Annotated in this window: 49 protein-coding genes (2 of these 49 cut by a window edge); 27 read left to right on the top strand and 22 right to left on the bottom strand. The window is 68.1% G+C overall.

All coding sequences use genetic code 11. The features are described 5' to 3' along the window. The 3 genes in view from AB4Z55_RS03930 to AB4Z55_RS03920 are tightly spaced (at most 2 nt apart) and all read right to left on the bottom strand, a layout consistent with a single transcriptional unit that may run on beyond the window. A protein-coding gene (locus tag AB4Z55_RS03930) for a carbohydrate ABC transporter permease (protein ID WP_101820075.1) crosses the window boundary here: on the bottom strand, positions 1-192 show its 5' end (the start). It extends 762 nt beyond the left edge of the window; only the first 192 of its 954 coding nucleotides appear in the window; its start codon is at positions 190-192; its stop codon lies off the left edge, out of view. Positions 193-194: 2 nt separating this feature from the next. Then, the gene (locus tag AB4Z55_RS03925; protein ID WP_101819953.1) at positions 195-1553 is read right to left on the bottom strand and encodes a sugar ABC transporter substrate-binding protein; all 1359 of its coding nucleotides are present in this window, start codon (positions 1551-1553) and stop codon (positions 195-197) included. Next, positions 1550-2593 carry a sugar-binding transcriptional regulator gene (locus AB4Z55_RS03920; protein WP_004020469.1) on the bottom strand — a complete coding sequence of 348 codons (1044 nt, stop codon included), beginning with the start codon at positions 2591-2593 and terminating at the stop codon, positions 1550-1552. Before AB4Z55_RS03920 ends, AB4Z55_RS03925 begins: the two co-directional genes overlap by 4 nt. A gap of 149 nt (positions 2594-2742) precedes the next feature. Here AB4Z55_RS03920 and AB4Z55_RS03915 point away from each other — a divergent pair, with 149 nt between their 5' ends. From AB4Z55_RS03915 to AB4Z55_RS03900, 4 genes are all read left to right on the top strand, one after another. Beyond that, positions 2743-3807 (top strand): NAD(P)-dependent alcohol dehydrogenase, encoded by a 1065-nt coding sequence (locus AB4Z55_RS03915; protein ID WP_369519184.1) that lies wholly within the window; start codon positions 2743-2745, stop codon positions 3805-3807. Further along, the gene (locus AB4Z55_RS03910) at positions 3804-5279 is read left to right on the top strand and encodes a mannitol dehydrogenase family protein (RefSeq protein ID WP_248644010.1); all 1476 of its coding nucleotides are present in this window, start codon (positions 3804-3806) and stop codon (positions 5277-5279) included. Before AB4Z55_RS03915 ends, AB4Z55_RS03910 begins: the two co-directional genes overlap by 4 nt. Then, complete coding sequence (gene xylB / locus AB4Z55_RS03905; RefSeq protein WP_369519183.1) at positions 5276-6682, top strand: xylulokinase; 1407 nt, start codon at positions 5276-5278, stop codon at positions 6680-6682. The genes AB4Z55_RS03910 and xylB overlap by 4 nt, the downstream gene beginning before the upstream one ends. A gap of 73 nt (positions 6683-6755) precedes the next feature. Beyond that, positions 6756-7529: a trans-aconitate 2-methyltransferase gene (locus tag AB4Z55_RS03900; protein ID WP_369519182.1), complete on the top strand. Its 774-nt coding sequence runs from the start codon at positions 6756-6758 to the stop codon at positions 7527-7529. A 199-nt stretch (positions 7530-7728) separates the two neighbouring features. Here the strand turns inward: AB4Z55_RS03900 and AB4Z55_RS03895 are convergent, their stop codons facing one another. Together AB4Z55_RS03895 and AB4Z55_RS03890 are read right to left on the bottom strand one after the other, a co-directional pair. After that, complete coding sequence (locus AB4Z55_RS03895) at positions 7729-8562, bottom strand: aldo/keto reductase (protein ID WP_101820073.1); 834 nt, start codon at positions 8560-8562, stop codon at positions 7729-7731. Between the two features lie 154 nt (positions 8563-8716). Next, on the bottom strand, positions 8717-12139 hold the full coding sequence (locus AB4Z55_RS03890) for a protein kinase (protein ID WP_369519181.1): 3423 nt from the start codon (positions 12137-12139) through the stop codon (positions 8717-8719). Between the two features lie 217 nt (positions 12140-12356). Between AB4Z55_RS03890 and AB4Z55_RS03885 the strand changes: the two genes are divergently transcribed. The 5 genes from AB4Z55_RS03885 (at position 12357) to AB4Z55_RS03865 (ending at position 18637) form a co-directional block, all read left to right on the top strand. Continuing rightward, on the top strand, positions 12357-12560 hold the full coding sequence (locus tag AB4Z55_RS03885; protein WP_004020476.1) for a cold-shock protein: 204 nt from the start codon (positions 12357-12359) through the stop codon (positions 12558-12560). A gap of 100 nt (positions 12561-12660) precedes the next feature. Further along, positions 12661-13305: an oxygenase MpaB family protein gene (locus AB4Z55_RS03880; protein WP_369519180.1), complete on the top strand. Its 645-nt coding sequence runs from the start codon at positions 12661-12663 to the stop codon at positions 13303-13305. A 72-nt stretch (positions 13306-13377) separates the two neighbouring features. After that, positions 13378-15696 (top strand): glycerol-3-phosphate 1-O-acyltransferase, encoded by a 2319-nt coding sequence (locus AB4Z55_RS03875; protein WP_354562010.1) that lies wholly within the window; start codon positions 13378-13380, stop codon positions 15694-15696. After that, positions 15693-17186: an HAD-IB family hydrolase gene (locus tag AB4Z55_RS03870; protein WP_369519179.1), complete on the top strand. Its 1494-nt coding sequence runs from the start codon at positions 15693-15695 to the stop codon at positions 17184-17186. The genes AB4Z55_RS03875 and AB4Z55_RS03870 overlap by 4 nt, the downstream gene beginning before the upstream one ends. Further along, positions 17183-18637, top strand: coding sequence for a wax ester/triacylglycerol synthase domain-containing protein (locus AB4Z55_RS03865; RefSeq protein ID WP_101819944.1), 1455 nt, complete (start codon positions 17183-17185; stop codon positions 18635-18637). Before AB4Z55_RS03870 ends, AB4Z55_RS03865 begins: the two co-directional genes overlap by 4 nt. 7 nt (positions 18638-18644) lie before the next feature. Here the strand turns inward: AB4Z55_RS03865 and AB4Z55_RS03860 are convergent, their stop codons facing one another. Beyond that, on the bottom strand, positions 18645-19394 hold the full coding sequence (locus AB4Z55_RS03860; protein WP_033204266.1) for a FadR/GntR family transcriptional regulator: 750 nt from the start codon (positions 19392-19394) through the stop codon (positions 18645-18647). Between the two features lie 240 nt (positions 19395-19634). Here AB4Z55_RS03860 and AB4Z55_RS03855 point away from each other — a divergent pair, with 240 nt between their 5' ends. After that, the gene (locus AB4Z55_RS03855; protein ID WP_004020482.1) at positions 19635-20405 is read left to right on the top strand and encodes an enoyl-CoA hydratase-related protein; all 771 of its coding nucleotides are present in this window, start codon (positions 19635-19637) and stop codon (positions 20403-20405) included. A 25-nt stretch (positions 20406-20430) separates the two neighbouring features. Here the strand turns inward: AB4Z55_RS03855 and AB4Z55_RS03850 are convergent, their stop codons facing one another. Together AB4Z55_RS03850 and AB4Z55_RS03845 are read right to left on the bottom strand one after the other, a co-directional pair. Continuing rightward, positions 20431-21201, bottom strand: coding sequence for an SDR family NAD(P)-dependent oxidoreductase (locus AB4Z55_RS03850; RefSeq protein ID WP_239402452.1), 771 nt, complete (start codon positions 21199-21201; stop codon positions 20431-20433). Between the two features lie 26 nt (positions 21202-21227). Further along, complete coding sequence (locus AB4Z55_RS03845; RefSeq protein WP_239402453.1) at positions 21228-22109, bottom strand: sugar phosphate isomerase/epimerase; 882 nt, start codon at positions 22107-22109, stop codon at positions 21228-21230. 169 nt (positions 22110-22278) lie between these two features. Between AB4Z55_RS03845 and AB4Z55_RS03840 the strand changes: the two genes are divergently transcribed. The 4 genes from AB4Z55_RS03840 to AB4Z55_RS03825 all read left to right on the top strand — a co-directional run bounded on the left by AB4Z55_RS03840 (position 22279) and on the right by AB4Z55_RS03825 (position 26294). Continuing rightward, a complete protein-coding gene (locus AB4Z55_RS03840) occupies positions 22279-23658 on the top strand; it encodes an MFS transporter (RefSeq protein ID WP_239402454.1) in 1380 nt (459 codons plus the stop codon). A gap of 80 nt (positions 23659-23738) precedes the next feature. Beyond that, positions 23739-24551 (top strand): transketolase, encoded by an 813-nt coding sequence (locus AB4Z55_RS03835; RefSeq protein ID WP_231896006.1) that lies wholly within the window; start codon positions 23739-23741, stop codon positions 24549-24551. 1 nt (position 24552) lies between these two features. Further along, positions 24553-25539, top strand: coding sequence for a transketolase family protein (locus tag AB4Z55_RS03830; RefSeq protein ID WP_239402455.1), 987 nt, complete (start codon positions 24553-24555; stop codon positions 25537-25539). 95 nt (positions 25540-25634) lie between these two features. Next, positions 25635-26294, top strand: a complete 660-nt coding sequence (locus tag AB4Z55_RS03825; RefSeq protein ID WP_354562014.1) for a GntR family transcriptional regulator — start codon at positions 25635-25637, stop codon at positions 26292-26294. A 67-nt stretch (positions 26295-26361) separates the two neighbouring features. Here AB4Z55_RS03825 and AB4Z55_RS03820 read toward each other — a convergent pair whose 3' ends face one another. After that, the gene (locus tag AB4Z55_RS03820) at positions 26362-26952 is read right to left on the bottom strand and encodes a helix-turn-helix domain-containing protein (protein ID WP_354562016.1); all 591 of its coding nucleotides are present in this window, start codon (positions 26950-26952) and stop codon (positions 26362-26364) included. A gap of 142 nt (positions 26953-27094) precedes the next feature. Between AB4Z55_RS03820 and AB4Z55_RS03815 the strand changes: the two genes are divergently transcribed. Beyond that, on the top strand, positions 27095-27595 hold the full coding sequence (locus AB4Z55_RS03815; protein WP_354562017.1) for a nuclear transport factor 2 family protein: 501 nt from the start codon (positions 27095-27097) through the stop codon (positions 27593-27595). Positions 27596-27618: 23 nt separating this feature from the next. Here the strand turns inward: AB4Z55_RS03815 and AB4Z55_RS03810 are convergent, their stop codons facing one another. Next, positions 27619-31008, bottom strand: a complete 3390-nt coding sequence (locus tag AB4Z55_RS03810; RefSeq protein WP_369519178.1) for a pyruvate carboxylase — start codon at positions 31006-31008, stop codon at positions 27619-27621. Positions 31009-31264: 256 nt separating this feature from the next. Between AB4Z55_RS03810 and AB4Z55_RS03805 the strand changes: the two genes are divergently transcribed. The 4 genes from AB4Z55_RS03805 to AB4Z55_RS03790 are packed head-to-tail and all read left to right on the top strand — an operon-like array spanning position 31265 to position 35839. Continuing rightward, positions 31265-33016: a PEP-utilizing enzyme gene (locus tag AB4Z55_RS03805; RefSeq protein WP_369519177.1), complete on the top strand. Its 1752-nt coding sequence runs from the start codon at positions 31265-31267 to the stop codon at positions 33014-33016. Beyond that, positions 33016-33972, top strand: a complete 957-nt coding sequence (locus tag AB4Z55_RS03800) for a TIGR03619 family F420-dependent LLM class oxidoreductase (RefSeq protein WP_369519176.1) — start codon at positions 33016-33018, stop codon at positions 33970-33972. Before AB4Z55_RS03805 ends, AB4Z55_RS03800 begins: the two co-directional genes overlap by 1 nt. Further along, positions 33969-35072 (top strand): zinc-binding dehydrogenase, encoded by a 1104-nt coding sequence (locus AB4Z55_RS03795; RefSeq protein WP_369519175.1) that lies wholly within the window; start codon positions 33969-33971, stop codon positions 35070-35072. The genes AB4Z55_RS03800 and AB4Z55_RS03795 overlap by 4 nt, the downstream gene beginning before the upstream one ends. Beyond that, positions 35069-35839, top strand: a complete 771-nt coding sequence (locus AB4Z55_RS03790; protein ID WP_239402462.1) for an SDR family NAD(P)-dependent oxidoreductase — start codon at positions 35069-35071, stop codon at positions 35837-35839. The genes AB4Z55_RS03795 and AB4Z55_RS03790 overlap by 4 nt, the downstream gene beginning before the upstream one ends. A 10-nt stretch (positions 35840-35849) precedes the next feature. On the opposite strand, the gene AB4Z55_RS03785 is transcribed toward AB4Z55_RS03790, so the two are convergent. The 3 genes from AB4Z55_RS03785 to AB4Z55_RS03775 are packed head-to-tail and all read right to left on the bottom strand — an operon-like array spanning position 35850 to position 38772. Next, on the bottom strand, positions 35850-36899 hold the full coding sequence (locus tag AB4Z55_RS03785; RefSeq protein ID WP_369519174.1) for a zinc-binding dehydrogenase: 1050 nt from the start codon (positions 36897-36899) through the stop codon (positions 35850-35852). Positions 36900-36907: 8 nt separating this feature from the next. Further along, positions 36908-37885 (bottom strand): TIGR03621 family F420-dependent LLM class oxidoreductase, encoded by a 978-nt coding sequence (locus tag AB4Z55_RS03780; protein ID WP_369519173.1) that lies wholly within the window; start codon positions 37883-37885, stop codon positions 36908-36910. Then, the gene (locus tag AB4Z55_RS03775) at positions 37882-38772 is read right to left on the bottom strand and encodes a sugar phosphate isomerase/epimerase family protein (protein ID WP_369519172.1); all 891 of its coding nucleotides are present in this window, start codon (positions 38770-38772) and stop codon (positions 37882-37884) included. Before AB4Z55_RS03775 ends, AB4Z55_RS03780 begins: the two co-directional genes overlap by 4 nt. Positions 38773-38864: 92 nt before the next feature. On the opposite strand from AB4Z55_RS03775, the gene AB4Z55_RS03770 reads away from it, so the two are divergent. Further along, the gene (locus AB4Z55_RS03770) at positions 38865-39383 is read left to right on the top strand and encodes a VOC family protein (RefSeq protein ID WP_004020500.1); all 519 of its coding nucleotides are present in this window, start codon (positions 38865-38867) and stop codon (positions 39381-39383) included. A gap of 11 nt (positions 39384-39394) precedes the next feature. On the opposite strand, the gene AB4Z55_RS03765 is transcribed toward AB4Z55_RS03770, so the two are convergent. Continuing rightward, complete coding sequence (locus AB4Z55_RS03765) at positions 39395-39883, bottom strand: nuclear transport factor 2 family protein (RefSeq protein WP_064571436.1); 489 nt, start codon at positions 39881-39883, stop codon at positions 39395-39397. A 29-nt stretch (positions 39884-39912) separates the two neighbouring features. Continuing rightward, positions 39913-41373 carry an aldehyde dehydrogenase family protein gene (locus tag AB4Z55_RS03760; protein ID WP_369519171.1) on the bottom strand — a complete coding sequence of 487 codons (1461 nt, stop codon included), beginning with the start codon at positions 41371-41373 and terminating at the stop codon, positions 39913-39915. A 264-nt stretch (positions 41374-41637) separates the two neighbouring features. Here AB4Z55_RS03760 and AB4Z55_RS03755 point away from each other — a divergent pair, with 264 nt between their 5' ends. The 3 genes from AB4Z55_RS03755 to AB4Z55_RS03745 are packed head-to-tail and all read left to right on the top strand — an operon-like array spanning position 41638 to position 45885. Next, positions 41638-42264, top strand: coding sequence for a hypothetical protein (locus AB4Z55_RS03755; protein WP_064571432.1), 627 nt, complete (start codon positions 41638-41640; stop codon positions 42262-42264). Further along, positions 42261-44804: a putative PEP-binding protein gene (locus tag AB4Z55_RS03750; protein WP_369519170.1), complete on the top strand. Its 2544-nt coding sequence runs from the start codon at positions 42261-42263 to the stop codon at positions 44802-44804. Before AB4Z55_RS03755 ends, AB4Z55_RS03750 begins: the two co-directional genes overlap by 4 nt. 10 nt (positions 44805-44814) lie before the next feature. After that, the gene (locus tag AB4Z55_RS03745) at positions 44815-45885 is read left to right on the top strand and encodes an acyl-CoA dehydrogenase family protein (protein WP_369519169.1); all 1071 of its coding nucleotides are present in this window, start codon (positions 44815-44817) and stop codon (positions 45883-45885) included. Between the two features lie 383 nt (positions 45886-46268). Here the strand turns inward: AB4Z55_RS03745 and AB4Z55_RS03740 are convergent, their stop codons facing one another. From AB4Z55_RS03740 to AB4Z55_RS03715, 6 genes are read right to left on the bottom strand one after another with little or no spacing between them, the layout of a single operon-like run. Next, positions 46269-47531, bottom strand: coding sequence for an acyl-CoA dehydrogenase family protein (locus AB4Z55_RS03740; RefSeq protein WP_239402925.1), 1263 nt, complete (start codon positions 47529-47531; stop codon positions 46269-46271). Positions 47532-47542: 11 nt separating this feature from the next. Continuing rightward, entirely contained in the window at positions 47543-48706 is a 1164-nt protein-coding gene (locus AB4Z55_RS03735; RefSeq protein ID WP_369519168.1) for a thiolase family protein, read from the bottom strand. Continuing rightward, a complete protein-coding gene (locus tag AB4Z55_RS03730; RefSeq protein ID WP_004022790.1) occupies positions 48703-49092 on the bottom strand; it encodes a Zn-ribbon domain-containing OB-fold protein in 390 nt (129 codons plus the stop codon). Before AB4Z55_RS03730 ends, AB4Z55_RS03735 begins: the two co-directional genes overlap by 4 nt. Further along, a complete protein-coding gene (locus AB4Z55_RS03725) occupies positions 49089-50564 on the bottom strand; it encodes a 2-oxo acid dehydrogenase subunit E2 (RefSeq protein WP_369519167.1) in 1476 nt (491 codons plus the stop codon). Before AB4Z55_RS03725 ends, AB4Z55_RS03730 begins: the two co-directional genes overlap by 4 nt. Positions 50565-50566: 2 nt before the next feature. Further along, positions 50567-51607: an alpha-ketoacid dehydrogenase subunit beta gene (locus tag AB4Z55_RS03720; protein WP_101819926.1), complete on the bottom strand. Its 1041-nt coding sequence runs from the start codon at positions 51605-51607 to the stop codon at positions 50567-50569. Positions 51608-51625: 18 nt separating this feature from the next. Further along, complete coding sequence (locus AB4Z55_RS03715; protein ID WP_101819925.1) at positions 51626-52663, bottom strand: thiamine pyrophosphate-dependent dehydrogenase E1 component subunit alpha; 1038 nt, start codon at positions 52661-52663, stop codon at positions 51626-51628. Positions 52664-52890: 227 nt separating this feature from the next. Between AB4Z55_RS03715 and AB4Z55_RS03710 the strand changes: the two genes are divergently transcribed. From AB4Z55_RS03710 to AB4Z55_RS03695, 4 genes are all read left to right on the top strand, one after another. Beyond that, positions 52891-54450, top strand: a complete 1560-nt coding sequence (locus tag AB4Z55_RS03710; RefSeq protein WP_369519166.1) for an AMP-binding protein — start codon at positions 52891-52893, stop codon at positions 54448-54450. Positions 54451-54472: 22 nt separating this feature from the next. Further along, positions 54473-55123: a histidine phosphatase family protein gene (locus tag AB4Z55_RS03705; RefSeq protein WP_369519165.1), complete on the top strand. Its 651-nt coding sequence runs from the start codon at positions 54473-54475 to the stop codon at positions 55121-55123. Next, positions 55120-55821: a histidine phosphatase family protein gene (locus AB4Z55_RS03700; protein ID WP_369519164.1), complete on the top strand. Its 702-nt coding sequence runs from the start codon at positions 55120-55122 to the stop codon at positions 55819-55821. Before AB4Z55_RS03705 ends, AB4Z55_RS03700 begins: the two co-directional genes overlap by 4 nt. An 86-nt stretch (positions 55822-55907) precedes the next feature. Then, positions 55908-56705 (top strand): maleylpyruvate isomerase family mycothiol-dependent enzyme, encoded by a 798-nt coding sequence (locus AB4Z55_RS03695; RefSeq protein ID WP_369519163.1) that lies wholly within the window; start codon positions 55908-55910, stop codon positions 56703-56705. Positions 56706-56783: 78 nt separating this feature from the next. Here the strand turns inward: AB4Z55_RS03695 and AB4Z55_RS03690 are convergent, their stop codons facing one another. After that, a protein-coding gene (locus tag AB4Z55_RS03690; RefSeq protein ID WP_369519162.1) for a zinc-binding dehydrogenase crosses the window boundary here: on the bottom strand, positions 56784-57138 show its end. It continues 659 nt past the right edge of the window; only the last 355 of its 1014 coding nucleotides appear in the window; its start codon lies beyond the right edge, outside the window — the gene reads right to left on this strand; its stop codon occupies positions 56784-56786.

Here is a 57138-nt window from a genome sequence, read left to right as displayed (position 1 = left end):
GTTCCACGACTGCGTGGAGTAGTACAGCGTGAACACGAAGGGGATCTGGGTGACCACGATCAGGAAGATCAGGGCGGGGAGAAGCGGACCACGTCGGCGCCATCCCTCGGCACGCGTGACGTGATCGCGCGAGGACTTCAGCGGCGCCTTCGGCGCGGTGTCGGGTGGCGGAGTGGAGACTGCGGTGGCCATGATCACTGCTCCCTCTGGTAGGACTTGCCGACGACCTGGGCGTACTCCTGCGCCTGCGCGAGCGCGTCGTCGACGCTGATCTGGCCGGCGATCGCTGCCGAGATCTGCTGGCTCACCCGGGTTCCGAGATCCTGGAACTCGGGGATGGCGAGGAACTGGACTCCGGTGTAGGGCACCGGCTCCAGGGTCGGCTTCAGCTGGTTCGCCGCACGCATCGCGCTCAGCGTCTGCTCGGCGAACGGGGCGGCGAGTTCCTTGTAGGCAGGCAGCTCGTACGTGGACAGGCGGCTGCCCGGCGGTACGTGACTGGGCCCCAGGGTCTCCGAGACGTACTCGATGTAGCTCTTGCTGGTCATCCACCGGATGAACTTCCACGCCTCGTCCTGGTGCTTGCTGCTGGTGGGGATGCCCAGTGACCAGGTGTAGAGCCAGCCGTTGTCGCCTTTGGCCATGCTCGGGGCGGGCAGGTAGCCGACGTCACCCGCGATCGACGAGGTGTCCGGGCTCTCCAGCACCGACACCGCGGACGTCGCGTCGTACCACATCGCAACCTGGCCCTGCGACAACAGGTTTCCACATTCCTGGAACCCGGACGATGCCGCGCCGGCCTCACCGTGGTTCCGGACCGTGTCGACGTAGAACTTCACCGCTGCGGCCACCTCGGGACTGTCCAGCTGCGCATTCCAGTCCTCGTCGTACCAGCGTCCGCCGAACGCGTTGATCACGGTGTTCAGCGGGGCGAGCACCTCGCCCCAGCCGGGCTTGCCGCGCAGGCAGATCCCCGCCGTGCGCTCGTTGTCGAGTTTCGCCGCCGCTTCGGCGACCTGGGGCCACGTCGGCTGAGGCGGCAATGACACCCCGGCCTCGGCGAACAGCTTCTTGTTGTACATCAGGAATGACGACTCGCCGTAGAACGGCGCCGAGTACATCGAACCGTCGTGGGACAGAGCCGTCTTCAGCGTCGGGATGAAGTCGTCGGCGTCGTAGTCGGGATCGGCGTCCATGTACGGGGTCAGGTTCACGAGCCAGCCGTACTCGCCCCACATCGGGGTCTCGTAGTTGCTGATCATCACGACGTCGAATTCACCGCCGCCGGTGGCCACCGATGCGGTGATCTTGGCGCGCGCCTCGTTCTCGGAGAGGGTCACGAACCGCACCGAGACGCCGGGATTCTGCTCCTCGAACTGTGTGGACAGCTTCACCGCGTCCTGCATCTGCGAGTTGGAGACCATCGCGACGGTGATCTCGCGACCTCCGCCGCCGGTGAGTGAACCCGCGCCGGAGCAGCCGGTGAGCACCAGAGCCACGGTCGCGATCATCGCACCCAGCGCCCATCGCACTCGGTGTCGGGAGAACGTCATTGTTCGCCTTTCTCTTGCATCACAAGCCATTCGGCGGTCTCCACATCGGTGACGAGAATGGTGGCGTAACCACCACGCAGCGCGCCGAGGATGGATTCGCGACGGTGTGTCCCACCGGACACGAGGATCGAGGTCGGGCAGGCACGGACCGCGTCGAGTGACACCGAGACGGTCCGGTCGACGAGGCTGGAGGGGACGGCGCCGCCGTTCGCGTCGTAGAAGCGTCCGCCGATCTCCCCGACCGCGCCGAGGTCGAGCAGTTCGTCGAGGACGACCGCGTCGATGAACGAGCCCTCGAACAGAGTTGTCGAGGTCGACACCGAGCCGACACCGAACAACATCACCTGCGCACCGCGCGCCGCCGAGAGTGCCTGCGAGAGGATCGAATCACGGTTCACGGCGGTGACCGTCTCCGGGTCGACGTAGAGCGGTGCGACCAGCCGCAGCGGTCGGGCATGGAGCCGTTCGGAGAATCGCGAGAGCGCGTGGTCGACGCCGGTGTGGTATTCGACGGAGGTCATCGAGCCGTCCATCTGCACGACCCGCTGACACGAGGCGGACGCAGCCATGGCGTCGGCGACGGCCACTTGTTCGGGCCCCCAGGTGAATCCGAAGGTGTCCGTCGGCTGAATCCGTCGGGTCAGCACCGACGCCCCCGCTCGACCGAGGGCGGCGTTGCCGGTGGTGGTGCCGTCGGCGACCTCGTCGATGACGAGGACCTCGTCGAGCCCCAGGGTCTCCTCGACCGCGCGTTCCAGATCGGTGTGGATGGATGCCGACAGGTGCGCCGGGGCCGATACCGACACCTGCACGAGACCCTGTGCCCTGGCTCGCGCGACGAGCCGGCCGGCCGTCGGGCGCGACACCCCGAGTCGGCCCGCGATCTCGGCCTGGGTGAGTCCCTCGAGGTGGTACATGGTCGCGGCGCGGACAAGGAGTCGCAGATCCTGGCCGGAGTCGCCACCGCCGCGCGGCGTGGCCACACGCGGCACGGCATGGGTCTCCCCCTCCGCGCCGATCGCCGACTTTCGAGGTGCCATCCGAGGGTGCCCCTTCACGTCCATTTGCCGTCGTCACCGAGCCGTGGTGATGAGCATCTGCTCACTGGCGGTCAATGTGCTCAATAAGCTAGCATCTGGGTGTGACCCACGCAACAGTCGATTGCCGCTTATCGCGCATACCGGACGACATGCGCGCCGGCGTACTGCATCCCGACCTGACGGTGACCACCGAACGTCGCCGGTCACCCGAACCCGGAGCCGGCGACGTCACGGTGGCCGTTCGCGCAGTGGGCGTATGCGGCTCGGACACCCACTACCTCCGCCACGGACGGATCGGTGAGTACGTGGTCCGCGATCCGCTCGTTCTCGGCCACGAAGCCGCCGGAGTGATCGTCGCCGTCGGGAACGGCGTCAACGCGGGTCGGATCGGCGAGCGGGTCTCGATCGAGCCGCAACGTCCCGACCCGACCACGCCGGAGAGCAAACGCGGTGACTATCACCTGTGCCCGCGGATGCGGTTCTACGCGACACCCCCGGTCGACGGCGCTTTCGCCGAATTCGTCACCATCGGAGCCGATTTCGCTCATCCGGTACCTCCTGAGGTCTCGGACGAGGCGGCCGCCCTCTTCGAGCCCCTCTCGGTGGGCATCGCCGCCATGCGCAAGGCCGAGGTCGCAGCCGGCGGCTCCGTGCTGATCGCCGGCGCCGGACCGATCGGCCTGATGGTCGCCCAGGTCGCGCGGGCGTCCGGTCTCGCGCGCATCGTCGTGAGCGAGCCGGACGAGCAACGCCGTCTGCGCGCACGGGATTTCGGCGCGACGACGGTGATCACACCCGGCACGGAGATCGACCGGGTGGATGCGTTCGTCGACGCGAGCGGAGTCGCCGGCGCGGTCCGGGAAGGCCTGTCGCGGGTTCGTCCCGGCGGACGTGTGATCCTGGTCGGCATGGGCGCCGACACCATGGAACTCCCGATCTCGCTCATCCAGAATCGCGAATTGGTCGTGACCGGGGTGTTCCGCTACGCCAACACGTGGCCGACCGCACTGGCCCTGGCCCGGACGGGAGCAGTGGATCTCGATGCCATGGTGACCGCGCGGTTCGGCCTCGACGAACTGACGGACGCGCTCAACGCCGATCGCGTTCCCGGGAACATCAAAGCGGTGGTCTACCCGGCCATCTCGCGCTACGAACCGAACTCGGACGACGATGCCGAGACCGTCACGACCCGGCCGGAGGGAACCCGCCGATGAGCACATCGCTGACCGACGAGACGTTGCCGCGGCTCGATGGCGTCGACACGCCCGCGTTCGATCGCGCGGCTGTGACCCCGGGGATCGTCCACTTCGGTGTCGGCGCCTTTCATCGCGCGCACCAGGCGATGTACCTCGACCGCCTTCTCGCCGCCGACCCGTCGGCGAACGACTGGGGCATCTGCGGGGTCGGTGTCCGCACCGCCGACGCCGCCATGCGGGACGCCCTCGTCCCACAGGACGGACTGTTCACCCTCACCCTCAAGCATCCCGACGGCGCCGTGGAGACCTCGGTCGTCGGCTCGATCGTCGACTATCTGTACGCACCGGACGATCCCGAGAAGGTGATCGACCGGTTGAGTGACCCGGCGACGCGGATCGTGTCATTGACCGTCACCGAGGGCGGTTACAACTTCTCACCGTCGACCGGCGAGTTCGACGCCACGAACCCGGACATCGTCGCCGACCTCGAGGCGAGTGCGCCGCCACGCACCGTGTTCGGACTGGTGACCGAAGCGCTGGCTCGACGCCGCGAACGCGGGACACCGTCGTTCACGGTGATGTCCTGCGACAACATCGAGGGCAACGGCCACATGGCCCGTTCGACCTTTCTCGCCTACGCCCGGTTGCGCGACCCGGAACTCGCGGGGTGGATCGAGGACAACACGCGCTTCCCGAACTCGATGGTCGATCGGATCACCCCGGCGACGCCGCCCGACCTGGCCGACGAGGTCGAGGATCGCACCGGCATCGTCGACAACTGGCCGGTCGTCGCCGAACCGTTCACCCAATGGGTCCTCGAGGACGACTTCGCGATGGGACGTCCGGCGCTGGAGAAGGTGGGGGTCCAGGTCGTCGACGACGTGACCCCCTACGAGCTGATGAAACTGCGACTGCTCAACGCCGGCCACCAGGCGCTGTGCTACTTCGGTTATCTGCTCGGGTACCGCTACGTCCACGACGCCGCATCCGACCCCGACATCCGTACTCTGCTGCGTCGCTACATGACCGAAGAGGGAGCGACCACGCTCCGCCCCCTCCCCGGCGTGGACGTCGACACCTACATCGACACCCTGCTCGAACGATTCGCCAACCCCGCGATTGCCGACACCATCGCCCGCCTCTGCCAGGACTCGTCCGACCGCATCCCGAAGTGGCTGGTGCCGGTCATCCGCGAGCGCCTCGAGCAGGATCAGCGAAGCGACCTGGCCGCCGCGGTCGTGGCGAGCTGGACCCGGTACGCCGAGGGCGTCGACGAGGCAGGCGACCCGATCGACGTCGTCGATCCTCTTGCGGCCGATCTCGTTCCGCGAGCGCAGCGCTCACGGACCGATCCCCTCGCTTTCGTCGCCGATCCCGAACTGTTCGGCACTCTCGCGGAGAAACCGTTGTTCACGGAGCCGTACCTGTCCGCGCTGGAGTCGTTGCGCAGCAGGGGCGCTCGTGCCACGCTCGTCGGTCTGCTCGCATGACGACGCTGGTCGCCGGGATCGATTCGTCGACGCAGTCGTGCAAGGTCGTCGTGTGCGATGCCGTCACCGGACGGGTGGTGCGCGCCGGGCAGGCACCACATCCTCCCGGGACCGAGGTGCACCCGGATCACTGGTGGGACGCACTGTGTTCGGCGGCGAGCGAGGCCGGCGGGCTCGAGGACGTCGCGGCGGTCTCGGTCGCGGGCCAGCAGCACGGCATGGTGTGCCTGGACGAGGCGGGGCGCGTCGTCCGAGACGCGTTGCTGTGGAACGACACCCGCTCCGCACCGAGCGCGACCGCCCTCGTCGCCGAACTGGGCGGCCCGCAATCCTGGGCACGCTCGGTCGGTGTGGTACCGGTGGCATCGATCACCGCGACCAAGCTCCGCTGGCTGGCAGACCACGAGCCCGAGCACGCCGACGCCACCGCGGCGGTCTGCCTACCCCATGACTGGCTCACCTGGCGCCTGCGCGGGAGCACCGACATCGGTCAACTGACCACCGACCGAAGCGACGCCTCGGGAACGGGTTACTTCAGCGCGGCGCGCGATGAGTACCGAGTCGATCTGCTGGAGAGGGCGTTTCGAGGTCGACGGCCACTGCTCCCCCGCGTACTCGGCCCCGCAGAGCGAGCCGGGACCACCCCGTCGGGGACCGTCGTGGGCGCGGGGGCCGGTGACAATGCCTCGGCCGCACTGGGATTGCATGCCGGGCCCGGAGATGCGGTCGTGTCCCTCGGGACGTCGGGCGTGGTCAGTGCGGTCGGCGACGTGGCGCCGGATGACCCGTCAGGTCTGGTGGCCGGGTTCGCCGACGCGACGGGGCGTCACCTGCCGCTGGTCTGCACGCTCAACGGCGCCCCGGTGCTGTCGGCGACCGCGACGATGCTCGGCGTGGACCTGGCCGAGTTCGCGCGGTTGGCGATGTCGGCCGAGCCGGGCGCGGGTGGCGTCACGATGGTGCCGTACCTCGCCGGCGAACGGTCGCCGAACCTTCCCCAGGCGACCGGAACACTGGCGGGCCTGACCTCCGCCAATTTCACGCCGGCCTCGATCGCGCGAGCCGCCGTCGAAGGTCTCGTCTCGTCGCTGGTCTTCTGCCGCGAGCAGATCGAGGGGCAGGGCGTCGGGGTCGATCGGGTGTTGCTCACCGGGGGTGGCGCGAAATCGGCAGCGGTCCGCGAGATCGCGCCGGGCTTGTTCGGCGGCGAGGTCGTCGTACCCGCCGACGGCGAACACGTGGCGCTCGGTGCGGCGCGTCAAGCAACCTGGGCGCTGACCGGCGAACTCCCCGTGTGGGAGTCTCCGACCCACACGCTCACCGGACCACCCACTCCCGAGGTGTACGCCCGGTACCTCGAGGCCGCGCGGATGGTCGCGCACGCGCAGGGGTCGTCCGGCTGATACGCCGAAGTCGCGCGCCGAGCGATCGCACCGGGGACAATGACCCGCAGGTCGGACAACCGAGGAGTGCGCGATGGTCGATTGGGACGGCGAGCGTTACGCGGACGTGAGCGCGTTGCAGCGCATGGTCGCCGAGGACTCGATCGGGGATCTGGAACTCGCCGGCACCGAGCGACTCCTGGATGTCGGATGCGGCGACGGCTTCATCACGATGCTGCTGGCCGATCGGCTTCCGTCGGGCTCGGTCGTCGGCGTCGACGCGTCACGGCGGATGATCGAACGCGCTCTGCTCCGGGTCCCAGCAGATCTGCTGCGAGTCCAGTTCCACGTCGACGACGTCCTCGCCCTGCCGTTCGACGACGACTTCGACATCGCGGTGTCGTTCAACGCCCTTCACTGGGTCCACGACCAGGGCGCCGCCCTGCGCGGAATCGCCCGAAGCCTCGTCGACGGGGGCCGGGCGGTGCTGCAGATGGTGTGCGCAACCGACCGACCCAGCATCGAGGACGTCGCCATGCAAGTCGCGGCGCAACCGGAGTGGCAGCGCCACTTCGACGGCTTCGACGCGCCGTACGTCCATGTGGAGCCACCTCGGTTCGGGGAACTGGCCACCGACGCCGGCTTCATCGTCGACGACCTGACGGTGAAAGACCTGAACTGGCAGTTCGACTCGGTCGACGACTTCCGCGCCTGGTTCGCGGTCGGGGCGTCGGACTGGACGAGCCGGTTGCCGGACGGCGCGGTCGATGACTTCGTCGATGCCGTCGTCGATCGCTACACCGACGTCGTCGGTGAACCCGCACTGTTCCGCTTCAGCCAGTTACGCGCCTCGCTGACCAGGCCGTAGCGCGAAAGCAACGCCCCCACCCGCCCCGCTCTGCTCCCTGAGGAGCGCCCGGAGCTTGCGGAGGGCGCGTCACGAAGGGTCCGGTGACCGAGCCGACGGACCCTTCGTGACGCTCGCAAGCTCGCTCCTCAGGGAGCCTCCTCAGGGAGCAGGACATGCCACCCGACGAAAAACGGTGCACGGTCGACGGAGCGTCAGGTCACTCCGGAACGTAGTTGAACGTGTCGGGGTCGGGGCCGATGCGTTCGTCGTTGTTCAGGCGGTCGATCTGGGCGACCTCGGCGTCGGAGAGTTCGAAGTCGAACAGGGCGAAGTTCTCCTCGACGCGCTTGCGGGTGACCGACTTCGGGAAGACGATGTCACCGCGCTGGATGTGCCACCGCAGGGTGACCTGCGCCGGCGACCGGCCCTTGGTCTTGGCGATCTCGGTGATGACCGCGTCGTCGGTCACCTTGCCCTGCGCGATCGGCGACCACGCCTCGGTGGCGATCTTGTGCTCGGAGTTGAACGCACGCAACGGGTTCTGCGAGAGGTACGGATGCACCTCGATCTGGTTCACCGCGGGCACGATGTCGGCCTCGTCGAAGAGACGCTGCAGATGAGCCTGCTGGAAGTTCGACACGCCGATTGCGCGCGCTTTGCCGTCGGCATAGGCCTTCTCGAGGGCCTTCCAGGTCTGGACGTAGTCGCCCACCTCGGGCAGCGGCCAGTGGATCAGGAACAGGTCGATCTGTTCGACGCCGAGGTCGGCCAACGTGCCGTCCAGCGCCTTCAGCGCGGCGTCGTGATCGTGGAAGCCGTTGTTCAGTTTGCTGGTGATGAAGATGTCGTCGCGAGGAATGCCGGAATCGCGGACCGCCTCACCGACGCCCTTCTCGTTCCCGTACATCTCGGCGGTGTCGATGTGCCGGTAACCGACCTCGAACGCCGTCAGAGTTGCCTCGCGCGTGTCCTCCGGCGGAATCTGAAAGACTCCGAAACCCAACTGCGGGATGGTGACTCCGTTGTTGAGGGTGATGGTGGGGACTGTCATGAGCACTTGTCCTCTCGTAGGGGTCTGGAGACGTCGGTCGCGCAGGTCTCCGCTACGACCTGTTCGGGACGCCCGACATCGGGGCGCCCGGCCGCGGCCACGTTCAGGTTCAAGTCGATCCGGCGGTCCCGGTATTCCCCATGGGTCGTCGGCCCTACGTCTCGTCGCCGATCACGCGGTCGAGGAAGTCAGGGGACAACGACCCCGCCTCCGCACGCTCACCTGCGCGGACACCGGAGGCGACGTGTTCGACGAGCCGCCGGAACTCGTCACCGCCGTCCAACGGATATCGCACCAGCCCGGCCGCGGCGCACTGCTCCAGCACCGTCACGGTGAGGTCATACGCCTCGTCGAACCGTCCCGCAGCCCCGAGACACACGGCGAGTAGTCGTTGCGCACGCAGCAGAGCTCGCCGCCGTCCGGTCCCGGTCAGAGCGTCCACCCACCGTTGCGCCCGCCCGCACGCGGCGTCCGCCGCGCCCGGGTCGTCGTCGGAGTCCAGCGACAATCGGATCGCGGTCTCGGCGTCGAGTTGCGCGACGATCGCGGCGATGCCCTGACGCGGCACATCCGCGCCGGGATCGACGCGGGGCACGATGGGCAACCGGGTCGGGAGGCGCCGCGTCACCTGCTCGTTCTCGGCGAGGGCACGGAGTCGTGGGGTGCCCAGACGCTGGGCCACGTGCACGACTTCATCCAGATACCGCGCCGCGGTGTCCTGATCGCCGCGGCACAATGCCACTCGCGCTCCGACGAGGTGGCGCGCCTCGATCATGTCGACGACCCCCTCGGCCGCCCCGATCAGAAAGCTCTCGTCCAGCAGACGCTCGGTTTCCTCCAGTTGGCCGCGTTCGTAGAGGATCTCGGCGAGCAGAGCGCAGGCGAGCCGGGCGCCCTGCGACTGTGTCGGAGAACCGCGTTCGCGTGACAGCCGGAGTCCGGTACGAAAACACGCTTCGGCGCGGTCGAGGTCGAGCTGCTCGAAGAAGGCGAGCCCGTCGAGCCCGTAGCCGTACATCACCGCGTACGGACCGGTGTTGCGTTGATGCGCCGGGATCGCGCGTTGTTGCCAGCGATGGGCTTCGTCGAAGTCGAATCGCATGGTGGCGCCGAGGGTTCCGACATTGTGGATGGCCGACACGAGGAACGGGGACAATCCCTCCAGGTCCTCGGCGAGGCTCGCCACGAGTTCGTCGAGCCCGTCCAGACGGTCGGAGATGGCGCGTACGCACGCGTCGGCGATATCCGCTTCGCGGCGAATCCCCGCGGCCGCGTCCGATCGCGGCAATCGTTCGAGGGCTATCCGGACCCGTTCGAGAGACGACTCCGCCAGCGCGGCCCGGTGCAGGAGGAGGTTCGCCCAGGCGAGCTGCAGTTGCAGGATCGGATTGGCCGCGACCGTCACCGGCGGCAGCTTCTCGATCAGTGTGAGCAGGGTGGTCATCCGTGAATGCTCGATGAGCGACCGGCCGTCGGTCTCGACCAGTTCGACGGCGCGATCGGCATCACCGGCGGCGAGCGCGTGGTCAACGGCCTCGGTGAGCATGCCGTGCCGGGCGAACCACTCCGAGGCCTTGCGATGAAGCGGTGTGATCAGTTGCGGCTCATCGCGTTCGAGCCTCCGACGGAGGAATTCGACGAAGAGCGAGTGGAACCGGAACCACTCACCGGCTTGGTCCACCCGGGTGAGGAAGAGGTCTCGGACCTCCACCTCCTCGAGCACGGCCTGCCCCCGGGGCTCGCCACTCAGGGTCGTCGCGAGGTCGGCGCAGATCCGTTCCGGCAACGACACTTTCAGGAGGAATTGCAGAATCTCCGGTTCCAGGACCCCGAGAACGTTCTCGGCCAGGAAGTCACCGATCGCATGATGCCGTCCGGAGATGTCACCGATCAGCTCGGACGGCTCGCCGGATCTGCGCAGGGAGACACACGCCAGCTGGAGTGCGGCCACCCATCCGTCGGTGGACGACCACAGTTCGGCGACCTGATCGGCGCGAAGGTCCAGCCCGGCGACGTCACGAAGGAATCGCTCGGCCTCGTCGGCATCGAAACACAGTGCTGACATGTCGATCTCGATGATCTCGTCGTGCACTTGCAGGCGACTCACCGGAAGGCCGGCCCGGGTCCGGCTGGTCACGATCACCTGCAGGTGGTGACATCCGTGCTCGAGCAGATAGTCCATTGCTCCGATGACCGCCGCGTCCGTGACCCGATGCCAGTCGTCGATGACCAGTGCGATCCGCCGTCCTCGCGCGTGGACATCGTTGATCAGAGACGTCAGCACGTACTCGTCGGCGCGGTCGCCGTGTTCTTCGACCACCGCCGCGAGATCCCCGACCGTGTCCGGGTCCGCCCGGCCGAGCGCCTCGATGAGGTCGGCGAGGAACCTCGCCAGGCCGTCGTCGCTGTCGTCGACCGTCAGCCAAGCCACCGGGACGCCGTCCTCCGCGAGCTTCTCGGCCCACTGCGCAGCGACCGTGGTCTTCCCGTAGCCGGTGGGTGCGTGGATGAGCGTGAGTCGTCGCAACTTGCCGTCTCGCAGGGTTTCCAGCAGCCGAGACCTGGCGACCTGTGCCCGCGGCCGAACGGGCGCCCGGAACTTCGTCGACGGCATGGGCAGATTCATCGTCGTGCGTCGCCGCTGCGGAGTGGTCGGCGTCGCGGGCCCCATGGCCCCGGCGGGCAGCGCCATCTCGTCGAGCGGGACCCCGAGCAGTCCCTGCGCGTTCCGCAGTTCCTCACCGAGCGCCAGTGCGGAGTCGGGGCGGTCTTCGGGTTCGCGCGCCATCGCGTGTTCGATACAACCGGACACCTCTGCGGGGAACCCGGCGGCCGCGAGGTCCGGGACCCCCTCGCTCGCCACTCGGAGGAAGTGCGCGACGACCTGCTCTCCGCTGCGTCGCTCGAAGGCGGCATGCCCGGTCAGTGCGCAGAACAGGGTCGCGCCGAGCCCGTAGACGTCAGAGGTCACCGAGGGAGCGGCGCCCGCGAGTAGCTCGGGTGCGGTGAAGGCCGGCGACCCGGTGACCAGGTCGGCATCGGTCTCGAAGCCCCCGCTGATGCGTGCGATCCCGAAGTCTGTCAGCTGGGGTTCGCCGTACTCGGTGATGAGGATGTTCCCCGGTTTGATGTCGCGATGCAGTGTGCCCGCACGGTGCGCGGTCTCGAGGGCGCCGGCCACCTTGACCCCCAGGCGCAGGATCTCGCGCCACCCGAGAGGGCCGTCCTTGCGAATGCGCACGTCGAGCGACGCGTTGGGGTGATATTGCATCACGATGAACGGAAAGCCCTCGGGCGTCGAACCCACCTCGAGGATGTTGACGATGTTCGGGTGACCGGAGAGACGGCCCATGGCGCGCTGCTCGCGAACGAATCGCTCGAGGTTCTCCTTGTCGAGGTGATCCGTCAGCACCTTCACCGCGACGTCGCGGTCGAGAGCCGGTTGCCGACAGCGGTACACCGCTCCGTAACCGCCACGCCCGATCTCGACCGGGTCGGCGAAACCCGCACCCACCAATTCACCTGCGACGTCGCGAACGGCATCGCGCTGTGTGGTCAACGGATCGTTCTCGACCATGATCTGCCTCGATCGCGTGTCGATCGGCTGCTGCCCTGTCCAGCCTACTCAGGCATGCGTCGGGAGCGGGGCTTTCGTCACCAGAGCGGAGTGCCCCCCGGACCGAGCGGCCACACCAATTCGGCCCCTGCGTTTCCCAACCGTCGACATCTGTGACAGAGTTGACGCGCAGCCATCGGTCTTGGTGGTTGCTCACTGAAGAAAGAAGTACAGCAGTATGGCACAGGGAACCGTCAAGTGGTTCAACGGCGAAAAGGGCTTCGGCTTCATCGCTCCCGACGACCAGGGCGCAGACGTCTTCGTCCACTACTCCTCGATCACCGGTAGCGGCTTCCGCAACCTCGAGGAGAACCAGCGTGTCGAATTCGACGTGGAGCAGGGTGCCAAGGGCCCCCAGGCTACCAACGTCAGCGCGCTCTGAGCTCCTGACTTTCGCGAAACGCCCCACTCGGCCATCAGGTCGGACGGGGCGTTTCGTCGTCTCCGGGGTGTAGACGCAATCTGATAACGTTCGTATTCAGATGTCGGTCTGGTACGGACGGGAGACGAGCGTGTCGCTCGACGAGAACTCATTGCTCTGGCGCTACGTGGGCGACCGCCGGTTCGTCATGGCGATCTGCCGGGCCGTGTCCCTGCAGATGTTGCACCCGTCGACAGCCGCCGCCACCCACGAATTCTCGATGGTCCAGAATCGGGTGTACGTCCACAAACGGCGAACGACTCCCTGCATCATCCGGTCGGCATACGAAGACGACTTCGACGCCGTGCGACGAATCCGGTACAGCCACGACCACTTTCACGGTCGACGCCCCGACGGCCGGCGTTACCACGCACTCAATCCGGAGGTCTTCCTCTTCGAGCACGCGACATACGTCGATGAGGCGCTGGCCACCGAACTCGATCCCGACCCGGGTCTGAGGTGGTACCGGGAGCAGCTGCTTCGGCCCGACTATTGGTATTTCCGCGCACTTCCGACGCCCGCTGTGCGCGCCATCCAGCATCCCGTGGCCGCCGGGCACCTGGGACTGACGCCGTCGCGGTCCGACCGGCGCGTTCTCGCGACCACCGCGTCGATGCTGAGGACCGCAGACAGGGTCGCCCCGGCACACAACATCTGGCCGGGCGAGGTGCGCGCCAAAGTCCTCGCGGCACGTCGACCGTCCTGACGAAAACCCGCCCTCCCCGATGTCGTCCACGTCACAATGAGGCGTGGTACGGCCCGAGGAGACGTGAGGGTGATGCAGGTGACCGATCCCGTGGTGGTGCTGACCAAGGCCCGAACATCAAGCGAGATTCGGGCGGTGCGCGAGTGGACCGCGGCGAACTACCCGGATGCGACGATCTCCCGGTCGGCGGACATCGATTTCGACACGATGGCGCCGGAGACCCTGCTCGTACCGGTCCGAGCGGTCTGGCTGCCCGCGGTCCGGCAGGGCGAGCGGCGGGTCACGCTCGGCGACGTGCTGGTGCTGTCGAATCCTCGACGCCCGCTCGGCGCGGTTCAACCACTCATCCGCAGGAGACGGCCGGACAGTCTCCGCGTCGTCGCCGGCGCGCCCGCGACGATCGAGGAACTCCGTACCCGATACGCCCATCATCAGGCTCAGGGTGAACCGTTCGCCCAGTTCGTCCTGTTCCAGGCGTCGGTCTCGGCCGAGCGGGCCGAACGTCAGATCGTCGGTGACCGCTACAAGGTCCCCCGGCTCGTCGCCGAGCAGATCAGCAGCTCGTCGCGATTCCAGACGTCCGCGGCGAAACTCGCCGCCGAACTGGGCCGGCCCACCGACGCGGTGGTCGCCGAGGCCACCGACAAACTCTCCACCTTCGTCGCCACGCAGAGCCGCCTCATGGACGACGTGTTCTCGGCGACCTTCAACCGGTTGCACGAGCGGGCCTGGAACGTCACCGTCGACGTGGAGAACCTCAACACCCTGCGCACCCTCAACAAGTCGACCGGCCTGATCTTCCTGCCGTCGCACCGGTCCTACGTCGATCCGCTCGTCCTCGCCAAGGTGTTGCGCACCAACGATTTCCCACCGAATCTCGTCCTGGGTGGAAACAATCTGTCGTTCTGGCCGGTGGGGCCGGTCGCGCGCCGCGCCGGCATGATCTTCATCCGTCGGAAGTTCGGCGCGGACCCGGTCTACAAGTTCGCCATGCGCTCCTACCTCGCCTACATCGTCGAGAAGCGCTTCAATCTGGAGTGGTACATCGAAGGAGGCCGCAGCCGGACCGGCAAGCTGCGGAAGCCGAAACTCGGCCTGCTCACCTATGTCGTCGATGCCGTGGGCCAACTCGACGAGGCCGACGTGACGATCGTGCCGACGTCGATCGTGTACGACCAGCTCCAGGAGATCGGTGCGATGGCGGCCGAGGATGCCGGTGGCACAAAGAAACCCGAGGGAGTGGGGTGGCTGCTGCGCTACGCGAAGGCGCAGCGCGCCTATCTGGGCGAGGCGCGGGTCCGATTCGGCACGCCCATCTCGCTGCGGACCGCTCTCGACGACGCCGGCGAAGGGCGCTCCCGACTGGAGAAGGTCGCGTTCCGGGTGATGGACGAGATCAACTCGGCCACCCCGATCTCGGCCACCTCGCTGGCCGGCTTCGCGCTCCTCGGCGCCCAGGACCGGGCCTACACCCTCGCGGAGATCGAGAACATCCTGGCGCCTCTGCTCGACTACATCCGCCGGCGCGAGTTGCCCGGGCCGGATCCGGCACTGTGTCGCGGGGTCGGGCTGACCCAGACGCTTCGGGTCCTCGCCGGGAACGGCGTCGTGAGTTGTTACGAGGGCGGGTCCGAGCCGGTGTGGTCCATCGTGCCTGACAACCATGCGGTCGCCGCCTACTACCGCAACGGTGCTCTGCACCATTTCGTCGACCGGGCGATCGTCGAGGTCGCCATGCTCGCCGTGGCCGACGGGGAGGTCCGGGCCGATGATGTCCCGCCCGGCGAGGCCCCGATCGGGTACGACGAGGCGGCCGACGGTCCGGTCGCCGACGAGGGCCTGCTCGCCGCGTCGCAACGCGAGGCCCTGCGGATTCGGGACCTGCTCAAGTTCGAGTTCTTCTTTCCGCCGAAAGTCGAGTTCCTGCACCGCCTCGGCCTCGAACTGGACCTGCTCGCCCCGGGTTGGCGTGCCGTCACCCCGACCCAGGAGTGGACCTATGAGGTCTTGCACGGGCATACCGGCGGCCTGCTGGCCCGACGCACACTGCAGCCGTTCTTCGACGCCCAACTGGTGTTCGCAACCAAGCTCGTGGAGCTCGGCACGGCGTCGCGCGACAAGGACGAGCTGATCACCGACTGCCTGGGCCTGGGCCGTCAACTGTCGCTGCAAGGCGTTGTACGCAGCAAGGATTCGGTCTCCAAGGACATCTACGACGGGTGCTACCAGCTCGCCGACAACCGGAATCTGATCCACGGCGAGAACATCACCGATCTCGCGGCCGCCCGGCACGACTGGCTCGACGAGGTCGAGGCGATGCGCGAGCGACTGGCCCGGATCGCCTCGATCGAGGACATCCAACCCGCTGTGTGGGCGGAGGCCACGCCGTGAGTGCCTTCACCGACCGCATGCGGGCCATCCGGTCCGCGCCCACCGGCAAGAAGGTCGCCGCCCTCTTCGACTACGACGGCACCTTGATCGAGGGATTCTCCGCGGCCGCCATCATGCGGGCACGGTTGCGGAGCATGGAATTCGGGCTCGGCGAGCTCGCCGACTTCCTCGTCATCGGTCTGCGCGGCGTCGTGTCCGAGCAGGACTACGCGGAGGTGCTCGATGCCACGCGGCCCACCTTCGCCGGCAAGACGTATGCCGAGATGATCGAGTTCGGCGAACACCTCTTCAAGTACGAGACGGCGGCCAAGTTGCGGCCGCAGATGTGGCAGATCCTGCGCGCACACCGGGAGATGGGCCACACGATCGTCATCGCATCCTCGGCCACCCGATTCCAGATCGAGCCCATCGCACGGGAGATCGAGGCCGACTTCGCGCTGGCCACCGACGTCGAGGTCGTCGACGGGGTGGTCACCGGCAACATCCGGGGACGCCCGCTCTGGGGACCCGGAAAGGCCGCCGCGGTGCGGGCTCTCGCTCGCGAGCACGGCATCGACCTCAGCGCCTCGTTCGCATACAGCGACGGCAACGAGGACATCCCCTACCTCGAATCGGTGGGCAACCCGGCGGCCGTCTCACCACGTCGAATCCTGCGGGCGGAGGCCGAGACCCGCGGGTGGCCGATCATCGACCTGAAGAACCCCACGTACAACCGGCTCGGGATGCTGGCCAGGACCGGTGCCTTCTACAGCTCGTTCCTCGCATCCGCCGCGGTGGGCGTCACGACCGGGCTCGTCCGGCGCGACCCCTCCGCCCTGGTCGAGGCGCTGCCGACCGGCACCGACGTCGGACTGTCCCTGGCCGGGATCCACGTACAGGTCCTCGAAGGGGGTGAGTACCTCACGTCGGCGCGTCCCTGTGTGTTCCTCTTCAACCACCAGTCGAAACTCGACCTGCCGGTGATGATCAACCTGGTCCGGTCCGAGGCGACCGGCGTGGCCAAGAAGGAAGTGCAACGGGTGCCGGTCGTCGGGCCGATCCTGCAGCAGGCCGGGCTGGTGTTCATCGATCGCGCCGACCCCGGCCGCGCGATCGAACAACTGGCACCGGCGGTGAGAGCGCTGCGAGACGAGGGGATGTCCCTGGTGGTGGCACCCGAGGGCACCCGGTCCCCCACTCCCCGCGTGGGCCGGTTCAAGAAGGGTCCCTTCCACATCGCCATGCAGGCGGGTGTGCCGATCGTCCCGGTGGTCCTCCGCAACACCGGTGAGTTGATGTGGCGCGGTGCGCAACTCATCCGGCCGGGCACCGTCGAGGTGATGGTTCTGCCGCCGGTGCACACCAGCGACTGGTCGCCTGCCGAGATCGGCGACCGCGCCGAAGAGGTGCGGCAGATGTATGTCAGCGCCCTGGCGGATTGGCCCCTGGATTTCTTCGCCGACGACGACGCCCGGCCACCGACCGAGGTCCCCGAGGAGAGGCAGATGTGAGCGACGAGACCGACCTGACCGACGGCGTCGACCGCCCGCTGGACTGGGCGAACGAGCCACACATGAGCTCGGTGGACACCATCATGTGGCGCGGCGACACCGACCGGCGCATGCGCGGGACCATCTGCATGCTCGAGGTGTACGACTGCGCGCCCGACTGGGACCGGCTCGTGGCCGCGCACGAATGGGGAAGCCGGATGGCGCCACGATTCCGGCAGCGCGTCGTCGACTCGCCGTTCGGTACCGGCACGCCCAGCTGGGCCGTCGACCCGGATTTCGACCTGCATTACCATCTGCGCCGAATCCGATTGGGCGGCAACGGAAGCATGCGCGAGCTGCTTGTCACCTGTGAACAGCTCGCGATGACCGCACTGGACGCGGCACGCCCGCCGTGGGAGGGCACGCTGATCGAAGGGCTTCCCGACGGCAGGGCCGCGTATTTCCTCAAAGCCCACCATGCACTCACCGACGGCATGGGGGCCATCATCGGACTCGCACAGCTGCATTCACCCACCCGCGAACACAATCCGGGCAAACCCCAGCCGCCGAGTCCCGACCCGGTGAACATCACCCCCGTCGACCTGCTCCGACGGCAGCTGGGCGAGGAGATCCGTCGGATCCCCCATCGCCTGGACACGACCTTCCGCGGAGTCCGCGCCCTGCAGCATCCCCGGCAGGCATTGAGTTCTGTGCTGCGATATGGGCGTTCGGTCCCCCGCGTGGCCGGTCTGGTCAGCCCCCCGGGTTCACCGCTCCTCGCACACCGGAGTCTGTCGTGGCGTTTCAGCGCATTCGAGGTCCCGTTCACCGACCTCAAGGCGGCCGCCACGGCGACCCGCGCGTCGATCAACGACGTGTATCTGGCCGGGCTCGTCGGTGGCTTCCGCCTGTATCACGAGAAGATGGGCACCCCGATCGAGACGATGCCGGTGGCCATCCCGATCTCGGTGCGTCGTCCGGAGGACCCGGCGGGCGGAAACCGCATCGCGGTGGGACGACTCGCCGGGCCGGTGGGGATCGCCGACCCGTTCGAGCGAGTGCTCACCATCCGTGAACAGGTACGCGTCGCCCGGCACGAACCGGCAGTCGACATCTTCAACACCCTCGGGTCGGTCATGGCGTGGCTCCCCGGTTCGGTTCTCATGCAGTTCAGCGGCACGACCAGCCAGAACGACCTACAGGCCAGCAACGTACCGGGTATCCCATGGGACACCTACGTGGCCGGCGCCAAGGTGGAGCGGATGTTCCCCTTCGGCCCGCTCCCCGGCTGCGCGATGATGGCGACGATGATCACCCACAACGGGACGGCTTGTCTCGGAATCAATTCCGACGGGGCCGCGGTCACCGACCTCGAGTTGTTCGCGGACTGCCTCGTCGCCGGATTCGGCGAGGTGCTCGCGCTGGCCGCCGACGACGAGGTGGTGCCGGGGACCCTCCGGCGGGTGGTGTGACCGAAACTCAGATCTGCCACCGAACCGGGCGGGAGATGATGTCGCGGAGCCGGCGGCGGTAGTACCGCGCGGACTCCTGGTTGAACACATCCATGGCGGCCGCCGTCGCCTCGACGTCGCGAGCGCGCATGGCGTCGAGGATGTCCTGCTGGAGTTCGAAGGCCGCGAGCCGGGTCGCGATGGGGTGTTCGACGGGTTCGGCGTCGCGGACGAGCAGCCACAGTGTCTCCATCACGACCCGCAGGGCGGGATTGCCCGCAGCCTCGTAGACACCGCGCTGGAAGGCCGCGTTGTTCTCCTGGAAGTTGTCGTGGTCCTCGGGGTGCTCGCGCATCCGGTCCAGCGCGGCCTGCATCGCATCGAGTTGATCGTCGGTGACATTCTCGGCCGCCGCGCGCGCGACCATCGGTTCGAGCATCAGCCGTACGTCGATGACATCGCTGATGTTCGCGCCGTTGATCTGCAGGAAGAGCTTCATGATGTTGCCGAGGGAATCGAGTTCGGGCCGCTTGGCGATGGGGCCACCACCGATCCCGGCCTTGATCGTCACCAGGTCGCGACTCTCGAGCAGCCGCAACGCCTCGCGCACCGTCGTCCGGGCCACCCCGTACTCGGTGACCATCTCCTTCTCGGTGGGCAGCCGTTGGCCCTCGACGATGCCGCCACCGAGAATCTCGTCGGCCACCATGTTGGCCACCTTCGCGGACATCTTCTGTCCACGAGGCTGACGGGTGTCGGGCTCGTCGGCGACGGTCATGGGTCTCCCGTGGGTGCGCAGGTCGGTCGGTGTCGATACCTTACCGACCTCGGCGTCCGGCGGTTCGCGAACAAGCCGGTTGCCCGAACTCCGTGACTCCTTCGTCATAAACTCTGTACATATTTAAGGAGCTTCGATACCGTGGAGCCGATCACGATCTGTTCGCGCCCGCCGCCCGTGCGCACCGCCGCCGCGAGCGAGCGATCAATCGGCGCGGCTCAGGAGAGGTAGGCACACGAGATGGCGACAACCACTGCATCAGAGCATCTCTCGGTCACGATGCGCGAGCCCGGCGTCGCGTGTGTCGAGCTGGCCCGCGGCAAGGTGAACGCCGTGGACGGCCAGATGTACGACGACATCGCCGCCACCTTCGACGCCCTGTCCGACGATCAGGAGGTCCGCGCGATCGTCCTGACCGGGCGCGGCCGGATCTTCTGCGCGGGCAACGACATCAACGAGTTCCGCACGATGTCCACGATCAGCGGTGACATCGCCATGCGACGTGCCCGGCGCGCGCTGTTCAGCATCCGCGACTGCCATCTGCCCGTCGTCGCGGCGGTCAACGGCCCCGCCCTGGGAAGCGGTTTCGGCTTTGTCGCCCTGTCGGATCTCGTCGTCGCCTCCGAGCGGGCCACGTTCGGACTTCCCGAGATGAATGTCGGCGTCCTCGGCGGTGGTCGCTTCACCGCACGGATGCTGCCCCAGCAGGCGATGCGCCGGATGTTCCTCACGGCCGAGCCCGCCGATGCGACGACGCTGGCACGGTGGGGTGCCCCGATCGAGGTCGTCGCGCACGAGGAACTGATGGAGATCGCCACCGCGCGCGCCCGTTCGATCGCGGCGAAGAGCCGGCACGCCATCGTGCTGGCCAAGCAGTCGCTGAACGGATGTGAGGACCTCGACATCCGGCGCGGCTACGAGCTCGAACAGTCGTTCACCGTCCGGCTCTCCGAACATCCGGATTCCAAGGCGGCCGTCGAAGCACAGGTCGCCGGCCTGGCCAAGGGCTGATCACGACGACCTGTGCTACCGAGCGTCAGTGCATGTGGCTTCCGCCGTTGATGTCGATCGTGGTGCCGGTGAGGTAAGCAGCGTCCTCGGAGCTGAGGAAGGTGATGACCGAGGCGACCTCGCGAGTGGTGGCAACGCGGCCCAGCGGAATGCTCGCGGCGATCGCCGCCTCCTGCTCGGAGGTGCTGCCGACCCGGATCGCGGTGTCTGCTGCGCCCGGCGCGACCGCGTTGACGGTCACTCCGCAGTCGCCGAGCTCGCGCGCGAGGCTCTTGGTGAAGCCGAGGACCGCGGCCTTGGCCGACGAGTAGGGAACCTTGCCGAAGACGCCGCCGCCACGCTCGGCCGACACCGACGACATGTTGACGATCCGCCCCCATCCGTTCTCGATCATGTCCGGCAGGAATGCCTTCGTGACGAGGTAGGTGCCGGTGGCGTTGACGGCCATCACCTTGTTCCACAGGTCGACCGTGGTCTCGAGGAACGGGACGGGTGAGGTGATGCCCGCGATGTTGGCGAGCGCGCCGATCGGGGGCAGCGCTCCCGAAGCGACCTCGGCCGCGATGGCCTCATGGGCTCGTCCGACCGAGGACTCGTCGGCGACGTCGATGGCGGTGCCGAACGCGGGAACGTCGTAGGCGTTGCCGATCTCGGCGGCGACCTTGGCCGAGCTCTCGCCGTCGAGATCGAGAACGACGATGGCCCAGCCTTCCTCGGCATAGCGCGCGGCAGTCGCGCGACCCAGTCCGGATTCGGATGCGGCGCCGGTGATGACGGCGGTGCGCTTGATGGTCATGGTGAATCTCCTTGCTGTAGCGATGTTCAGGTGCCGGCGGGGTGCAGGTTCAGAAGCGATTCGATGGTGTCGGCCGCCGCGGCGGCTGCCGATGCGCGCGCGCCCTCGGGCACGTCGTGCGTCTCCAGTTCGAGGGTGAAGTGACCGTCGAAGGCATTGCGTTGCAACGCGAGCAAGCCCTGCGCGAAGTCGACCTCGCCCCGCCCGATGCTGAGATTGATGTTGCCTGGCATCAAGGGGTCGGGCAGATCGGAGACGAGTCCTCGGGTCGCGTCGCGGAGATGGACGTGGGCGGTGCGGTCACCGTACGCGTCGATCGTCTCGGTCAGCCCCGCTCCGGAGGCGACGACGTGGCTGAAGTCCACGACGTGACGGACCCGGCTCCCGTCCAGCCGGGCCGCAAGGGCCAGCGCGCGTTCGGCCGTGCAGCACAACCGATGTATGTGCAGGGACTCGGTCCACAACTCGACCCCGTAGTCCTCGGCGGTCTCGGCGGCCTCGGCGAGCCGGCCGGCCACCCGGTCGAGATCGGCGGTGAGCGTCTCGACCGGTTCTTGCGACAACGCTCCGTTCGGCAGGACCAGGGCAGTCGCTCCCACCGCGGCGGCGAGCGTCAACAGTTCATGGAGATGTGCGCGGGAGGCGTCCAGTTCGCTCGTCGAAGCCGGGCGATTCAGGTCGCCGATGTCGGCGTTGATCGAGCGCACGCCGAGTCCGCTGTCCCGAACTGTCCGGGCGACTCGAGATCGCACCTGCTCATCGAGCGCGAGCGGGACGTGCTCGCACACCGTCGGTAGAGAACCGAGATCGACTTCACGAAACCCCAGTTCGGCGATGGTGCCGAGGGCTCGGCTCAGCTCTTGTCGACGAAACGTGATCGTCGAACAACCAAGTCGTGGGTGGCGCATTTCCTGCCTCCTTGATCGTGATGCGGACCACACTAAGCGTCAACCTGCAAACAGTCAACCGCCAACCGTTGACTGTTGACAATGAAAGTGTGTCGGGTCACACTCGTGGTTGTTGCGGCCCAACGCTCACTGAGAAACTTGACCCATCTACTCGAAGGAGGGGTGCGCGATGACGACAGCGGCACTCCAGATGCGCGGCCCGATCGAGGGCACGCCGGACGCAAAACGCGTCGCCGTCGGCTCCTCGGTCGGCGCCGTGATCGAGACCTACGACTTCATCGGCTTCGGTACGGCTGCAGCGCTGTACTTCGGCACTGCGTTCTTCCCCGGACAGAGTTCGGTGGCCGGCACGCTCGCGGCATTTGCCACGCTCGGCGTCGGGTTCGCCGCCCGCCCCATCGGCGGCATCATCGGCGGGCACCTCGGTGACCGCGTCGGGCGTAAACCCGTCCTCGTCGCCTCGCTGATCGTGATGGGCCTGGCGACCTTCGTGATCGGCCTGCTCCCGACCTACGCCCAGGTCGGCGTGATCGCCCCGATCCTCCTGGTCATCGTGCGGATCGTGCAGGGCCTCGCCTTCGGCGCCGAATGGGGTGGCGCGATTCTGATGAGTTACGAACACGCGCCATGGCGCTCGAAGGGCAAGTACACCGGCATCGTGCAGGCCGGCTTCCCCGTCGGATTGCTGCTGGCCAATCTGGTGTTCCTCGGCAGCGTCCACCTCGGTGGCGACTGGGCCTGGCGGGTGCCGTTCCTGGCCAGCATCGTGCTGGTCGCGGTCGGGCTGATCATCCGGGCCAAGGTCCCCGAATCCCCGGTGTTCGAGGAGGTCAAGGACTCCGGCCGGGTCGAGAAGTCCCCGGTCATCGAGTCCATCAAGCGCGATTGGCGAGACATCCTGCGCGGCATCGGACTTCGCGTCGCCGAAACCGCCGGTTACGCGGTGTCGATCACCTACATGATCTCGTACCTGCACAGCGAGGAACTCGCCACCAAGAGCGAGACCCTGACGTCTCTGTGTATCGCCTCTGCGATCGGTGTGGGGGCCACCGTCGGGTGGGCGACACTGACCGACAAGGTCGGTCGGCGTCCCGTCTACATCGGCGTCTGCGCGTTCGCCGTACTCTTCGCGATCCCGATGTTCCTGCTGGTCAACACAGGCTTGATCTTGTTCATCGCGGCGACGATCGTCCTGTCCTATGCGGTCTGCCAGAACGCTCTTGCCGGTGCGCAGGGCGCGTGGTTCCCCGAACTGTTCGACGCCGCGCGCCGCGCCTCGGGAGCCTCCCTCGCCTACCAGATCTCGGCCATGGTCTCCGGCTTCACGCCCTTCATCACGACCCTGCTCTTCATCTGGCTCGGGTGGGTCGGACCCGCCCTGTTGTTCGCCTCCTACGCTGCGATCGGGCTCGTCGCCGCGCTGATGACCCGCGAGACGTGGGGCCCCGAACAGCGCCGCCTGGTCGCCGACGCGCACCGCAATGCAGCTGAACACGACCATGTCGACGAACGCCCTTCTGTCTCCCATCCCACCAAGGAACTGCTGTGACTGTCACCTCCCACACCGCCGTCGACATCGAGATCGACCCCACCGACCGCCTCGCCGAGGTCACCGACTTCGCCTACCGGATGCGCCACCATGTCATCGACATGGGTGAGGTCCAGGGGCAGGGATATGTCGGCCAGGCGCTCGGCGCCGCCGACATCCTCGCGACCGTCTATGCGAGCCAGCTCCGACACCGCCCGACCGACCCCCACTGGGCCGAACGCGACCGCTTCTTGCTGTCCACCGGGCATTACGCCATCGGCCTCTATGCCGCACTCGCCGCGGCGGGGATCATCGAGACCGACGAACTCCTCACCTACGCCGCCGACGACTCCCGTCTTCCCATGTCCGGGATGGCCTCGTACACACCGGGAATGGAGATCTCCGGGGGCTCGCTGGGCCACGGATTGACCGTGGCGGTCGGCATGGCCCTCGGCTTGCGCCACCAGAACTCGGAATCCCGCATCTTCAACTTCCTGTCCGACGGCGAACTCGACGAAGGGTCGACGTGGGAGGCCGCGATGGGCGCCCATCACCATCAGCTGGGCAACCTCATCGCGATGGTCGACATGAACGCGCTGCAGGCCGACGGCCCGACGGCCGGGATTCTGAACATCGAACCGGTCGAACAGAAATGGGAAGCTGCCGGCTGGTACGTACGCCGGGTCAACGGCAACGATCCGGTCGCACTCCTCGACGCGTTCGACGACGTGGCATCCCGGGCCACCCCGCGCGGGACACCGTCGATCGTCATCTGCGACACCAAGGTCGGTTATGGCGCGACAATCCTCGAGGATCGCGAGAAGGCGCACTTCATGCGGATCGAGGAGCACGAGTGGCAGATCTGCCGAGACCAACTGACCGAACGCTTCTCATCGAACATCACGAAGGCCTGACATGACCACCACCGCACCGAAACTCAAGACCTCGGCGATGATCGCCTCGTTCGTCGACCCCGGCCAGCGCACCGTCACGGCGCCGTTCGGCCATGCGCTCGTCCGCGCCGCGGAGGCCGACCCGCGGATCGTCGGCCTCAGTGCCGACCTCGCCAAGTACACCGACATGCACATCCTCGCCCAGGCGATGCCGGACCGCTTCTTCCAGATGGGCATGGCCGAGCAACTCCTGTTCGGCGCCGCGGCCGGTATGGCCGAGACAGGACTCATCCCGTTCGCGTCGACCTACTCGGTCTTCGCCGCACGCCGCGCCTACGACTTCCTGTGCTTGGACATCGCCGAGCCGAACCTGAACGTCAACATCGTCGGCGGATTACCCGGCCTCACAACGGGTTACGGTCCGAGTCATCAGGCCACCGAGGACATGGCGATCTTTCGCGGCATGCCGAACCTGACGATCGTCGACCCGTGTGACTCGGTCGACCTGGAACAGGCCGTCCCGCAACTGGCGGCGGCGCCCGGGCCGTCGTATCTCCGCCTGCTGCGCGGCAAGGTGGCCACCGTTCTCGACGAGTACGATTACACCTTCGAACTCGGCAAGGCCAAGGTGCTTCGTCCCGGCAACGACGTCGTGTTCATCTCCTCGGGGTTGATGACCATGCGTGCATTGCAAGCCGCCGAACAGCTCGAACGGCACAACGTGGACGTGAGCGTCGTCCACACGCCGACCATCAAACCGTTCGACTCCGAGACCGTGCTCGGGGAACTGGCGAAGGGTCGCCGCGCCTACACGCTGGAGAACCACACGCGCGTGGGTGGGTTGTTCGAGACCGTCGCCTCGGCGATCGTCGAGCGCGGACTGGGCGTCCAGGTCGGGGCCATCGCGTTGCCCGACGAGTTCCTCGACGCCGGCGCGCTGCCGACCCTGCACCACCGGTACGGCCTGTCCACCGCCAGCATCGAGGCACGCGTTCTCGCCGAACTCTGACCGACGACCGCCATCGCCCTTCTGGGCACGCCATGCACGTACACTCATGTCAACAAACAGCAGTCAACACCCTTGTTGTCGACAGGAGGACGGTGATGGCAGACCAGAAGGGCGCCCTGCTGGGTCTGCAGCGGACCAATCTGCGGGAGCAGGCCGTCGCAGCTCTGCGTACCGCCATCACCAGGGGGGAGCTCCGGCCCCGCAGCTCCCTCGTCGAGACCGAGTTGTCCGAGCGCCTGGGTATCAGTCGCGGGACGCTGCGCGAGGCGATGCGTCAGCTACAACAGGAGGGCCTGGTGGTGTCGGGCCCGCGCGGCCGGCTCTCCGTGCGCAGCCTCGATCAGAAAGAGATCCGCGACATCTTCGCGGTCCGCGCCGCGCTCGAGGAACTCGCAGCCGTCCAGCTCGCCGCCCGGTCCGATCGGGGTCTCGTCGCAGAAGAACTGCGAGAAACCCTGTCGCGCATGGCCAGTGCGGGAGCCGACAATCTCGACGAGCGAATCGAGGCCGACCTCGACTTCCACCGCACGATGTGCCGCCTCACCGGCAACGAGACGCTCGTGCACTCGTGGACCTCGCTCGAGGGTTCGATCCGGATGTCGATCATGTACGCCGGGACTGATCGAGCGCTCGGCAACATGGACACCGATCGCCACATGGCGGTGGTCGACGCGATCGACAGCGGAGACACGGTGGCGGCCCGACAGACGGTTGCCGATCACATGAACTGGGCGGCGGACAACCTGGTGCGGTGACCGGGCCACCGGTGCGGACCGTCAGCCCTACCTCGAGATCCTGAGGCGCATCGCGCCCCTCAGCCGATCACGCCGGCTGCAGCAGCGTCGAGGCGATCGTCGCCAGGCCTTTCACCGCGGCGGTGGCGTCGCGGTGCCACTGCGCTTGCACGACTGCGCCGTCGACCGCCACTCCGAGGGCTTGTGCTGTCCGGTTGCGGTTCGCACCTGGCGGAAGAGTCGCTTTGATGGCCGCGACCATATCTGCCTTGTGGCGAGCGGTGACGGCATACACCTCGGGTAGATCGGCCCCGATCTCGTTGACGCTGTTGATGAAAGCGCAACCGCGGAAAGAGTCCGCGGTGAGCCACTCCTCGATCGCCGACACCACCGCGGGGCGGCGACGATTGCCGGCAGCATGACGGTCGAGCGCGCCGACGAACCACTCCATCCAGCGCCGATGTCGCAGATCCAGAAAAGCCAGGATCAGTGCGTCCTTACTCGGAAAGTGTCGATAGAAGGTCACCTTGGTGACCCCCGCCTCGGCGATCACCTTGTCGATGCCGGTCGCCCGGATGCCGTCGCGATAGAACAGCCGGTACGCGGTGGCCAGTATCCGTTCCCGAGCCGGGAGGGTCGGCACATCGATGTCCGGATCCAGTGTCTCGGCGATACTCACGCCACCATCGTAGACAGATCTGTCCACAGTCTCCAGCGCCCGGGTGGACAAGTCTGTCTACATGGCCTACGGTCTTGTCCTGTAGACAGGTTCGTCTACAGGAGCAGGACACCCCCCACACGGACTTCGACAGGAAACGACCATGAGCTCATCCGTCTCGACCTCCACGACAACCACCACGAAGCCGCCGGTCCCACCGTTCACCGACGAGTCGGCCGCCACGAAGGCCCGGCTCGCCGAGGACGCCTGGAACAGCCGGGATCCACAGATCGTGGCGCAGGGATACTCCGTCGACAGCGTCTGGCGAAATCGCTCGGTCTTCGTGACCGGCCGGGATCAGATCATCGAGTTCCTGAGCGACAAGTGGGACCGCGAGCACGAGTACCGACTCATCAAAGAGCTGTGGGCGCACAGCGACGAGCGCATCGCCGTCCGCTTCGCCTACGAGTACCACGACGATTCGGGCCAGTGGTTTCGCGCCTACGGCAACGAGAACTGGCTGTACAACGAACATGGCCTGATGACCCACCGGCACGCGAGCATCAATGACGTGCGCATCGACGCCGGTGAGCGAAAGTTCTTCTGGGACCGCAATGCACCGCGCCCCGCCGATCACCCGAGCTTGTCCGACCTCGGCCTCTGACCACGGGGCAGCGCGGGCGGGTATCAGGAGGCGGCCAGCGTCAGGAGCAGGTCACCACCCTCGACCTCGGCCGAGCCCGACACCGTGACCCGTTGCACCACACCGGAACACGGTGCGGTGATCGTCGCCTCCATCTTCATGGCCTCGATGGTCCCGACCGGCTCGCCGCGTCGTAGCTCGTCGCCTTCCTTCACGGCGAGCGTCACCACGCCCGCGAAGGGCGCGGCGAGGTGTCCCGGATCGCTGCGGTCGGCCTTCTCCGCCGCCCGTGTCGTCGACTCCACGGACCGATCCCGAACCCGCACCGGCCGAAGCTGTCCGTTGAGGATGCACAGCACGTTGCGCATCCCCGACTCGTCCGCATCGGAGATCGCCTCGAGCCCGATGAGCAGCTCGACGCCCTTCTCCAGTTCGACGCGGTGCTCCTCGTCCTGGCGGAGTCCGTAGAAGAACTGGTTCGTCGACAGGCGCGAGGTGTCACCGAAAGTCCGCCGATGCTCGAGGTATTCGCGATCCGGCGCCGGGAAGAGCAACCGGTTCAGGGCGCCGCGGCGTTGCGCCGACGTCCCGGCGAGAGCCCCGAGGTCGTCGTCGGTGAGTTCCTGCGCCGGACGCGGCTGTGCGCGGCCCTCCAACGCGCGCGTGCGCAGCGGCTCCGGCCAACCGCCCGCCGGTTCGCCCAGGTCTCCGCGCAGGAACTCGAGGACCGAGTCCGGGATGTCGTAGGCCGTGGGGTCGGCGGCGAACTCCGCGGCGCTCGCACCGGCCCCGACGAGCGCGAGCGCCAGGTCGCCCACGACCTTCGACGAGGGCGTCACCTTGATGAGCCGGCCCAGGGCGGCGTCGGCACCGGCATAGGCGGCCTCGACGTCCTCGAACCTGTCCGCCAGCCCCAGGGCCAGTGCCTGTTGCCGTAGGTTGGAGAGCTGGCCGCCGGGGATCTCGTGTGCATAGACCCGACCCGTCGGCGCAGGCAGGCCGGTGTCGAACGGCGCGTACGCGGCCCGGACCGCGGCCCAGTACGGTTCCAGCGCGCACGTCGCACCGAGGTCGATCCCCGTGTCGCGGTCGGTGTGCCGGGTCGCGGCGACGATCGCCGACAGCGGAGGTTGACTGGTCGTCCCGGCGAGAGGGGCGCTGGCCCCGTCCACGGCGTCGACGCCGGCCTCCCACGCCGCGAGGTACGTCGCGAGCTGGCCGCCTGCGGTGTCGTGCGTGTGCAGATGTACCGGTAGGTCGAATCGAGACCGCAACGCGCGCACCAACGTTGCTGCGGCGGCGGGGCGTAGCAGGCCGGCCATGTCCTTGACGGCCAGCACATGGGCACCCGCCTCGACGATCCGCTCGGCCAGGGCGAGGTAGTAGTCCAGCGTGTACAGGGTCTCGCCCGGATCACCGAGATCGCCCGTGTAGGACATCGCGACCTCCGCGACGCCGGTCCCCGTCTCGCGCACCGCGTCGATCGCCGGGCGCATCGCGTCGACGTTGTTCAGGGCGTCGAAGATCCGGAAGACGTCGACGCCGGTGACTGCCGCCTCTCGGACGAACGCATCGCTGACCTGCTGGGGATAGGGCGTGTAGCCCACCGTGTTCTTGCCGCGCAGCAGCATCTGCAGACAGATGTTGGGCATCTCTTCCCGGAGGGCGGCCAGACGCTCCCAGGGGTCCTCCTTCAGGAACCGCAGTGCGACGTCGAAGGTGGCGCCGCCCCACGCCTCGACCGACCACAGCTGCGGGGTCATCCGCGCGACGTACGGAGCGACCGTCAGCAGGTCCCGGGTGCGGACACGGGTGGCCAGCAGCGACTGGTGGGCGTCCCGAAAGGTGGTGTCGGTCAAAGCCAGAGCGTTCGACGCGCGCAGTTCCGCGGCGAAGGCCTCGGGCCCCAGTCGGCGCAGGCGGTCGCGGGATCCTTCCGGCGGGGTGACCGACAGGTCGACGACCGGCAGCTTGTCGGAGGGATACACCGTCGAGGGACGCTCGCCGTTGGGCCGGTTCACCGTGATGTCGGCGAGGTAGCGGAGGATTCGGGTGCCGCGGTCGGCCGACGCATGCTGGTCGAGGAGGTCCGGCCGGGACTCGATGAACGACGTGGTCACCCGCCATTCGCCGAAGTCCTCGTCGGCCAGGACCGCCTGCAGGAACGGGATGTTGGTGGCGACTCCGCGCACCCGGAACTCGGCGATCGCCCGTTGGGCGCGCGCCCTGGCGGTGGCGAGATCCCGCCCGCGGCAGGTCAGTTTCACCAGCATCGAGTCGAAGTGTGAACCGATCTCGGAGCCGAGTCCGACGCTGCCGTCGAGTCGCACCCCCGAGCCGCCCGGGGTGCGGTAGGCGGTGATCCGGCCGGTGTCGGGCCGGAATCCGTCGGTGACATCCTCGGTGGTGATCCGGCACTGCACGGCGGCTCCGCGGATCTCGATCGACTCCTGGGCGAGCCCGAGGTCCGCGAGAGTCGCGCCCGATGCGATCTGCATCTGGGCCGCAACGAGGTCGACGTCGGTGATCTCCTCGGTGATCGTGTGCTCCACCTGGATTCGCGGGTTCATCTCGATGAAGACGTGGCGGCCGTCGGCACCGAGCAGGAATTCCACCGTGCCGGCGCAGGTGTAGCCGATGTGACGGGCGAAAGCGACCGCGTCGGAGCAGATCCGGTCCCGGACTTCGGGGTCGAGCCGGGGCGCCGGCGCCACCTCGACGACCTTCTGATGGCGCCGTTGCAGCGAGCAGTCCCGCTCGTACAGGTGGATGACCTCGCCCGCGGCGTCGGCCAGGATCTGCACCTCGATGTGCCGGGCGTCGACCACCGCGCGCTCCAGGAACACCGTTCCGTCGCCGAAGGCCGTTGTCGCCTCCCGCGATGCGGCCTCGATCGCCGCGCGGAGCCCCTCGGGCCGGTCGACCCGGCGCATGCCCCGACCACCCCCGCCGGCCACCGCCTTGACGAACAGGGGGAACCCGATCTCCTCGCCCGCGCCCATCAACTGGTCCACATCACTCGACGGCGCCGAGGAGGCCAGCACCGGCAGGCCCGCCTCCGCGGCGGCGGCCACGGCCCGCGACTTGTCGCCCGCCAGCTCCAGTACGTCGGCGGACGGCCCGACGAACGTGATCCCCTGAGCCGCACACGCGCGCGCCAGAGCGGGATTCTCGGACATGAAGCCGTACCCCGGGTAGACGGCGTCGGCGCCGGCTGCGACCGCGGTGCGGACCACCTCGTCGACCGAGAGGTAGGCGCGTACGGGATGTCCGCGCTCACCGATCTCGTAGGATTCGAACGCCTTCGCCCGGTGCACCGAGTTGCGATCCTCGTGGGGGTAGACAGCGACGGTCGTCGCACCGAGTTCGACCGCCGCGCGGAACGCCCGCACCGCGATCTCGCCCCGATTCGCCACCAGCACCTTCTCGAACATGGGTTTTCCTTTCTGTCACCGGATGCGCCGGGGAGAACCACGTGGAAGGACGGGCGGCGCCGGGAAGTCTGTGACCCAGATCTCCGGGGTCTGCACGCACCATACTAGATACACCGTCAAGTTACTGATCGAGCGTGTACGCGCGACTCATGCGTCCAAACAGCTGCGAAATATCTGTGTACATGTTTCCATCAGCGTCAGCTTTCTATAGTGTGACTTGACATACACATCTCGTCACCTCGATCGAGGAGGAACCATGAGTGATCAGCCTGCGGGACCGGTCGACATCGACCGCTGGATCACCGACTGGGAGTTCAGCAGCCGCTACCCCGTCTACACCCGGGCCAATGCGGGCGAGGTCCTTCCGGACCCGTCGAGTCCCCTGAACGTCACGATGGTCTGGAACAAGGGCCTCAACATCGGGTGGCGCGAGGGTTACACCAAGCACCTCGGCACGCACCTGCCGGAGGAGATCGACGAGGTCATGCCGGAGATCATCGGCAACTTCGGCGGCTATCACTACACGAACTTCTCGATGACCGAACTGAACGGCGCCCGCCTCCCGGGGCTGACTGTGCCCGTGTGGAACAGCCTGTGGGTCGGCGATCACCCCGACATCCCCGAGTACCAGCCCAAGCCCGGCGACGAGAACGCCGAACTGACCGCGGGCCTCGCCGAGAAGACCGCCTGGGCGCTCACCACCGACACCTTCCCGGAGGCGGAGGAGGCCAAGCGCCGCGCCGACGCCGCACGTGAGCAGCGCCCCGACTTCGCTTCCCTGTCCGACGCCGAACTCGTCGAGCACGCGAGGTCGCTGCTGCCCGACCTCATCTACTGCTACGCCTACCACCCCGTCACCACGACGCTGTCGACGATGGGCCCGGCCGTCGCCGGCGAACTGCTCGCGAGCATCGGCGAGGCCGACAAGCTGGGTGACCTGCTCAGCGGGCTGGGCGGTGTCGACTCGGCCGCACCGTCGTACGCGATGTGGAAGCTCGGACGCCTCGTTGCGGGCTCGGCCGAACTGACCGAGATCTTCGACGCCGGGCTGTCGTCGGTGCTCGAGACCATCGCGTCCAGCGAGTCCGCCGACGCCAAGGAGTTCCGGGACCAGTTCGACGACTTCCTCCACCGGTACGGGTCCCGCGCACCCAACGAATGGGACATCCGTTCCGACAGCTGGGAGACGAAACCCGTTCTCGCCCTGATGGCGATCAATGGAATGCGCAACAGCCCGGCCGAGGCCGATCCCGAACTCATCCTCCGCCGCAATCAGGAGAAGCGCGTCGCACTCACCGCCGAGCTCGCCGAGAAGATGCCCGACGCGGAGACGAAGACGGCGTTCCTGAACGCGGCGAAGTCGATCACCAAGTTCATGCCCTGGCGCGAGCGGACCAAGACCGCCTGCGTCAAGATCATGGGCGAGATGCGCGGCGCGCTCTACGAACTCGGTTCGCGGATGGTCGAGCGCGGCGTGATGGACGACCACCACGACATCACGATGATCGTCGACGACGAACTCGAGCAGTTCGTCGCCGACCCGGAGTCCTTCTCCGCCACCATCACAGAGCGTCGGGACCAGTATCTCGCGCTGTTCGATCTGCAACCCCCGTTCTTCCTCTTCGAACCGCTTCCGCTGTCGCAGTGGCCCCGCCGCACCGGGCAGCGGGTGGAGCCTGCGGTTCCCGGCGACGTCCTCACCGGCGTCGGCGGCGCTCCCGGGGTGGCGCGTGGACGCGCCCGCATCCTGCACGACCCCTATGAGGCCGAACAGCTGGAGGAGGGTGACATCCTGGTCGCGCCGCAGACGGACCCGGCGTGGACACCGCTTTTCGTGTTCGCGGGCGGGGTCGTCGTCAACGTCGGCGCCACCATCACGCACTCTTCCATCGTGTGCCGCGAACTCGGAATCCCCTGTGCCGTATCGGTGCAGGACGCCACCGCCCGCATCCCGGACGGCGCGATGATCGAGGTCGACGGCACCACCGGCCAGGTCACGATCCTCTGATGCCCACCGTCGGCCTCGCACTCCCCCAGCTCGGTGAACACGTCGATGTCGCGGCGGTGCGCGACTTCTCGGTGGCCGCCGAGGAACTCGGCTTCACCGGTCTGTGGGCGCAGGAACACCTCTTCTACTCCGAGCAGAACAGCTCCGTCTACGGCGGCCGCCACACCACCTCGGTGCACCCGGCCTACCGGTCGGTGCTCGGGGCCACCGAATTGATGGCCTTCGTCGCCGCCTGCACGGAGCGAGCCCTGATCGGCAGCAGCATCCTGGTCGCCGGGTATCACCGGCCCGTCGAGCTCGCCCAGCGGTTGGCCACCCTCGATGTGCTCTCCGGCGGACGCCTCGTCGCCGGGCTCGGCGTCGGCTGGTCCGACGAGGAGCATCGTCTGATGGACGTCGACCCCCGTACCCGCGGGCGTCGGATGGACGAGTTGGTACGCGCCGTCCAGGCGTGCTGGGGTCCCGACCCCGTGGAGTTCTCCGGCGACTTCTTCGAGATCCCACGGTCGACGGTGCGCCCGAAACCGGTCCAGACTCCCCACCCGCCGCTGCTGTCCGGGTTACGCTCGGAACGTGGTCTCGCCCGCACGGCAGCACTTTTCGACATCTGGAACCCCAGCAGCGGAACGGTCGACGCACTGCGCCAACAGCTCGACGCCATGGCCGCACAGCGTCCGGCCGACCGGGCGCCGGTGCGGTTGTACCTGCGTTCCTACCTCCAGCGCCCCACCGACCCGGTGGGTTCGGGAGGGCAGGGACTTGACGGCGTCGCCGCCGACATCGAGACCGCGCTCGCTGTGGGTGCCGACCACTTCATCATCGAATGCAATTTCTCCGACGACATCCGGTCGTCGGACGACTGGGCCGCGATGCCCGAACGACTCGCGCCGCTGATCCGGCTCGCAAACGACGCGACCGGCCCGGCCGCCGGGGAGCAGAAGGAGAACGCATCATGAAAGCCGCCGTCTTCGAGGGCGATTCGCCGACACTGACCGTCGAGGAGATCCCGCGTCCGACGCCGCGCCGCGGTGAGATCCTGCTCAAGGTCACCGCATGCGGGGTCTGCCACACCGACCTGCACGTGCTGAAGTCCGAGGTGCGATTCCCGGCCCCGGCGGTCCTCGGGCACGAGGTGTCCGGTGTGGTCGAAGCGCTCGGCGACGGCGTCGACACGCTGGCCGTCGGCGATCGCGTCGTCTGCAGCTTCATCATGCCGTGCGGCGAGTGTCGGCACTGTGCGCGTGGAATGGACGATCTCTGCGAGAAGTTCTTCGCGCACAACCGTCTCAACGGGACGCTCTACGACGGCGAGACCCGCCTCCAGCGCGACGACGGCAGCCCGCTGGCCATGTACTCGATGGGCGGACTGGCCGAATACTGCGTGGTCCCCGCCTCGGACGCCTTCGTCGTCCCCGACGGCGTCGGACTCGGTGAGGTGTCGATCCTCGGGTGCAGTTCGTTCACCGCACTCGGCGCGGTCAACAACGCCGAACTACACCTGGCCGACCGGATCGCCGTCGTGGCGGCCGGCGGTGTGGGTTCCTCGATCGTGCAGTTCGCCGCCGCCGCGGGCGTCGCGCAGATCATCGCGATCGACGTCAACGACGACAAGCTGAAGGCCGTGGCGGCGCTCGGTGCCACCCACACGGTCAACTCGCGCGACACCGACGTCGTCGAGGAGGTCCGCGCGCTGACCGACGGCCACGGTGTCGACGTCGCGTTCGAGGCACTGGGACACCCGAGCACGTTCGCGACCGCACTCGACATCCTCGACGACGGCGGTCGCGCCGTCGTCGTCGGCATCGCACCCGCCGGTTCGCCGGGCGAGATCGACCTGGCCCGGCTCGTCCGGCGCAGCCTGCAGATCCGCGGTTCGTACGGCGCCAAGGCTCGCCGGGACATGCCCGCCCTGCTGCGCATGGTGGCCGGCGGGATCGTCGAACCCGAGCGGGTGATCACCCGTCGTTACCGCCTCGACCAGGTGGACGAGGCCTACCAGGCGCTGGCCCGCGGCGAGATCGTCGGCCGCGCGATCATCGAGATGGGCTCCGCGTGAGCGACTCCGTCGCGGTCGTCACCGGCGCCGGGTCGGGTATCGGACGGGCCGTGACCGAACTGCTCGTCGAACGCGGCGGTTCCGTCGTGGCGGTGGACACCTCCGCGGAGGCCCTCGCCCGGTTCGACGACCATCCGCAGATCGTCCCTGTCGTCGGGGACGTCACGTCTGCCGACGACAACCGGCATGCCGTCGAGACCGCCGAGCAGAGGTTCGGCCGTCTCGACGCGCTCATCCTCAACGCCGGGGTGCCGGCCTCCGGGTCGATCGAAACCCTCGACCTCGACGTCTTCGACCGATCCCTCGACGTGAACCTGCGGTCGGTGGTTCTCGGTGTGCGCGAGTCGATTCCGGCCTTTCGTCGGAGCGGGGGAGGTTCGGTCGTGGTGACGGCGTCGGCGACAGCCCTCGGCGGTGAACCGAACCGGTGGCCCTATGCGGCGGCCAAGGCCGGCGTGGTGAACCTCGCGAGGTCCCTGGCCATCGACCTCGCCGGCGACCGCATCCGCGTCAACACCGTGTGCCCCGGCCCCATCGAGACCGGCATGACGCGGCGGATCGCGGTGAACACCCCCGAGCGCTATGAGTCACTACGACGCATGGTGCCGCTGCAACGATGGGGAACCGCCGATGAGGTCGCCGAGGTCATCGCCTTCCTCGCCTCTCCACTGGCCTCGTTCGTCACCGGTACGACGATCCCGGTGGACGGCGGGGCCACCTGCGGAAGCGGTCAGACGGTCCCGCCCCGCGTGGACGTGCCCGTCTGACCGCTCCGACTCAACGACGTGGATCGACGAGTACCTTCGTGTGCGAGCTGCGGCCCGAATCGAGTTCGGCGAACATCGATTCGAGGTCGCCGAGGCCGATGGTGCCGGTGTGCAGCGACGCCAGATCGATCCGCCCCTCCGCCACCAGGGTCATGGCACCGATGAAGTCCGAGTGCGTGTAGGCGAGCGATCCGATCACGGTGAGTTCGCGGCTCTGCCAATCCCCGTAACTCACCGAGGAGTCGGTCCCCGGATAGCCGAGCAACGCCAGCGTCCCGCCGCGTCGGACGAGTTCCGCACTCGGCTGCAGCAGCGACGCCACGCCCGAGCATTCGAAGACGATATCGGCTCCGAGACTGTCGGTCAGCTCGGTCAGTCGGTCGCCGAGGCTCTCCGGGGCCAGGACGTCGGTGAACCCGAGCGCGGTCGCGGCCTCTCGTCGTGCGGGAGACGGTTCGGACACGAGGATCCGGCCCGCGCCGGCCGCTCGTGCGTGCTGGGCGGTGAGCAGACCGATGGGTCCCGCGCCCTGGATCACCACGGTCGCACCCAGCGGCACCCGCGCCCTCCGCACTGCGTGATAGGTGACCGTGGCCGGCTCCATCAGAGCGGCCTCGACATCCGACAGGGCCTCGGGTACCGGGATCGCACGTCGCGCCGAGACCCGCAGGCGATCCGCGAACCCGCCGTGTGCCGCCGCGCCCGGCGAGATGCCGTTGGCCTCTGCGAACGCGAGATCGCAGTTGTCGGCGTGCCCGGCACGGCACTGGGCACAGATGCCGCATGCGGGGCCGACCCCGGCGATCACCCGTTGCCCGGGCCGCAGGTGCGTGACACCGGAACCCACCGCCGCCACCGTGCCCATCCACTCGTGTCCGAACACCGCAGGCGGCAGGCCCGCCGACTGGTAGCCGTGGGTGTCGGTGGCGCAGATACCGCAGAATCCGATGTCGACGATGACCTCGCCTGCGCCGGGCTCCGCATCGGTCTCCGGGGTCGTCTCGAGCACTCCCGGCTCGGGCACGTGGACGTAGCGGGCAGACCCTGCCGTGGCCGTCATTCGTTGTCTCACTTTCCTGTCATGCGTTCGACGACCGGGGCGAACTCCTCGAACGCGCGATCACCGATCGTGAAATAGGAGAAACCGAATTCCTCCCGGCGTTGTTCCAACTGCTGGCAGATGTCCTCGACCGATCCGACGAGGGCGTGCGGGAACGACCGCAGTTCGGTGGAGGTGAAGCCGGTGCGCTCGAGCAACGATTCCTCGGTGACGTCCGTGGCGCCCTCGATGGCCACGAAGTAGGCGCCGGTCTCCAGCTCGATCTGTGGCATCCGGTCGCCCGCCCCGGCCCGGACCCATTCGAGCTTCTTGTGGGTCTCGTCGACCGTGGACGTCGCCACACTGTCCGAACCGAGCTTTCCGGAACGGTTGTTGAAGTTGATGCTGACGATGTCGGCGGTCGCCCCTGCCAGGGTCAGGACCCGCCGAGCACCACCACCGATCATGATGGGCGGCACCGTCTCCGGCACCGGCAGCGGCTCGAAGCCGGTGGCCCGCACACCGCCCCGGTCGACGTCGATGGTCTCGCCGGCGAACTGCTGCCGACACAGTTCGACGGTCGCGGCGAGCCGGTCGATCCGCTCACCGGCAGACGGGAACGGCACACCCATCGCCTCGTACTCGGCGCCCAGCCATCCCGCACCGAGACCCACCTCGATCCGCCCCGGCGCGAACATCGCCAGGGTCGCAGCCTCTTTCGCGAGAACCACCGGTTCGTGGTAGCTGGTGCAGAACATCCGACACCCGACCACCAGGTCGTCGGTCACCTCCGCCGCGATGGCCATGCTCGCGATCGGAGCGAGGGTGACCGGACGATGCGCAGTGGGATCGAGCGCGGGACCCGGACCGATGTAGTGGTCCGAGACGTGGAGGGCCGAGTACCCCAGCGCCTCGGCCTTCTTGGCGGTCTCACGCCATTGGGCACCGGTGCCCGATCGGTACACCTGCGCGGCGAAGCGGAAGGGTTTCTTCACATGCGTTGTCATGAGGGGACTTTCGTATCGTCGGGGTCGGCGACTGCGGCTGGTGCTGTTGTCGTCAGAGGTGTGCCCGCCGGCACTCTGGAGAGCAGCCGACGCGTCGCCGAACCGAGCTCCATCGCCCATCGGCGGGGATCCGCGTCGCCGCGTGCGGACGGGACCTCCACGCTGACCGGCATGTCGGGTCCGAGGATGCTTGCGAGTCGCAGCAGCGGCAACGCGCCCGCACCAGGCGCCAGTCGATTCCCACGCGCTTCGGCGATGGCGGCGTTGTCGCTACGCGCCGGCCCGGTGACGCGGGCATCGCACAACTGCCAGTAGGGAATCCGCTCGTTGCGGACGCCGGCCTCGAGTTCGGTCACATCGCCACCCGCACGCGACCAGTGCAGCGCATCGAGGAGGAGCCCGGCCGACGACGACCTCGCCGAGGCCTGCTCGATCATCGTCCGGCCGGTACGGAGGTCGCGTACCGCGGTGAAGACCATGGGTTCGAGACAACAACGCAGACCGTGATCGGCAGCCGCATCGGACAGCGCGGCGAGATTGTCCGCGGCCCGGTTGCGATCGTCGTCGAGCACGGTGGCGATCACGAAGCGCGCTCCCAGGGCCGCGCCCGCGAACAAGACCGACCCCCAGTCACTTCGGGACGATCCCGGATGCAGTTTGACCACCTCGACATCGAGCACCTCGAGACCGTGATCGTCGAGTGCGAGCAGAGTGTCGGCGAGGAGGCGCGACCCCTCGGCGAGCTGGTGTCCGCGTCCGCCCGACCGGTCGGACACCCGCACACCGACCGCGTCGAATCCGCCGGCCGCGGCGTACTCGACGAACCTCGGCGGCGGGACCGCGAGCGCCGACAACGACGCGAGCGAGACGACCGGGTTCACGCTCATCGCGGCACCTCCTAGTTACTTTATTTTGACTAGTGTTACATGGATCATACTAGCGTTCGCCGTTCTGCTGTCCACCTCGACGAGGAGTCCTCATGTCCCCCACCCTCGGCGCGATCGCACAGATCGCCTACGTGGTCGACGATGTCGCCACCGCTGCACAGCGCTTCTCGGCACGGACCGGCGCCGGCCCGTTCTTCCTGCGTCGCAACATCATCGAGGTCGCCCACGGGCCCGCAGGCGAGGGAGGCGAGTTCGATCATTCGTCGGCCTACGGCCAGTGGGGCGCCGTTCAGGTCGAGCTCGTCGAAGTCCACTCGGCGGCACCGGCAGAGTTCGCGGCAACCACCTCCGGACGAGGGCGGGTCCATCACGTGGCAACACTGGTGCCCTCATTCGACGATGAGCAGGCGCGGCTCACCGAACTCGGGCACCCCGCACTGCTGACCGCGACGACGCCCAGCGGAAACTCGTTCGCATTCCACGACACTCGCGCCGAGTTCGGCCATCTCGTGGAGATCTACGAGCCGGCGGCGTCGATCGTCGCGCTGTACGCGAAGGTCGCCGCGGCCGCGAACGGGTGGGACGGGCGTCGAGCCGTGCGGGACTTCTGAGAGACCGCGCTCTAGACAGCCGCAGCCTCGACCTCGAGCAGTTCGGCCGCGCGTTCACGGGCCATGGTCAGCACCTGTGGGTTACCCGAATTCCACAGGACGGTGAGGCGTTTGGTACAGATCCGCCACTCACCATTCACGCGAACCACATCGTCGGTGTAGTAGCCGCCGATCGTGAACACGGCGTCGCCCGCGGTGTTCGGCAGCACGTGTTCGGCCCGCACGTAGGTCACCACCCGGCCCGTGCCGGAATTCGAGTCCACGTCTATGTCGAAGTTGGACAGGAAGTGCTGGGATGCGGCCAGCCCGGGGAACAGCATGCGACCACGCTGGACCCAGTCGTCGGCACGGAAGCGGCCGGCGTTGCCCGCGCGGTAACTGGAATAGTCGATGTCGATCTCGTCGGTGAACACCGAGCGGTACAGCGCCCAGTCGCGCAGGTCGATGCCCCGCGCGAAACGCGCCAGCAGAGACGTCAGCGCCTCGTGATCAGAGGTCATGGGTGAGTCCTTTTCCTGTGGTGTGCGCACTAGGCGGGCATCTGCAGCGAGATCTTCTCGAAGTACTCTTCGAGGCCGTCGGGCCCGAGCTCACGGCCGATGCCCGACTTCTTCATGCCCCCGAACGGAGCCATCGGGTTGAATCGACCTCCGTTGATCGCCACCTGCCCGGTCCGCAGCCGGCGCGCGATCGACACGGCCGCGTCGTCGTCGGCCGCGAACACCGCACCCGACAGCCCGTAGTCGGAGTCGTTCGCGATCGCCACCGCCTCGTTCACGCCCGAGTACTCGAGCACGGTCAACACCGGGCCGAAGACCTCCTCGCGGGCGATGTCCGCGGAATTGTCGACGCCGCTCACCACGGTCGGCCGCACGAAGTAGCCGCCGGACAGGCTGTCGTCGAGACCCGGGACCTCGCCCGGTCCGCCGACCAGAACCCGCGCGCCGTTCGGCAGCGAGTCGAGGAATCCGAGGACGACCCGTTGCTGGGCCGCCGACGCCATCGGGCCGACGTCGTTCGAGGGGTCGAGGGGGTCGCCGACGGTCATCGCGCCGACGAGCTCGGCCAGGCGCTCCTCGACCGCGGCGATGTCGTCGCGGGCGACGATCAGCCGGGTCGTGGCGGCACATGTCTGCCCGTTGTTGACGAAGCAGCCGCGGACCGCGGCCGCCAAAGCCGTGTCGAGATCGGCGCCCGGCGCCACGATGAACGCCGACTTGCCGCCCAACTCGAGGGTGACTTTCTTGATTCCGGTTGCAGCCAGCTCGGCAACCTTCGCGCCCGCGCCCGTCGATCCGGTCAGGCTCACGAGGTCAACTCCCGGATTGGTGGCCAGCCGCTGCCCCACCGTCCGCCCCGGACCGGACACCACGTTCAGCACACCGGCCGGCAGACCGATGGCGTCGGCGATGTCGGCGACGACGAAGGCCGCGAGCGGCGCCACGCTGCTCGGTTTGACGACCGCCGTGCAACCGGCCGCGAGCGCAGGCGCGACCTTGGCCGCGAGTTGATAGAGCGGATAGTTCCACGGGGTGATCGCACCGACGACCCCGGCCGGCACGCGGAGAATCCGGGAGTTGCCCCGGCGCTCTTCGAGGGGCAGCGCCTCGAGGGCGTCGGCCATGGTCCGGAAGACAGTGACCCCGAGGCCCACCTGCACGCTCCGCGAGCGACCGATGGGTGTGCCCACCTCCCGCGTCATCATCGTCGCGAGCTGGTCTTCGCGTGCCGCGAGCTCGTCGGCGAACGTGCGGAGGATCGCGGCTCGTTCGGGGACCGGAACCGTCGACCACGAATCGAACGCGACGGCCGCCGCCTCCACCGCGTCGTCACAGTCGGCGGTGTCGCCGTCGGGCACATGCGCCAGCGTCGCGCCGGTCGCGGCCTCGCGCACCTCGATCCGCGCCTCCGAGACCGACGGCACCCACTTGCCGCCGATGTACAGCTCGTCCCGGTCCTCGACCGTCGTGGCCTCGTTCGTGCTGGTCATCCCGCCGGACCCCTTCCTGCCACCCGTACTCTCGACAGTGGTGGCGATCACATCGACGACAGTAGCGCCCTAAGCGTATGCGGTGTCAAGTAAGTAACCTCCACCCTAACTCTGTTCACAGTTTGGCCAACTTTCTTGACATGAACTACTATTTGGGTAACTTATGAGCAGCGTCACAACACCGGCGGTCGCGCCGTCCTGTCACAACGCACCGGTATCAGCCCCGTCCCGGCCCGGGACCCGATCTTCGTCTGCAGGAGCATCATGAACGACCTGGCGATCAACCTCTCGGCACCGACGACCGCAACGGACGAGCTGGTGGGGCTCGTGATCAAGGGCATGTACCGGGGTCCGGTGAATCCTGTGATGCAGGAGGTCATCGACGCGGGTCATGCCGTCGCGAAGGGGCCCATGGTGATGCCGACTCCCGCCGGCATCGCCGAGGCCGGTCGGCTTGTCCGACTCCCCGAGGGTGGCGATCAGGAGCAGGCGATGATGGACTTCTTGCGCGCGTTCCTCCCGGTCAACCGCAGGCTCCGCGAGCTGTGCACCGCGTGGCAGTGCCGGCCCGACGGGTCCGCGAACGACCACTCCGACGCGCAGTACGACGCCCGGATCCGAGACCAGCTCGACGACATCCACACCGAGGTGTCCAAGCTCCTGCGTCGCTCGGGCAAGGCCGCCCCCGAGCTGCTCGACCACCGCGACCGTCTCCGCGTCGCGCTCGAACGCTTCGACGACGGGGACACCGCGTCCCTCACCTCTCCGCTCACCGACGGCTATCACACCGTGTGGATGTGGCTGCATCAGCACGTGCTCATGCTGCTCGGCCTCACCCGCGCACAGGACGAGGCCCTCGAAGAGGAGCTCGTCGCGGGCGCGGCCGGATGACCCTCTCCGACAGCGCGGTGCACACCCTCACCCGGATCGCGGTACCCCACGGTCAGGGACGGGCACGTGGTCTCGGCGCGGCGGAACTCGGCGTCCACGGGGTCGAGATGGACAACCTCGTCGGTCTCGGCCTCCCGGTCGTGCCCGGCCTGACGATCCCGGTCGGGGCGGGCGAAGAGCTCGCCAACCGCGAGACCGCCGGGGTCGCCATCGACCTGTTGGAGAAGCTCGCCGTTCGCGGCATCTGGCCCGCCGTCCGCACCGAGCGGCGCCCCATGCTGATGCACCTGAGATGCAGTGCGGCGGTGCCGGTGTCGGCTCTCCCGCCGGCCATCTCGGTGATCGGATTGTCCCCGCGCAACGTCGACGCCCTCGTCGACGTGATCGGCCGTGATCGCGACATCTACGACTCGTGGGCCGAGACGCTCCGGTTCATCGCGGAGAACGCACTCGGCGTCGACGCCGACGACCTCGACGACGTGGTCGACGATCATTCCGACAGCCGCGCACGCGTTCCGGCTCTGCTCGATCTCATCGTGGACGCGACGGGGGTCGCCTTCCCGGCCGACCCGGCCGAACAGCTCGGGCTCGCCGCCAAGGCGATGCTGACCCGGTGGGCGTCACCGCGCGGGCAACGGGCGCGCAAGGCGTTGTCGCTTCCCGACGATCTCGGCATCGCGCTTCACCTCCGCGCCCTTCGTCTGGGTTCATGGAACGAGTCGGGCTATGGATCGGCGGTCAGCCGTGACCTCGAGACCGGCAAGTACTCCCCGAGTGGGGTGTTCCACCTCGGCGTCCGCCGCACCGATCCCGAGCCCGGCCCCGGTGAGCCGCTGGGCGCGATGCCCGGTGGCACGGCCATCCTCGACCAGATCTTCGCCACACTCGAACCTCATCTGCGCGGCGTCGCGCAGGTCGAGTTCGAGGTTCGCGACCGCCAGCTGGCACTGCTCAGTGCTGGTGCTGTCGAACACCCCGGACCCCGGGCGATCACCACTCTCGCCGTCGATCTCGTCAACGACCATGCCATCGGCCGTCGCGAGGCCGTCGCGATGCTCGACCCGGACCTGATGCAGGACCTCCTCCATCCGCAGATCAAGCTGACCGGTGGCGAACAGCTCGTCGCGCGTGGCCTGCCCGCGTCGCCGGGCGCGGCGACCGGCGAGATCGCACTCGGCGCCGACACCGCGCTGCAGTGGGCTGCGCAGGGCCGCAACGTGATCCTGGTGGCTTCCGAGACCAGCCCGGCCGACGTCCCCGCACTTCTCGCGGCCACCGCGGTCCTGACCTCGAACGGCGGACTGGCGTCGCATGCGGCCGTCGTCGCGCGAGGCGCCGGGCGTCCGGCGGTCTGCGGCGCCACCGACCTGCGCATCGATCGTGCGGCCGGGACGGTGACGAACGGTGACCTGACACTCACCGAGGGTGAGGTGGTGTCCCTCAACGGACGCACCGGTCACGTCTACCGCGGCGCGGTCACCATCCGCCCCGCCGAACCCTCGGCCGAGCTCGACCGGTTGCTCGGCTGGGCCGACGACATCCGCCGTCTCGGAGTGCGCGCCAATGCCGACAACGCCGAGGACGCAGCGACCGCGTTCCGCCTGGGCGCCGAGGGAATCGGCCTGTGCCGCACCGAGCATCAGTTCCTGGGCGACCAGCTACCGCTCGTCCAGCGACTCGTGCTCGCGGAATCCGACGCCGAGGAACTCGACGCCATCGCGGCCCTGACCGCCGCGCAGCAGGCCGACTTCACCGAGCTGCTGCGCGTCGTCGGGGACCGGCCCATCACCGTCCGGCTGCTCGACGCGCCACTCCACGAGTTCCTTCCCGCCGACGGCGACTACCGCGACGAGGCGCAGGCGCGACGTGCCGCCGACGCTCACGAGTCCAATCCGATGCTCGGTCTCCGCGGCGTGCGGTTCGCGATGGTTCAGAAGCATCTGTATCCCGCTCAGGCAGAGGCGCTGTTCCGCGCCTGGGTCAGCGTGCACGCCGACGGATTGACCCCGCAGTTGGAGGTCATGATCCCACTGGTGTCGCTGCCGGGCGAGCTCTTGCGCGCGATCGCGCAGGTGCACGAGGCGGCGGCCGCGGTGACCGCCGACACCGGGGTGATGGTGCCCTACAAGGTGGGCAGCATGGTCGAGACGCCACGCGCGGCGCTCCTCGCCGGGTCACTCGCCGAGGACGCCGACTTCCTGTCCTTCGGCACCAACGACCTCACCCAGCTCACCTACGGCTTCTCGCGCGACGACGTCGAGAAGTCCATGCTGACGCACTATCTCGAGCACGGCCTGCTCTCCGACAGTCCGTTCGCGGTCCTCGACCCCGACGGGGTCGGCGCCCTCGTGTCCCGGGCGGTGTTGCTCGCCCGCAGTACCAAACCCGACATCAAACTCGGGGTGTGCGGTGAGCACGGCGGTGACCCGTCGTCGATCGACTTCCTGAACTCGGTCGGCCTGCACTATGTGTCGTGCTCACCTCGACGGGTCCCGGTGGCCCGTCTGGCCGCCGCCCGTGCGGTGCTGACCGCTGACTGAGAGGTTCACCATGACAACCGAACTCGACGACCTGAGATCGGCGGTCCGCGACGCCGTCGATTCCCTGGGCGGACCGTCGGTGTGTCGTGACCTGGCGCCGGACGGCCCGGGCTGGGATGGACGCTCGTGGTCGCTGCTCGCCGAGCAGATCGGTGTCGCCGCCCTCGGACTGCCCGAGGAGTGCGGTGGACTCGGTGGTCTGCCCGAGCTCCTCGTCGTGGCCGAGGAACTGGGCGCCGGCGTGATGCCCGTCCCCTTCCTGTCGACGGTGCTGGCTTCGCAGGTGCTCATCCGGTCCGGTGGCGCCGACGACGCGCTGGCGCGGATCGCCGAAGGTGCACCGGCAGCCTTCGTCGGCCTCGACCGGCACGGCTGGTTCGATGCCGACGACATCGCATTCGCCGTCGATGCCGGCTCCGGGGAGCAGACGATCAGTGGTGTCGCGACCTCGGTGCTGGGTGCTGCGGGTGCGGCTTGGCTGGTCGTGGCGGCACGAACCGACACCGGTGTCGCACTGTTTCTCTGCGACGCAACGGTTCCCGGAGTGTCGCTCACCCCGCTGCCCACCCTCGACCTGTCCCGGGCACACGCCGCGGTGACGCTGTCCGGGGTGCCTGCGCGTCGACTCCCGGTGGCGGGCTCGCCGGAGTCGGCGATCGTGGCGGCGCTCGACGTCACGTGCCTGGTCCTGGCAGCCGAGCAACTCGGCGGGGCGCAGCGCAGCCTCGACCGGACGGTCGACTACGTCAAGGAGCGCAGGCAGTTCGACCGCGCGATCGGCAGTTTCCAGGCCGTGAAGCACACGCTCGCAGACCTGCTGGTGCTGGTCGAGTCGTCCCGGTCGGCTGTCACGCGCGCCCTCGACTCCGCCGACCTCGCCGAGGCGGCCTCCCTGGCCCGCGCCTGGTGTGCCGACAGCTACCGCACGGTCACCGCCGAGGCCCTCCAGCTGCACGGCGGCATCGGCTTCACCTGGGAACACGACTCACATCTGTACTTCCGCCGGGCTCGTGCCGACGCACAGCTGTTCGGTACCAGTACTTTTCACCGGGAGCGGATCGCCCTGACGTTGGGTTGGTGATGCCCCCTGGAGGTGCGAGCGAAGCCCCACTTCTCCCTGAGGTGCGAGCGACAAACCCCAATGCTCCCTGAGGTGCGAGCGAAGCGAGCCTCGAAGGGCTCGCGAGGTATCTCACCAGGCCCTTCGAGGCTCGTCGCTATCGCTCCTCGCACCTCAGGGAGCAGAGGGGGGTCACTTCTTTCGGATCAGGGAGCAGAGGGGGGTCACTTCTTTCGGATCAGGGAGCAGAGGGGGGTCGCTTCTTTCGGATCAGAGAGCAGAGGGGGGTCACTTCTTTCGGATCAGGGAGCAGAGGGGGGGTCGCTTCTTTCGGATCAGGGAGCAGAGGGTGTGTGGTTCTTTCGGATCAGGGAGCGGGGGTTGCTCTTCGAGCAGCGCCCACCTCAGCGCCGGTCGCGGGCCGAGAACGGACGGTCCTTGTCCGCACGGGGTTCCGGCGGCAGGCCGAGCACCCGTTCACCGATGATGTTGCGCTGGATCTGGTCGGTACCACCCGCGAGTCGGTACCCGGGGCTGCCGAGCAGGTGTTCGGTCCACGCGAACCGACTCGGGTCGGTCGCCACCGCGATGTCGTTGCCCAGCAGATCCGCGGCGATCTCACCGATCTTCACGAGAACATCGGACGCCATCAACTTGCCGACGGAAGCAGCGGGACCGGGTGACCGGCCGGCGGCGGCGGCCCGCGCCACCCGATCCGCAGTGGCCTTACGCAGTTCCGCCCGGATGTAGACGTCGGCGAGCTGCTGGCGGACGACCGGATCCCCGGCCGCCCCGACCTGTTGCGCCAGTCCGACCAGTTCGTCGACCGAGCCGCCCTTCTTGCGGGTGACCGATCCGGACGCGGTCCGCTCGAAAGACAGTGTCGCACCGGCGATCTTCCACCCCTGGCCGATGTCACCGAGACGCGCGGAGTCCGGGATACGGACGTCGTTCAGGAAGACCTCGTTGAACGACGCCCCGCCGCTCATCTGTCGAATCGGCCGGATCTCGACACCGGGCGCGTCCAGCGGGATCAGGAACGCGGTGATGCCCTTGTGTTTCGGCAGATCGGGGTCGGTCCGGGCGAGCAACATGCCGAGATCCGCGAAGCGTGCGCCCGAGGACCAGACCTTCTGACCGTCGATGCGCCAGCCGTCGCCGTCGCGCACGGCCCGGCAGGACAGGGAGGCCAGGTCGGAACCGGCGCCCGGTTCACTGAACAGCTGACAGGCCAGGAGGTCGGTCCGCAGCAGAGGTCGCGCGTACGCCTCGCGCTGTTCGTCGGTGCCGAACATCGCGACCGCGGGACCGACCAGTCCGGTGGTGACACTGATCAGTTCGGTCGACGGGGGCACGTCGAACTCGAGTTCGGCGCGGGCCACCTCCGACGCATACGACGCGGGCAGGCCCCGCCCACCGTGCTCGGCGGCGAGCGTCAGCGCGCCGTATCCGGCGTCGTAGCGCTTGCGCCGGTACTCTCTCGCCGCGTCGAGCAGCCGACGTTCCTCGTCGTCGGACAGGTTGCGGAAGACCGCGAGATCGGCGGGCCCCGACGGGGTTGCCGACTTGGGTGCCGCGATCCCGGAGAGCCATTCGCGAACCTCCGTGCGGAACACCGCGAGGTCCGACCCACCCGGGTCCGTGGTCGACAGTGCGGGTGCCGACATCGGCAACCTCCTCAGACAGTCAGAACCGTGCACGCCGACAGTCCCGGCGCGCCATAGACATGTGTGAAACCGACCTTCGGTGCGCCCGGCACCTGTTCGCCCTCGGCACGACCCTGCAGCTGGCGGACCACCTCGTGCACCTGGCGTAGCCCGGACGCACCGATCGGCTCGCCGTTGGCGAGACAACCGCCGTCGGTGTTGATCGGTGTGGCCCCGTCGACAGCGGTTGCGCCAGAGCGGATCAGCTGAGCCTGTTCGCCGTGCCCACACAACCCGGTCTCGGCGAGGTGGATGATCTCCGAACCGCTGTCGGTGTCCTGCACCTGTGCGACGTCGACGTCGGACGGGCCGACCCCCGCCGTCGCGAAAGCAGCTGCCGCGGCGTCGGTGCTGGGGCTGTGCACCGGGTCGGTGGTCAGCCACGGCGAGAACACCTCGAATGAACCGAAGCGTCGTGTCCGCACCTCCGCGGCCGCGAGCCGGACGGGCTTGTCGCACATGTCCGCGGCGCGGTCGCCGGACGCGAGGATCAGGGCGACACCGCCCTCCCCGGGCGAGCAGAACATGTACTGGGTCAGCGGGCTGTTCACCGGCGCCGCCGCCAGGATCTCGGCCTCGGTCAGGGGTTTACGACGCCACGCCATCGGGTGCGCGGCGCCATTGGCGAATGCGCGCTCGGCGGCCGCTCCGAGCAACGACTCGTCGAGCCCATGGACGTGGAAATACCTGCGCGTCTTCATCGCGAAGTACTGGGTGGTGACCATCATCCCAGACCGGGCATACCAGGGTCCGAGACCGTACGCGGCCGGGTCGGAACCGAAGGCCCCGCGTTCGTGCTTGTCGAATCCGACGACGGCCACGACGTCTGCGCGTCCGGACGTGATCATGTCGGCTGCGGTCGCCAGCGCGACACCGCCCGTGGCGCAACCGTTCTTGACGGTGACGAAGGGAATGCCCGTGAGGCCGAGTCGCGAGACCAGCGAGTCCGGCTTGCCCGACACATTGCTACCGCCGACGGCCGCGTCGATCGAGGACCAGTCGAGGCCGGCGTCGGCGAGGGCCGCACGCAGCGCGCTCTCGCCCATGTCCATGCCGCTGACGTCGCCGTGCCGGCCGAAGGCATGCATTCCGACCCCGACGATGTGGACGCCTGCAGCCCTTCTACCGGCGCTCATCCGGCGACCTTCTCGAACGCGAAAGTGGTGCAGTCGCCGAGATCGAGCAGTCGCAGTTCGACCTCGTCGCCGATCCGGACCGGTGACGTCACGCGCGACTCCACCAGGACGACGCCCAGATCGACGTAGGCCACGACGAAGGGCTGGAAGCCCGAGTCGGGAACGCGGAACGGGGGTTTCGGCGCGAAGGCCTGCTCCGTCCATGTCCACACCGTTCCGCGCTGCGGTAGCGCGACCCGCGACACCGATGTGCCGGCACAGCCGGGACAACGCGTCACAGCCGGGAACGCGACAACCGCACACTCCGCGCAGTCCGATCCGGCGAGTACCGGCGGATCGAGCTGCGCGAACAGTGTGTCGTCGACAACCGCTGACACCTCCGTCACGCCCCCGAGAGCAGGGTGAGTGGACGGCCGAGGATCTCACCGACCGTGCGCAGGTACTCCGCCGCGGGAGCACCGTCGACCGCGCGGTGATCGAAGGTGAGACTCAGCGTGAGCACCTGCGTGCGCACCGGTGTGTCTCCGTCCCAACGGAATCCGTCCTTCACCCGGCCCACGCCCAGTATCGCCACGTTGCCCGGGTTGATGACCGGGGTGAAGAAGTCCACTCCGTAGGCACCGAGGGTGCTGACCGAGAAGGTGGCACCCTCGAGGTCGGCGAGCCCGAGCTTTCCGTTGCGTGCAGCAGCGGCCAGTTCGGCGGTGTTGCCCGCGATCTCGCCGACCGACAGCTGATCGGCGTCGCGGACGACCGGCACCACGAGACCTCCGTCGACAGCGACGGCGACGCCGATGTCGACACGCTCGGCCACCACGATCTGGTCGTCGACGATCCCGGCGTTGAGCAACGGGTGCTCGCGAAGCGCAAGTGCCGCGGCCCTGATGATGAAGTCGTTGAGACTCGGCGCTCGACGACTGGCGGCGGCCGACTCCCCCTTGAGCGCGGCGCGCACCGCGACGAGGTCGGTGACGTCGACTTCGTACCCATGGGTGAGCTGCGCCATGGAGTGCAGGCTGTCCATCATGTTCCGGGCGATCGCACCGCGCATACCACGCAGCGGGATCACATCACCGGGTTGCGGACCGACCGACGCCGAAGCCGGCGCGGCAGCAGAGGTGTCTGCGGCGGAACGGGATCGACCTGTGGCGGCGCGTTCCACGTCGGCGCGGGTGACCCGGCCACCGATCCCGCTGCCACTCACGGTCGCGAGGTCCACCCCGAGTTCGGCGGCGAGTTTGCGGACGACCGGACCCACGAATGTCGCGGCACTCCCCGGTGCCCCGCCCGCCGACGTCACGCCGTCCGATGTCCCGTTCGCCGATGTCGCGGGCGCGGAAGCCTCCGGACCGGACTGTTCTGCCTGCGGGCGCGCGAGGAAGTCCTCGACATCCTCGGACACGATCCGACCACCGGGCCCTGTCCCGGTGAGACGGCGCAGGTCGACGCCGGCCTCGGATGCGACGCGGCGAGCGTTCGGGGATGCCTTGAGCCGGGCGCCGTCGGTCGCGGTCGCCTCCGAGGGGGTGCCGGCAGGTGTCGCCTCCGGTGTGCCCTCGGCTGCGGCCGTCGACTCGGAATCGGGTGCGGTGGGGGTCGATCCACCGTCGGGCGCAGATTCACCGTCGGCGAGGAGCCAACCGACCACGGACCCGACCGGCAACACCGCACCGTTGTCCGCATTCGTGGCCAGCACACCTTCGGCCTCTGCCTCGACGTCGACGTCGACCTTGTCGGTCTCGACCCGGAACAGGGTGTCGCCCAACGCGACCCGCTGTCCGGGTTGGGCGACCCACTCCCCGATGACACCTTCCTGCATGGTGAGCCCCAGTTTGGGCAGCACGATCTGGAAGGCCACGATCAGTTCCTTTCCAGGAGTCGCCGGGCACCGGCGACGATGCGGTCCGCGTCCGGCACGTAGGCCTTCTCGAGCGGCGTGCTGAACGGGACGGGCGTGAACGGAGCACCGATCCGCAGCACGGGCGCGTCCAGGTGATCGAACGCCTCCTCCTGGATCTGCGCCGCGACCTCGGCGCCGATGCCGCCGAACGTGACCGCCTCGTGGACCACGAGGATGCGGTTGGTCTTACGCGCCGATTCGACGATCGTCGCGGTGTCGAGCGGCTGCACCGATCGCGGGTCGATGACTTCGGCGGTGATCCCCTTCTCGGCCAACGCGTCGGCCGCCTTGAGCGCCTCGGCGACCATCCGGCCGAACGCGACGATCGTCACGTCGTCACCGGTGCGGGCGACAGCCGCCTCCCCGATCGGGATCTCGTAGACCTCCTCGGGGACCTCCCCGCGCGAGCCGAGCAGCACCTTGTTCAGCATGAAGACGACGGGGTTGTCGTCGCGCACCGCGGAGACGATGAGGCCCTTGGCATCCCGTGCATTCGACGGCATGACGACCTTGAGTCCCGGCGTGTGGGCCAACCAGGACTCCAGGCTCTGCGAGTGCTGCGCCCCCGCGCTCACCCCGGCGCCGTAGGCGACGGCGATGACCATGGGCACCTTGACCTCGCCGCCGTACATGAACTTCATCTTCGCGGCCTGGTTCACGACCTGGTCGAGGGCGACGGCGAGGAAGTCCATGAACATGATGTCGACGATCGGGCGCAGGCCACGAGCCGCCGCACCGACACCGAGACCGATCAGACCCATCTCGGCGATGGGTGTGTCGACCATGCGGCGCTTGCCGAACTCGGCGAGCAGACCGTCGTACATGTGGAAGACGCCGCCGTATGCGGCCACGTCCTCGCCGATCACGAAGACGTTCTCGTCTTCGCGCATCACCTGCGCGACACCCTCGTTGAAGGCCTTCACGTAGGTGGTCGACCGCGCTGCCGGAGCCGCGTTGTCTGCGCCGGATTCTGTTGCGATGGTTTCTGTTGCAGTGGACATGTTCTCGGCTTCTCCGGGTCAGACGCTGTAGACGTTGAGCGCGATGTCGGCGGTGTCGGGGTACGGGCTGTTCTCGGCGAAGGCGACGGATTCGGCGATGTCGGCGTCGACCTCGGCCCAGATCTGGGCGAACTCGGCCTCGGTCACCACACCTTCGGCGACGGCCCGGGCCTCGAGCAGCTTGATCGCGTCGCGCTCCTTCCAGGCTTCGACCTCTTCCTGGGTCCGGTAGGTCTTGCGGAGGCCCTTGACGCCCTGGTGGTCGTAGTAGCGGTAGGTCTTCGCCTCGACCAGGGAGGGTCCCCCGCCGGCGCGGGCGCGTTCGACGGCCCGCCCGACCGCGGCGCGCACCTCGATCGCGTCCATACCGTCGCAGATCTCACTGGGCATCCCGTAGGCGACGGCGCGATCGGCGACGTTCTCGAGCTTCATGTGATCGCGCAGGGCAGTGAACTCGGCGTAACCGTTGTTCTCGCACACGAACACGACGGGGAGTTCGAGGATGCCGGCCATGTTGGCCGCCTCGTGGAAGGCGCCGATGTTGCTCGCACCGTCACCGAAGAACGGGATGGCCACCGAGTCCTCGCCGCGGTACTTCGCCGCGAAGGCCGCACCCACGGCGATCGGGATGCCACCGCCGACGATCCCGTTGGCGCCGAGCATGCCGATCGACAGGTCGTTGATGTGCATCGAACCGCCGCGTCCCTTGCAGTAACCGTCGACGCGGCCGAACAGCTCGGCGAACATCTGCCGGAACTGGGCACCCTTCGCGACGGCGTGGCCGTGGCCGCGGTGTGTCGAGGAGATCTGGTCGTCGTCGCGCAGGTTGCTCATCGCGCCGGCCGCGACCGCTTCCTGTCCGACGTAGAGGTGCAGGAAACCGGGAAGCCGGCCGCCCTCCATCAATCGGCCCGCCTCGGTCTCGAACTGGCGGATGCGCACCATCCGGCGGTGCAGGTCGAGCACGACCTCACGGTTCGGCAACGGCTCCGCGGTCTTGGTCGCCTGTCCGGCAGGAGCAACCGGCTCGGCGCCGGTCTCTGTGGTGGTCACCATGACACCTCTCTGGGATGACTGTGCAGGTGGCGGCGATGTGAACCCCGCCGAAACCGCAGAGTTTGTTGATCGCTTCTGCAGTATGTGTCACCACTGTAGACGATTGTTAGTAGAATCACTATCAAGTTAGTCGACGAAAGTCGATCAGTTCGGACTGTTACTTGACTTGCTCTCCAGTTAACCCGACGATGGGTGCGCAGACAACCCGTGCGAAGGAGTGGTGACCGATGCTCGACCGGATTCGCGATCGAGCGAAGGCCGATCCCCAGAGCCTCGCGCTCGTCGACGATTCCGTCTCCCTCACTTGGCATCACGTCGCCGAGACCCTCGCGACCCTTGCGTCTGCGCTGCGCCGTCTCGCGCCGGGTCCCGACGATCGAGTGGCCGTGATCGGTGAGAACAGGGCGGAGACGCTGCTCGCCCATGTTGCGGCGATCGGAGCGGGGATCGGGACCGTGGCCGTGTCCCGCCAGTTGACCGCGGGTGAGATGGCCGACCAGTTCGTCGACGCGGGATGCGTCGCGGTCGTGACAGGCCCGGCGGGCCTGGCCGCCGCAGGTGAGGCGGCCGGTACGGCGTCGTTGCGGACGGTCATCACCCACAATCACGTAGGAACACCCTGGCTCGACGGCCGAGTGGAGCATCTGACGTGGGACGGCCTGCTCATGGGTGAGCCGAGCCCGCCGAACGACCTCGCCGACCGGCCGGCGCGACCGCCGCTCGTCTATACCTCCGGCACCACCGGGCGCGCCCGGGGCACCGAGGTTCGCTGGCTCCCCGGCCACGCAAAGGACGCCGCCGGATTCCAGGCGGCCGTGGCGGCACGGTCCGGCTACCCGACCGGTGCTCACCTGGTCGTCGGGCCGTTGCAGCACAACGGCCCCCTCACCTCCATACGGCACCTCCTCTCCGGTGAGCCCGTCGTCATCCTCGGCCGCTTCGACGCCGAGCGGGTCCTCCACCTCATCGACGCCCACTCGGTCACGTCGACGCTGATGGTGCCGACCCACTTTCAGCGACTGCTCGCGCTGCCGCCGCAGACCCGAGACCGCTACGACGTCTCCGGCCTGCGCTACGTCGCCCACACGGGATCCGCCTGCCCGGCGGATGTGAAGCGGGCGATGATCGACTGGTTCGGACCGGTTCTGATCGAGTCCTACGGCGGGAGCGAGATCGGCACCGTGTGCAAGATCGACTCGAACGAATGGCTCGCCCACCCGAGTTCCGTCGGCCGCGTCGTCGAGCCGTTCGAGGTGGTGGTGGTCGGATCGGACGGAGACGTTCTCGGTCCCGGCGACACCGGCATCCTGGGATTCCGCACTCCCCCGGGTCGCGAGGTGGTCTATCACGGCGATCCGGAGAAGACCGCCAAGGCCTACATCCTTCCCGGCGTCGCCACCCTCGGCGACGTGGGGCATGTCGACGAAGACGGGTTCGTGTTCATCACCGACCGGGTGGCCGACATGGTGGTCTCCGGCGGAGTGAACCTCTACCCGGCCGAGAGCGAGCAAGTGCTGCGCAGGCATCCCGACGTCGCCGAGGTCGCGGTCATCGGCGTACCCGACACCGACCTCGGCGAGGCACTGCTGGCCCTGGTCGTCCCCGAGACCGGCGCGAGCGTCGACACCGAGTCGTTGCGCGCCTTCGCCAGAGGGTCCATGGCGTCCTACAAGTGCCCGAAACACTATGTCGTCGTGGCGGAATTGACCCGCAACGCGATGGGCAAGCTCGACAAGAAGGCCCTGCGCCGACCGTATTGGGACTCCGAGCGCACCATCGCCGGTTGACCATCCACCGAAAGGCACACCCATGATCGAGATCCTGTTCGTCCGGCACGGACAACCGGTCTCCGGCATACGCAATCCCGATCTCGCGCCTGCGGGTATCGACGACGCCCGGCGGTTGGCCACCTGGCTGCGCGGCGAACAGATCGACCTCGTCGTCGCGAGCCCGTACGCCCGCGCATTGCAGACCGCGCAGGTCGTCGCCGCCGAGCTGTCCAGCGACGTGGACCTCGTGCTCGACGACCTCCGCGAATGGGACGACGACATCACCGCGGAGGATTACACCGCGATCGAGGACATGGCGGCCGACGATCCGCGGCTGCTCGCCGTCAGCTCCGGGCGGTACGAGGAGTACGTCCCTTCCCTCGACCTCGGCGGATTCCGCCGGCGAGCACGGTCGGCGCTCGAGCAACTGTTCGCTCTCCGGCCCAGCGGACGGATCGTCGCCGTCGCACACGGCGGGATCATCAACGCGGCCCTCGCCGACGTCCTCGAGATGCCGAAGACGTTCTGGCACAACCCGGCCTACACAAGCGTCGCCCGCGTGCGACGTCTCGACTCCGGGGTCGTCGTGGTCGATTCCGTCAACGACACGGCTCACCTGCGCGGCGTGCCGTTCGCGGCCGAGCCGGACCACCACACCGATGCCGCCTTCGACGCCGAGCCCGCGCGATGACCACGACGTCGACATCCGTTCCCCCGACCCCCGTCGATGCCGCTCCTGCCCCGGATGCCCTTCGCACGAACGCCCCTCGCACGGACGTCCCAGACACGATCGCCCCAGACACCATTGCCGCCGCGAGCAAGATCATCCTCGTCCGGCATGGTCTCCCCGGCGGGCCGGCCGGGCCGGACCCCGGCCTCGGCGACGAAGGCGTCGGCCAGGCCCGCCGACTCGGCACCTGGCTGCGAGGCCTCCCGGTCGTGCAGGTGGTGGCGAGCTCGTACACGCGCGCCTATGAGACGGCACGTCACGCGGCCCAGCCGCTCGGTCTCGAGGTCACGGTCGACGAACGCCTCCGCGAGTGGGAGAGCGACCGCGCGGTCTACGCCACTCCGGAGGCCATCGCCGCCACCGACCGGGGGCGGGCCTTCGCCGAGGGCCGCTACGACGACTTCATCCCCGACTACGACCGGAACGCCACCGCGGCCCGGATGCGGGATGCGGTCCTCGACGCGGCGCGCTCGGCTCCCGGCGAGCTGTCGGTGCTGGTCTCCCACGGTGGGGCGATCAACACACTCCTCACCGACATCCTGCAGGCACCGTCGCCGTTCTTCTTCAATCCCGCCTACACATCGGTGAGCCGGGTCGCGGTCCTCGGTTCGGGCCGCATGGTCATCCAGTCGGTGAACGAGACAGCACACCTCGGCTGAAACTGCTTTCTTTACTTCGATACCTGTTAGGGTTCTTCTCAACAGTGATGTGTGACACACGCACTCGCTCGTTTCGAGGAGATCCCATGAGCCATTCCGGCGTCGTGGCGAGTCGTACACTCGCCGATGAATACTCGACCATCGTCCGCAGCCTCTCCGGTCCCGAGTGGTCGGCCCCGAGCCGGTGCGCCGGATGGTCCGTCAAAGACCTTGTGGCACACACCGGCTCGAACTTCGCAGCCATCGTGAACCCGCCCGAACCCGACCCTGACGTCCCGGCTCCGACGACCGCCGAGGAACTGCAGGAGCGTCTCGTCGACGAGCGCCGCGACTGGGCCCCCACCCGGGTCGCCGACGAGTTCCTCAGCACGGTCGGACCGGCCATGGAGGTGCTCTCGGCGATGCAGGCGCCGGAGATCGGTTCCGCCCCGATGACCCTCACCGACCTCGGAACCTATGACAGTCACCAACTCTCGGATGCCTTCGCCTTCGACATGTGGTGTCACATGTACGTCGACCTGCTCGCACCCGGCGGTCCGGTGTCGCGCCCGGTCGGCGACCCGGACGACGCGGTCCTGGGTGCGGCGATCGGATGGATGCTCGCCGGGTTGCCGCAGATGTGTCCCGACGTCAACGCAGCACTGGGTGGTCGCGCACTCGGGGTGCGGCTGACCGGCCCGGGTGGCGGCGAGTGGACCCTTCGGCCGGGTGAACGACTGCTGACCGTGGAGACCGGACTCGACCGGAGCGACACCGTGATCGATTCCTCGGCAGCCGATTTCGTCCTGTGGGGCACGACCCGGTCACCGTGGCGGCAACACGTGTCGATCCACGGCGACGAGGCCTATGCGGCAACAGTTCTCGACACGATGGACATCGTCTGAGCGTTCGGCCGCGCCACCCGCGATCGACAGCAGAGACCGGAACGCGACAAGCGCTCCGGGCTCTGCTGATGATCGAGGTCAGTTCAGTGCGACCAGCATCTTCCCGACGTTGCCACCCTCGAGCATCGACAGGAACGCCTCTACCGCGTGGTCGATGCCGGTGTGGATGGTGGACTCGGCGACGATCTCACCGGCGGACAGCCACCCGAGCACACGTTCCTCGAACTCGGGACGTAGGTCCTCGTGATCACGAACGATGAAGCCGGTCAATGTGATCCGCTTCAGGATGGCCTGCATGAGGTGGTCCACCGACGGTCCGTTCCCACCGCCGGCGGAGATCATCCCGCACATCGCGACACGTCCGTTGAGGCGTAGATCGTGCAGCGCGGCGACGAGGTGCTCCCCGCCGACATTGTCGAAGTAGAGGTCGATC

The sequence above is a fragment of the Gordonia sp. ABKF26 genome, assembly GCF_041103195.1.
GTDB classification, from domain to species: domain Bacteria; phylum Actinomycetota; class Actinomycetes; order Mycobacteriales; family Mycobacteriaceae; genus Gordonia; species Gordonia terrae.
Note: the sequence above shows the minus strand (reverse complement) of the source record. Positions and strands in the feature narration are given on the sequence as shown.

Bases quoted from the DNA above. Each gene is read 5' to 3' on its own strand.
- AB4Z55_RS03755 (WP_064571432.1), top strand. From the start codon at position 41,638: ATGAACGACCTGGCGATCAACCTCTCGGCACCGACGACCGCAACGGAC.
- AB4Z55_RS03805 (WP_369519177.1), top strand. From the start codon at position 31,265: ATGAGTGATCAGCCTGCGGGACCGGTCGACATCGACCGCTGGATCACC.
- AB4Z55_RS03765 (WP_064571436.1), bottom strand. From the start codon at position 39,883: ATGACCTCTGATCACGAGGCGCTGACGTCTCTGCTGGCGCGTTTCGCG.
- AB4Z55_RS03795 (WP_369519175.1), top strand. From the start codon at position 33,969: ATGAAAGCCGCCGTCTTCGAGGGCGATTCGCCGACACTGACCGTCGAG.
- AB4Z55_RS03705 (WP_369519165.1), top strand. From the start codon at position 54,473: ATGATCGAGATCCTGTTCGTCCGGCACGGACAACCGGTCTCCGGCATA.
- AB4Z55_RS03915 (WP_369519184.1), top strand. From the start codon at position 2,743: ATGCGCGCCGGCGTACTGCATCCCGACCTGACGGTGACCACCGAACGT.
- AB4Z55_RS03785 (WP_369519174.1), bottom strand. From the start codon at position 36,899: ATGACGGCCACGGCAGGGTCTGCCCGCTACGTCCACGTGCCCGAGCCG.
- AB4Z55_RS03775 (WP_369519172.1), bottom strand. From the start codon at position 38,772: ATGAGCGTGAACCCGGTCGTCTCGCTCGCGTCGTTGTCGGCGCTCGCG.
- AB4Z55_RS03825 (WP_354562014.1), top strand. From the start codon at position 25,635: ATGGCAGACCAGAAGGGCGCCCTGCTGGGTCTGCAGCGGACCAATCTG.
- AB4Z55_RS03710 (WP_369519166.1), top strand. From the start codon at position 52,891: ATGCTCGACCGGATTCGCGATCGAGCGAAGGCCGATCCCCAGAGCCTC.
- AB4Z55_RS03900 (WP_369519182.1), top strand. From the start codon at position 6,756: ATGGTCGATTGGGACGGCGAGCGTTACGCGGACGTGAGCGCGTTGCAG.
- AB4Z55_RS03880 (WP_369519180.1), top strand. From the start codon at position 12,661: ATGTCGGTCTGGTACGGACGGGAGACGAGCGTGTCGCTCGACGAGAAC.
- AB4Z55_RS03700 (WP_369519164.1), top strand. From the start codon at position 55,120: ATGACCACGACGTCGACATCCGTTCCCCCGACCCCCGTCGATGCCGCT.
- AB4Z55_RS03720 (WP_101819926.1), bottom strand. From the start codon at position 51,607: ATGTCCACTGCAACAGAAACCATCGCAACAGAATCCGGCGCAGACAAC.
- AB4Z55_RS03890 (WP_369519181.1), bottom strand. From the start codon at position 12,139: ATGGTCGAGAACGATCCGTTGACCACACAGCGCGATGCCGTTCGCGAC.
- AB4Z55_RS03875 (WP_354562010.1), top strand. From the start codon at position 13,378: ATGCAGGTGACCGATCCCGTGGTGGTGCTGACCAAGGCCCGAACATCA.
- AB4Z55_RS03810 (WP_369519178.1), bottom strand. From the start codon at position 31,008: ATGTTCGAGAAGGTGCTGGTGGCGAATCGGGGCGAGATCGCGGTGCGG.
- AB4Z55_RS03770 (WP_004020500.1), top strand. From the start codon at position 38,865: ATGTCCCCCACCCTCGGCGCGATCGCACAGATCGCCTACGTGGTCGAC.
- AB4Z55_RS03835 (WP_231896006.1), top strand. From the start codon at position 23,739: ATGCGCCACCATGTCATCGACATGGGTGAGGTCCAGGGGCAGGGATAT.
- AB4Z55_RS03800 (WP_369519176.1), top strand. From the start codon at position 33,016: ATGCCCACCGTCGGCCTCGCACTCCCCCAGCTCGGTGAACACGTCGAT.
- AB4Z55_RS03750 (WP_369519170.1), top strand. From the start codon at position 42,261: ATGACCCTCTCCGACAGCGCGGTGCACACCCTCACCCGGATCGCGGTA.
- AB4Z55_RS03780 (WP_369519173.1), bottom strand. From the start codon at position 37,885: ATGACAACGCATGTGAAGAAACCCTTCCGCTTCGCCGCGCAGGTGTAC.
- AB4Z55_RS03895 (WP_101820073.1), bottom strand. From the start codon at position 8,562: ATGACAGTCCCCACCATCACCCTCAACAACGGAGTCACCATCCCGCAG.
- AB4Z55_RS03920 (WP_004020469.1), bottom strand. From the start codon at position 2,593: ATGGCACCTCGAAAGTCGGCGATCGGCGCGGAGGGGGAGACCCATGCC.
- AB4Z55_RS03745 (WP_369519169.1), top strand. From the start codon at position 44,815: ATGACAACCGAACTCGACGACCTGAGATCGGCGGTCCGCGACGCCGTC.
- AB4Z55_RS03715 (WP_101819925.1), bottom strand. From the start codon at position 52,663: ATGGTGACCACCACAGAGACCGGCGCCGAGCCGGTTGCTCCTGCCGGA.
- AB4Z55_RS03830 (WP_239402455.1), top strand. From the start codon at position 24,553: ATGACCACCACCGCACCGAAACTCAAGACCTCGGCGATGATCGCCTCG.
- AB4Z55_RS03760 (WP_369519171.1), bottom strand. From the start codon at position 41,373: ATGACCAGCACGAACGAGGCCACGACGGTCGAGGACCGGGACGAGCTG.
- xylB (WP_369519183.1), top strand. From the start codon at position 5,276: ATGACGACGCTGGTCGCCGGGATCGATTCGTCGACGCAGTCGTGCAAG.
- AB4Z55_RS03735 (WP_369519168.1), bottom strand. From the start codon at position 48,706: ATGAGCGCCGGTAGAAGGGCTGCAGGCGTCCACATCGTCGGGGTCGGA.
- AB4Z55_RS03850 (WP_239402452.1), bottom strand. From the start codon at position 21,201: ATGACCATCAAGCGCACCGCCGTCATCACCGGCGCCGCATCCGAATCC.
- AB4Z55_RS03910 (WP_248644010.1), top strand. From the start codon at position 3,804: ATGAGCACATCGCTGACCGACGAGACGTTGCCGCGGCTCGATGGCGTC.
- AB4Z55_RS03860 (WP_033204266.1), bottom strand. From the start codon at position 19,394: ATGACCGTCGCCGACGAGCCCGACACCCGTCAGCCTCGTGGACAGAAG.
- AB4Z55_RS03845 (WP_239402453.1), bottom strand. From the start codon at position 22,109: ATGCGCCACCCACGACTTGGTTGTTCGACGATCACGTTTCGTCGACAA.
- AB4Z55_RS03925 (WP_101819953.1), bottom strand. From the start codon at position 1,553: ATGACGTTCTCCCGACACCGAGTGCGATGGGCGCTGGGTGCGATGATC.
- AB4Z55_RS03840 (WP_239402454.1), top strand. From the start codon at position 22,279: ATGACGACAGCGGCACTCCAGATGCGCGGCCCGATCGAGGGCACGCCG.
- AB4Z55_RS03740 (WP_239402925.1), bottom strand. From the start codon at position 47,531: ATGTCGGCACCCGCACTGTCGACCACGGACCCGGGTGGGTCGGACCTC.
- AB4Z55_RS03855 (WP_004020482.1), top strand. From the start codon at position 19,635: ATGGCGACAACCACTGCATCAGAGCATCTCTCGGTCACGATGCGCGAG.
- AB4Z55_RS03695 (WP_369519163.1), top strand. From the start codon at position 55,908: ATGAGCCATTCCGGCGTCGTGGCGAGTCGTACACTCGCCGATGAATAC.
- AB4Z55_RS03815 (WP_354562017.1), top strand. From the start codon at position 27,095: ATGAGCTCATCCGTCTCGACCTCCACGACAACCACCACGAAGCCGCCG.
- AB4Z55_RS03885 (WP_004020476.1), top strand. From the start codon at position 12,357: ATGGCACAGGGAACCGTCAAGTGGTTCAACGGCGAAAAGGGCTTCGGC.